The sequence below is a fragment of the Marinobacter iranensis genome (assembly GCF_029207565.1).
Taxonomy (GTDB): domain Bacteria; phylum Pseudomonadota; class Gammaproteobacteria; order Pseudomonadales; family Oleiphilaceae; genus Marinobacter; species Marinobacter iranensis.
The window spans coordinates 1-56,769 of sequence record NZ_JANCMW010000013.1 but is presented as its reverse complement, the minus strand read 5'-3'; the positions used below and the strand labels follow the sequence as shown (position 1 = coordinate 56,769).

Annotated in this window: 57 protein-coding genes (1 of these 57 only partly in view); 38 read left to right on the top strand and 19 right to left on the bottom strand. The window is 57.5% G+C overall.

Annotation, left to right across the window (positions count from 1 at the left end; translation table 11 throughout):
- The 5 genes from NLU14_RS17685 to infA all read left to right on the top strand — a co-directional run.
- Positions 1-266: the 3' portion of an AAA family ATPase gene (locus NLU14_RS17685; protein ID WP_275708996.1), read on the top strand. Its footprint begins 646 nt before the window's first position; the window shows 266 of its 912 coding nt (coding positions 647-912); its start codon lies beyond the left edge, outside the window; it ends in the stop codon at positions 264-266.
- Between the two features lie 125 nt (positions 267-391).
- Positions 392-1,342 (top strand): thioredoxin-disulfide reductase, encoded by a 951-nt coding sequence (trxB, locus tag NLU14_RS17680; protein WP_275708994.1) that lies wholly within the window; start codon positions 392-394, stop codon positions 1,340-1,342.
- 202 nt (positions 1,343-1,544) lie between these two features.
- On the top strand, positions 1,545-2,258 hold the full coding sequence (aat, locus tag NLU14_RS17675) for a leucyl/phenylalanyl-tRNA--protein transferase (protein WP_275708992.1): 714 nt from the start codon (positions 1,545-1,547) through the stop codon (positions 2,256-2,258).
- Complete coding sequence (locus NLU14_RS17670) at positions 2,259-2,972, top strand: arginyltransferase (RefSeq protein ID WP_275708990.1); 714 nt, start codon at positions 2,259-2,261, stop codon at positions 2,970-2,972.
- Positions 2,973-3,050: 78 nt separating this feature from the next.
- Positions 3,051-3,269: a translation initiation factor IF-1 gene (gene infA / locus NLU14_RS17665; RefSeq protein WP_007153725.1), complete on the top strand. Its 219-nt coding sequence runs from the start codon at positions 3,051-3,053 to the stop codon at positions 3,267-3,269.
- Positions 3,270-3,338: 69 nt separating this feature from the next.
- Here the strand turns inward: infA and NLU14_RS17660 are convergent, their stop codons facing one another.
- From NLU14_RS17660 to clpS, 3 genes are all read right to left on the bottom strand, one after another.
- A complete protein-coding gene (locus NLU14_RS17660) occupies positions 3,339-4,370 on the bottom strand; it encodes a putative solute-binding protein (RefSeq protein ID WP_275708988.1) in 1,032 nt (343 codons plus the stop codon).
- Positions 4,371-4,555: 185 nt separating this feature from the next.
- Positions 4,556-6,826 (bottom strand): ATP-dependent Clp protease ATP-binding subunit ClpA, encoded by a 2,271-nt coding sequence (clpA, locus tag NLU14_RS17655; RefSeq protein ID WP_275708986.1) that lies wholly within the window; start codon positions 6,824-6,826, stop codon positions 4,556-4,558.
- A gap of 18 nt (positions 6,827-6,844) precedes the next feature.
- Positions 6,845-7,204 (bottom strand): ATP-dependent Clp protease adapter ClpS, encoded by a 360-nt coding sequence (gene clpS, locus NLU14_RS17650; RefSeq protein WP_275708984.1) that lies wholly within the window; start codon positions 7,202-7,204, stop codon positions 6,845-6,847.
- 344 nt (positions 7,205-7,548) lie between these two features.
- Between clpS and NLU14_RS17645 the strand changes: the two genes are divergently transcribed.
- The 8 genes from NLU14_RS17645 to NLU14_RS17610 all read left to right on the top strand — a co-directional run bounded on the left by NLU14_RS17645 (position 7,549) and on the right by NLU14_RS17610 (position 14,621).
- On the top strand, positions 7,549-7,878 hold the full coding sequence (locus NLU14_RS17645) for a cold shock domain-containing protein (RefSeq protein ID WP_275708982.1): 330 nt from the start codon (positions 7,549-7,551) through the stop codon (positions 7,876-7,878).
- Positions 7,879-8,076: 198 nt separating this feature from the next.
- Positions 8,077-8,718 carry a pseudouridine synthase gene (locus NLU14_RS17640; RefSeq protein ID WP_275708980.1) on the top strand — a complete coding sequence of 214 codons (642 nt, stop codon included), beginning with the start codon at positions 8,077-8,079 and terminating at the stop codon, positions 8,716-8,718.
- Entirely contained in the window at positions 8,715-9,164 is a 450-nt protein-coding gene (locus NLU14_RS17635) for an NUDIX hydrolase (RefSeq protein ID WP_275708978.1), read from the top strand. Before NLU14_RS17640 ends, NLU14_RS17635 begins: the two co-directional genes overlap by 4 nt.
- A gap of 49 nt (positions 9,165-9,213) precedes the next feature.
- Positions 9,214-10,374 carry a tRNA 2-thiouridine(34) synthase MnmA gene (gene mnmA / locus NLU14_RS17630; RefSeq protein ID WP_275708976.1) on the top strand — a complete coding sequence of 387 codons (1,161 nt, stop codon included), beginning with the start codon at positions 9,214-9,216 and terminating at the stop codon, positions 10,372-10,374.
- Entirely contained in the window at positions 10,371-11,015 is a 645-nt protein-coding gene (gene hflD, locus NLU14_RS17625; RefSeq protein ID WP_275708973.1) for a high frequency lysogenization protein HflD, read from the top strand. The genes mnmA and hflD overlap by 4 nt, the downstream gene beginning before the upstream one ends.
- A 79-nt stretch (positions 11,016-11,094) precedes the next feature.
- Complete coding sequence (gene purB / locus NLU14_RS17620; protein ID WP_275708971.1) at positions 11,095-12,462, top strand: adenylosuccinate lyase; 1,368 nt, start codon at positions 11,095-11,097, stop codon at positions 12,460-12,462.
- A gap of 3 nt (positions 12,463-12,465) precedes the next feature.
- Positions 12,466-13,620 (top strand): cupin domain-containing protein, encoded by a 1,155-nt coding sequence (locus NLU14_RS17615; protein WP_275708969.1) that lies wholly within the window; start codon positions 12,466-12,468, stop codon positions 13,618-13,620.
- Positions 13,621-13,655: 35 nt separating this feature from the next.
- A complete protein-coding gene (locus NLU14_RS17610) occupies positions 13,656-14,621 on the top strand; it encodes a GNAT family N-acetyltransferase (RefSeq protein WP_275708966.1) in 966 nt (321 codons plus the stop codon).
- Here NLU14_RS17610 and NLU14_RS17605 read toward each other — a convergent pair.
- The gene (locus tag NLU14_RS17605; protein ID WP_275708964.1) at positions 14,610-15,620 is read right to left on the bottom strand and encodes a LysR family transcriptional regulator; all 1,011 of its coding nucleotides are present in this window, start codon (positions 15,618-15,620) and stop codon (positions 14,610-14,612) included. The two genes, NLU14_RS17610 and NLU14_RS17605, sit on opposite strands and share 12 nt — an antisense overlap.
- Positions 15,621-15,855: 235 nt before the next feature.
- On the opposite strand from NLU14_RS17605, the gene NLU14_RS17600 reads away from it, so the two are divergent.
- Complete coding sequence (locus tag NLU14_RS17600; protein ID WP_275708962.1) at positions 15,856-16,629, top strand: hypothetical protein; 774 nt, start codon at positions 15,856-15,858, stop codon at positions 16,627-16,629.
- 56 nt (positions 16,630-16,685) lie between these two features.
- The gene (locus tag NLU14_RS17595; protein WP_275708960.1) at positions 16,686-19,022 is read left to right on the top strand and encodes a hybrid sensor histidine kinase/response regulator; all 2,337 of its coding nucleotides are present in this window, start codon (positions 16,686-16,688) and stop codon (positions 19,020-19,022) included.
- Here the strand turns inward: NLU14_RS17595 and NLU14_RS17590 are convergent.
- Positions 18,982-19,452, bottom strand: a complete 471-nt coding sequence (locus NLU14_RS17590) for a MarR family winged helix-turn-helix transcriptional regulator (RefSeq protein WP_275708958.1) — start codon at positions 19,450-19,452, stop codon at positions 18,982-18,984. The genes NLU14_RS17595 and NLU14_RS17590 overlap by 41 nt on opposite strands.
- A gap of 3 nt (positions 19,453-19,455) precedes the next feature.
- Positions 19,456-19,941: a glutathione peroxidase gene (locus NLU14_RS17585; protein ID WP_275708956.1), complete on the bottom strand. Its 486-nt coding sequence runs from the start codon at positions 19,939-19,941 to the stop codon at positions 19,456-19,458.
- Positions 19,942-20,182: 241 nt separating this feature from the next.
- Here NLU14_RS17585 and NLU14_RS17580 point away from each other — a divergent pair, with 241 nt between their 5' ends.
- The 3 genes from NLU14_RS17580 (at position 20,183) to htpX (ending at position 22,848) form a co-directional block, all read left to right on the top strand.
- Positions 20,183-21,397, top strand: coding sequence for a pyridoxal phosphate-dependent aminotransferase (locus NLU14_RS17580; RefSeq protein ID WP_275708954.1), 1,215 nt, complete (start codon positions 20,183-20,185; stop codon positions 21,395-21,397).
- 10 nt (positions 21,398-21,407) lie between these two features.
- Entirely contained in the window at positions 21,408-21,869 is a 462-nt protein-coding gene (locus NLU14_RS17575) for a hypothetical protein (RefSeq protein ID WP_275708952.1), read from the top strand.
- A 97-nt stretch (positions 21,870-21,966) separates the two neighbouring features.
- Positions 21,967-22,848: a protease HtpX gene (gene htpX / locus NLU14_RS17570; RefSeq protein ID WP_275708950.1), complete on the top strand. Its 882-nt coding sequence runs from the start codon at positions 21,967-21,969 to the stop codon at positions 22,846-22,848.
- Here htpX and pdxB read toward each other — a convergent pair whose 3' ends face one another.
- Genes pdxB through NLU14_RS17555 form a run of 3 tightly spaced genes read right to left on the bottom strand, consistent with a single transcriptional unit; the run spans position 22,849 to position 25,894 of the window.
- On the bottom strand, positions 22,849-24,003 hold the full coding sequence (gene pdxB, locus NLU14_RS17565; RefSeq protein ID WP_275708948.1) for a 4-phosphoerythronate dehydrogenase PdxB: 1,155 nt from the start codon (positions 24,001-24,003) through the stop codon (positions 22,849-22,851).
- Between the two features lie 19 nt (positions 24,004-24,022).
- Positions 24,023-25,309, bottom strand: a complete 1,287-nt coding sequence (locus NLU14_RS17560) for a DEAD/DEAH box helicase (protein WP_275708946.1) — start codon at positions 25,307-25,309, stop codon at positions 24,023-24,025.
- Positions 25,310-25,315: 6 nt separating this feature from the next.
- Positions 25,316-25,894, bottom strand: a complete 579-nt coding sequence (locus NLU14_RS17555; RefSeq protein WP_275708944.1) for an elongation factor P hydroxylase — start codon at positions 25,892-25,894, stop codon at positions 25,316-25,318.
- Positions 25,895-26,044: 150 nt separating this feature from the next.
- Between NLU14_RS17555 and dsbD the strand changes: the two genes are divergently transcribed.
- Positions 26,045-27,958, top strand: coding sequence for a protein-disulfide reductase DsbD (gene dsbD, locus NLU14_RS17550; RefSeq protein ID WP_275708942.1), 1,914 nt, complete (start codon positions 26,045-26,047; stop codon positions 27,956-27,958).
- Positions 27,959-27,968: 10 nt separating this feature from the next.
- Here the strand turns inward: dsbD and tusA are convergent, their stop codons facing one another.
- A complete protein-coding gene (gene tusA / locus NLU14_RS17545; RefSeq protein ID WP_275708940.1) occupies positions 27,969-28,208 on the bottom strand; it encodes a sulfurtransferase TusA in 240 nt (79 codons plus the stop codon).
- A gap of 88 nt (positions 28,209-28,296) precedes the next feature.
- On the opposite strand from tusA, the gene NLU14_RS17540 reads away from it, so the two are divergent.
- Positions 28,297-28,581 (top strand): antibiotic biosynthesis monooxygenase family protein, encoded by a 285-nt coding sequence (locus NLU14_RS17540; RefSeq protein WP_275708938.1) that lies wholly within the window; start codon positions 28,297-28,299, stop codon positions 28,579-28,581.
- Between the two features lie 20 nt (positions 28,582-28,601).
- Here NLU14_RS17540 and rlmM read toward each other — a convergent pair whose 3' ends face one another.
- The gene (gene rlmM / locus NLU14_RS17535; protein WP_275708936.1) at positions 28,602-29,678 is read right to left on the bottom strand and encodes a 23S rRNA (cytidine(2498)-2'-O)-methyltransferase RlmM; all 1,077 of its coding nucleotides are present in this window, start codon (positions 29,676-29,678) and stop codon (positions 28,602-28,604) included.
- A gap of 113 nt (positions 29,679-29,791) precedes the next feature.
- Between rlmM and NLU14_RS17530 the strand changes: the two genes are divergently transcribed.
- Positions 29,792-31,633, top strand: a complete 1,842-nt coding sequence (locus tag NLU14_RS17530) for a sensor domain-containing diguanylate cyclase (protein WP_275708934.1) — start codon at positions 29,792-29,794, stop codon at positions 31,631-31,633.
- Between the two features lies 1 nt (position 31,634).
- On the opposite strand, the gene NLU14_RS17525 is transcribed toward NLU14_RS17530, so the two are convergent.
- Complete coding sequence (locus NLU14_RS17525) at positions 31,635-32,297, bottom strand: alpha/beta family hydrolase (protein ID WP_338040806.1); 663 nt, start codon at positions 32,295-32,297, stop codon at positions 31,635-31,637.
- Between the two features lie 229 nt (positions 32,298-32,526).
- On the opposite strand from NLU14_RS17525, the gene ccoN reads away from it, so the two are divergent.
- From ccoN to NLU14_RS17480, 9 genes are all read left to right on the top strand, one after another.
- Positions 32,527-33,957, top strand: a complete 1,431-nt coding sequence (ccoN, locus tag NLU14_RS17520) for a cytochrome-c oxidase, cbb3-type subunit I (protein WP_275708930.1) — start codon at positions 32,527-32,529, stop codon at positions 33,955-33,957.
- A gap of 16 nt (positions 33,958-33,973) precedes the next feature.
- Entirely contained in the window at positions 33,974-34,582 is a 609-nt protein-coding gene (ccoO, locus tag NLU14_RS17515) for a cytochrome-c oxidase, cbb3-type subunit II (protein WP_275708928.1), read from the top strand.
- Between the two features lie 4 nt (positions 34,583-34,586).
- A complete protein-coding gene (locus tag NLU14_RS17510) occupies positions 34,587-34,772 on the top strand; it encodes a cbb3-type cytochrome oxidase subunit 3 (RefSeq protein ID WP_275708926.1) in 186 nt (61 codons plus the stop codon).
- The gene (gene ccoP / locus NLU14_RS17505; protein WP_275708924.1) at positions 34,769-35,659 is read left to right on the top strand and encodes a cytochrome-c oxidase, cbb3-type subunit III; all 891 of its coding nucleotides are present in this window, start codon (positions 34,769-34,771) and stop codon (positions 35,657-35,659) included. Before NLU14_RS17510 ends, ccoP begins: the two co-directional genes overlap by 4 nt.
- Before the next feature lie 129 nt (positions 35,660-35,788).
- Positions 35,789-37,219 carry a cytochrome c oxidase accessory protein CcoG gene (gene ccoG / locus NLU14_RS17500; protein ID WP_275708922.1) on the top strand — a complete coding sequence of 477 codons (1,431 nt, stop codon included), beginning with the start codon at positions 35,789-35,791 and terminating at the stop codon, positions 37,217-37,219.
- Positions 37,220-37,261: 42 nt separating this feature from the next.
- Positions 37,262-37,777 (top strand): FixH family protein, encoded by a 516-nt coding sequence (locus NLU14_RS17495; RefSeq protein ID WP_275708920.1) that lies wholly within the window; start codon positions 37,262-37,264, stop codon positions 37,775-37,777.
- Positions 37,774-40,221 (top strand): heavy metal translocating P-type ATPase, encoded by a 2,448-nt coding sequence (locus tag NLU14_RS17490; RefSeq protein WP_275708918.1) that lies wholly within the window; start codon positions 37,774-37,776, stop codon positions 40,219-40,221. Before NLU14_RS17495 ends, NLU14_RS17490 begins: the two co-directional genes overlap by 4 nt.
- A 42-nt stretch (positions 40,222-40,263) precedes the next feature.
- A complete protein-coding gene (ccoS, locus tag NLU14_RS17485; RefSeq protein WP_275708916.1) occupies positions 40,264-40,518 on the top strand; it encodes a cbb3-type cytochrome oxidase assembly protein CcoS in 255 nt (84 codons plus the stop codon).
- Complete coding sequence (locus tag NLU14_RS17480) at positions 40,518-41,216, top strand: sulfite exporter TauE/SafE family protein (protein WP_275708914.1); 699 nt, start codon at positions 40,518-40,520, stop codon at positions 41,214-41,216. Before ccoS ends, NLU14_RS17480 begins: the two co-directional genes overlap by 1 nt.
- 31 nt (positions 41,217-41,247) lie before the next feature.
- On the opposite strand, the gene ttcA is transcribed toward NLU14_RS17480, so the two are convergent.
- The gene (gene ttcA, locus NLU14_RS17475; protein WP_275708912.1) at positions 41,248-42,159 is read right to left on the bottom strand and encodes a tRNA 2-thiocytidine(32) synthetase TtcA; all 912 of its coding nucleotides are present in this window, start codon (positions 42,157-42,159) and stop codon (positions 41,248-41,250) included.
- A 74-nt stretch (positions 42,160-42,233) separates the two neighbouring features.
- On the opposite strand from ttcA, the gene NLU14_RS17470 reads away from it, so the two are divergent.
- The 3 genes from NLU14_RS17470 to NLU14_RS17460 are packed head-to-tail and all read left to right on the top strand — an operon-like array spanning position 42,234 to position 44,639.
- Positions 42,234-42,878, top strand: coding sequence for a TetR/AcrR family transcriptional regulator (locus NLU14_RS17470; RefSeq protein ID WP_275708910.1), 645 nt, complete (start codon positions 42,234-42,236; stop codon positions 42,876-42,878).
- A 27-nt stretch (positions 42,879-42,905) separates the two neighbouring features.
- Complete coding sequence (locus NLU14_RS17465; protein ID WP_275708907.1) at positions 42,906-43,568, top strand: DNA-J related domain-containing protein; 663 nt, start codon at positions 42,906-42,908, stop codon at positions 43,566-43,568.
- A gap of 36 nt (positions 43,569-43,604) precedes the next feature.
- Positions 43,605-44,639, top strand: coding sequence for a polysaccharide deacetylase family protein (locus tag NLU14_RS17460; protein WP_275708904.1), 1,035 nt, complete (start codon positions 43,605-43,607; stop codon positions 44,637-44,639).
- Between the two features lie 3 nt (positions 44,640-44,642).
- On the opposite strand, the gene NLU14_RS17455 is transcribed toward NLU14_RS17460, so the two are convergent.
- From NLU14_RS17455 to NLU14_RS17440, 4 genes are all read right to left on the bottom strand, one after another.
- Complete coding sequence (locus NLU14_RS17455; RefSeq protein WP_275708901.1) at positions 44,643-45,707, bottom strand: MalM family protein; 1,065 nt, start codon at positions 45,705-45,707, stop codon at positions 44,643-44,645.
- Between the two features lie 12 nt (positions 45,708-45,719).
- The gene (locus tag NLU14_RS17450) at positions 45,720-47,345 is read right to left on the bottom strand and encodes an OmpP1/FadL family transporter (RefSeq protein ID WP_275708899.1); all 1,626 of its coding nucleotides are present in this window, start codon (positions 47,343-47,345) and stop codon (positions 45,720-45,722) included.
- Between the two features lie 37 nt (positions 47,346-47,382).
- The gene (locus NLU14_RS17445; protein WP_275708896.1) at positions 47,383-48,393 is read right to left on the bottom strand and encodes a transporter; all 1,011 of its coding nucleotides are present in this window, start codon (positions 48,391-48,393) and stop codon (positions 47,383-47,385) included.
- A gap of 62 nt (positions 48,394-48,455) precedes the next feature.
- Positions 48,456-49,256, bottom strand: coding sequence for a C39 family peptidase (locus NLU14_RS17440; RefSeq protein ID WP_275708894.1), 801 nt, complete (start codon positions 49,254-49,256; stop codon positions 48,456-48,458).
- A gap of 251 nt (positions 49,257-49,507) precedes the next feature.
- Between NLU14_RS17440 and malT the strand changes: the two genes are divergently transcribed.
- The gene (gene malT, locus NLU14_RS17435) at positions 49,508-52,264 is read left to right on the top strand and encodes an HTH-type transcriptional regulator MalT (protein WP_275708892.1); all 2,757 of its coding nucleotides are present in this window, start codon (positions 49,508-49,510) and stop codon (positions 52,262-52,264) included.
- Between the two features lie 7 nt (positions 52,265-52,271).
- Here the strand turns inward: malT and NLU14_RS17430 are convergent, their stop codons facing one another.
- Positions 52,272-52,592 carry a TraR/DksA family transcriptional regulator gene (locus NLU14_RS17430; RefSeq protein WP_275708890.1) on the bottom strand — a complete coding sequence of 107 codons (321 nt, stop codon included), beginning with the start codon at positions 52,590-52,592 and terminating at the stop codon, positions 52,272-52,274.
- A 129-nt stretch (positions 52,593-52,721) separates the two neighbouring features.
- Here NLU14_RS17430 and NLU14_RS17425 point away from each other — a divergent pair, with 129 nt between their 5' ends.
- Positions 52,722-54,092: a sodium:solute symporter family transporter gene (locus tag NLU14_RS17425; protein WP_275708887.1), complete on the top strand. Its 1,371-nt coding sequence runs from the start codon at positions 52,722-52,724 to the stop codon at positions 54,090-54,092.
- Between the two features lie 516 nt (positions 54,093-54,608).
- On the opposite strand, the gene NLU14_RS17415 is transcribed toward NLU14_RS17425, so the two are convergent.
- Positions 54,609-54,854, bottom strand: coding sequence for a type II toxin-antitoxin system Phd/YefM family antitoxin (locus tag NLU14_RS17415; protein ID WP_275708884.1), 246 nt, complete (start codon positions 54,852-54,854; stop codon positions 54,609-54,611).
- 203 nt (positions 54,855-55,057) lie between these two features.
- Between NLU14_RS17415 and NLU14_RS17410 the strand changes: the two genes are divergently transcribed.
- The 3 genes from NLU14_RS17410 to NLU14_RS17400 all read left to right on the top strand — a co-directional run bounded on the left by NLU14_RS17410 (position 55,058) and on the right by NLU14_RS17400 (position 56,398).
- Entirely contained in the window at positions 55,058-55,327 is a 270-nt protein-coding gene (locus tag NLU14_RS17410; RefSeq protein WP_275708882.1) for a type II toxin-antitoxin system Phd/YefM family antitoxin, read from the top strand.
- Positions 55,328-55,627, top strand: coding sequence for a type II toxin-antitoxin system RelE/ParE family toxin (locus tag NLU14_RS17405; RefSeq protein WP_275708880.1), 300 nt, complete (start codon positions 55,328-55,330; stop codon positions 55,625-55,627).
- 507 nt (positions 55,628-56,134) lie between these two features.
- Positions 56,135-56,398 (top strand): hypothetical protein, encoded by a 264-nt coding sequence (locus tag NLU14_RS17400; RefSeq protein WP_275708878.1) that lies wholly within the window; start codon positions 56,135-56,137, stop codon positions 56,396-56,398.
- Positions 56,399-56,769 lie beyond the last annotated feature (371 nt).

Here is a 56,769-nt window from a genome sequence, read left to right as displayed (position 1 = left end):
CGGCATTGCTGGATTATGTACAGCGCCTGCTGGAACAGAGCCGCCGCATGCCGGGCCTGCTTTACGGCCTTTCACCCCGGGCGGGCCTGGGGCTGGTGCGAGCCGCAAGGGCCTGGGCCCTGATGGACGGCCGCCACCATGTGCTACCGGACGACATCCAGGCCGTCTTCCCGGCTGTTGCCGAACACCGACTGGAACAGGGGGAATCCGGGAAAAGCGCGGAACGGGTCAGGCAACTTCTGACCTCGGTTTCTGTCATTGGATAAATAGCAACACTTTATGGATGAAATTGGCCAAAACAACTGGCAACGACGCCTGTTCGTGTTAGCCTTTTGCCCTTTTCACCCGGACCAGCGTCGACACGTCCAGAATTGTTAACGAGAGAACCACCATGAGCGAAACCAAGCACTCCAGACTGATCATCCTCGGCTCCGGCCCCGCCGGCTACACCGCCGCCGTCTACGCCGCCCGCGCCAACCTCAAGCCGACACTGATCACCGGCATCGAGGTAGGCGGACAACTGACCACCACCACCGACGTGGACAACTGGCCGGGTGATAACGACGGCGTGCAGGGCCCGGAACTGATGCAGCGGATGCTCAAACATGCCGAGCGTTTCGAAACCCATGTGGTCTACGACACCATCAACGAAGCCGACCTGCGCAACCGCCCCTTCCACCTCAAGGGCGACAGCGGCGAATACACCTGCGACGCACTGATCATCGCCACCGGCGCCTCCGCCATGTACCTGGGCCTGGAATCGGAAGAGAAATTCAAGGGCCAGGGCGTCTCCGCCTGCGCCACCTGCGACGGCTTCTTCTACAAGAAACAGAAAGTCGCCGTCATCGGCGGCGGCAACACCGCCGTTGAAGAAGCGCTGTACCTCTCCAACATCGCCGACGAAGTCACCCTGGTACACCGCCGCGACAGCCTGCGCGCCGAAAAAATCCTGCAGGACAAACTGTTCGAGAAAGCCGAGAACGGCAACGTCAACATCATCTGGGACCACACCCTGGACGAAGTCCTCGGCGACGGCACCGGCGTCACCGGCATGCGCATCAAAAGCACCAAGGGCGACGCCACCCAGGAGATCGACCTGGCAGGCGTATTTATTGCCATCGGCCACAAACCCAACACCGACCTGTTCCAGGGCCAACTGGACATGGAAAACGGCTACATCAAAATCCGCTCCGGCCTGGAAGGCATGGCCACCCAGAGCAGCGTACCGGGCGTTTTCGCCGCCGGCGACGTAGCCGACCACGTTTATCGCCAGGCCGTTACCTCTGCAGGTTTCGGTTGCATGGCAGCGCTGGACGCAGAAAAGTTCCTGGATCAGGACTAAGCTGAACACAGCGCACGCAACAAGAATCGGTGAAGGCAGGTAACTCCCAGTTCGAGGGAGGCCGGGGTCGCCAACCTTCTGGAACTGTGCGGAGCCAGGGATGGCGGAGCTCAAGCGCCACATGGATGTGCTTGAGCGTGTTCCAGAAGGTTGGCGACCCCGGCCGACACCACCAAAACTCGAGCACTAACTCCGGACCGAGATGACCTCACTACCCTGGCTAGACCAAGACCAACTCTGGTTCCCCCCGGCCGAACAGGCCCTCGACGACCCTGACGGATTACTCGCCCTGGGCGGCGACCTCTCCACAGAACGGCTAAAACTGGCTTACCGCAACGGCATCTTCCCCTGGTACAGCGACGACCAACCCATACTCTGGTGGTCCCCCAACCCCCGCTGTGTCCTCTTCCCGGAAGAAATACACATTGCCAGAAGCCTCCGGCGAACCCTCAACAGCGGCCAATTCACCATCACCGCCGACCAGGCCTTCCCCCGGATTATCCGCCTGTGCGCCAACACCCGAGCCGAAGGCACCTGGATCACCCAGGACATGACCGACAGTTACAGCCAGCTTCATAAGCAGGGCATCGCCCACTCCATTGAGGCCTGGAACCAACGGGGCGAACTGGCCGGAGGCATGTACGGGCTAGCCATAGGCCGCTGCTTTTTTGGCGAATCCATGTTTTCACTGGAAACCAACGCCTCGAAAGTACTCATGGTCCACCTGGCCAACCAGCTCCGTGAATGGGGATACCGCATAATGGATTGTCAGGTGGAAAGCGGCCACTTGCTGAGAATGGGCGCCCGCTGTATCCAACGGAGCGAATTTTTATCTATACTCAGGACATGCGTCGACAGTAGTCCGGACCACAGTCACTGGGACTTCCGGTGGCAATGGCCCGGCCCGGAGGTGTGAATGAGCAATCTCAGGACCTTGGTATTTTTTGCCACGCCGGCCCATGACTGCAGCTACCTGCCAGACCGCGAAGCAACCACCATGTTCGTCGACCCACGAGCTCATGTTGATAAACGGCTCTACAGCCAACTGACGGCCCTGGGCTTTCGTCGCAGTGGATCCCATTACTATCGGCCCCACTGCGAAAACTGTAATGCCTGTGTGCCCGTTCGGCTGAAGGTCGACCAGTTCCAGCCAGACCGCAGCCAACGGCGGGTCATGGCGAAGAATGCCGACCTGACCTGCCGAATGGTCAAGGCAACCTTCTCGGAGCAGTACTACAGTCTCTACGCCCATTACATCGAACAACGGCACGCAGACGGAGACATGTACCCGCCCACCCGTGAGCAGTTCATGTCTTTCCTGGTGGAAGGGGCGACCGACTCGTGGTTTGTTGAAATCAGGGATGGTGAGAATCTGGTTGGCCTGGCGGCAGTGGATATGCTGGACGAAGGGCTTTCCGCCATCTATACCGTATTTGATCCCGCCTATGAGCGCCGGAGCCTGGGCACCTTTGCGGTGCTCTGGCAGATTGAGGAAGCGAAGCGGTTGGGACTACCCCACCTGTATCTGGGGTATTGGATCGAAGAGTGCCGAAAAATGAACTACAAGACCCGCTTCCGCCCCATCGAAGCCCTCCGGGACGGCCAGTGGTACACAATGGACACTAACTGATTTTGCCAAATGGCGACAAATCAGGCAGAATTGCGCAATTTAAAATCACAGCAAGCCAATTTACGAGGTTTTTACTGAATGGCAAAGTCCGATGCTATTGAAATGGAAGGCGTTATTGTTGATACGCTTCCAAACACTATGTTCCGCGTTGAACTTGAAAACGGCCATATTGTTACCGCTCACATCTCTGGAAAGATGCGCAAGAACTATATCCGCATCCTGACAGGAGACAAGGTCAAGGTAGAACTGACCCCGTATGACCTGAGCAAGGGACGCATCGTTTACCGCGCCCGTTAATAGCGTTATGACATCTAAAAGCCCCGGTATCGGGGCTTTTTCGTTTCAGATCTGGCCCGCATTGCTACCCTATTCCCTGTTTTCCGCCGAACACTCCGCTGCACCGGGATTGGTATAACACCTGACCTTCCGCAGGATCGTCATCATGTCGTCGTGATACACGCCCGCGGCAAGCATGCCGGTGTCCTCCGTGGATTGCTGCATATCAATCCGCACGCTGCGCAGCATTTCCTGATAACCGCGCACTGCCTTGGGCGAAATCTCAACCCAGCGGTCCTCGGGAATTGACCCTTCGTACTGTCTCACAATACGCATGGCTTCCGGGTAAAGCCGGGACATGATCCGCCGCGACTTCCTGACAAAGGTATCCTCGAACGCTCCCGCCCGGGCAATCAACTGGACGGTCACCTGCCCCACCGGATACTTCACGATACCACCGCTGTCTCCCATACCGCGGAACATCTCAAGAACTTCATAAGCAGCTGCAGGCGCGTAGCTGATATCCGCCTCGCCGGAATTGAACAGACGGGCAAAATTGGAAATTTTCGCCGTGACCGGGACCGCCCCCACATATTCCACCATGTGCCGGGCGTCGTGGTGCCCCTCGAACACAGTAATGCGCTTTCCTTTCAAGGCATCCACATGGTTAATATTCCGATCGTTCACGAACAGGTAGGCTGCTCCCATCGGGGTCACGCCCAGGACCTCGTACCCATCCTGCTCCAGGTGGTGATCCACCCTGGGGCTGGCCAGTATATGAAGCAGTACTTTCAGGTCTTCATAGTAGGGCACTGCGCCGATGGCACTGATGGAGCCGGAAAAATCGTTGAACTTACGGGCACCCATATCGGTCACTGCCACAATATCGCAATGCCCCGCCCTGAAGTCCGCAACGGCCTTATCCTCGTCAGTGTAGGGGCGCATATTGAGCCTCACCCCCACCGCAGCCGCCTTGCGGTGATAATCCTGCAGTGTGCGGTAAACAAATCCGCCCGCCCCGGCGACATCGAACACACAGAACTCCCGGCGTTCACTGGCGGCAGCACTGCTCCAGCCGGACAGGCCGAGAACAACCAATACGAGCACTGATAGCGCTTTCATCTCCCGAGTCTCCTTATCATTGTTGTGCACAACAATCTGACAGAGAACGGGGAAGAATGGATTGACAACAACGTCAGGGGAGAGCCCCCTGCAGAGTCAATCGGGCCCTGGAAACCTGTTGTAGAAAAAAGCCGCGCTGTTTCCAGCGCGGCTTTTCAGGGGTTGAGGACCGGTTCGGGCGACGTTTACACCGCCTCGGCCGGCTCGTCCTCGTACTCGAATTGCAGTTCGTCGTCCTTGAGGTGAATGTGCACGTCACCGCCATGCTCTGACAGCCGGCCGAACAGGATCTGTTCAGCCAGTGGCCGCTTGATCTTGTCCTGGATCAGGCGAGCCATCGGGCGTGCACCCATGGTGACATCGTAGCCCTTCTCTGCCAGCCATTCCTTCGCGGCGTCGTCAACATGAAGCACAACATGCTTCTCATCCAACTGGGCCTGCAGTTCAGTCAGGAACTTGTCCACCACGTGCGTGATGGTGGCTGGCTGGAGATCACCGAACTGGATAATGCTGTCCAGACGGTTGCGGAACTCCGGCGTGAAGGTCTTGGTAATGATCTCCATACCGTCAGAGCTGTGGTCCTGTTCGCTGAAGCCAATGGAACGGCGGGCCATGCTCTCGGCACCGGCGTTGGTGGTCATCACCAGGATCACATGGCGGAAATCCGCCTTGCGGCCATTGTTGTCCGTGAGCGTACCGTGGTCCATCACCTGCAACAGCAGGTTAAAGACTTCCGGGTGGGCCTTTTCGATCTCATCCAGCAGCAGTACACAGTGCGGATGCTTGCTTACGGATTCCGTCAGCAGGCCGCCCTGGTCGTAACCCACATACCCCGGAGGTGCACCGATCAGCCTGGACACTGTATGGCGCTCCATGTACTCCGACATATCGAAGCGCACCAGCTCGATACCCAATACCTTGGCAAGCTGTTTGGTGACTTCGGTCTTGCCCACCCCCGTGGGGCCGGCAAACAGGAAGGCACCTTCCGGCTTCTCGGGCGCCTTCAGGCCGGCACGGGCCAGCTTGATGGCAGTGGACAGTGACTCGATGGCCGGGTCCTGCCCGAAGACCACCATCTTGAGGTCCCGCTCCAGATTGCGCAGCAGGTCCTTGTCGCTGGTTGACACGTTCTTCGGCGGAATGCGGGCAATGTTCGCAACCACATCCTCGATTTCCGACACGTCAATGGTTTTCTTGCGCTTGGCGATGGGCAGCAGGCGCTGGTGGGCGCCGGCCTCATCAATCACATCAATGGCCTTATCCGGCAGGTGACGGTCCGTGATGTAGCGCTCGGACAGTTCAGAGGCCACGCGCAATGCCTGGTCGGTGTATTTCAGGTCGTGGTGCTTCTCGAAGTGGGATTTCAGCCCCTTGAGGATCTGATAGGTATCCTCGACACTGGGCTCGTTCACATCGATCTTCTGGAAGCGACGGGCCAGAGCAGCGTCCTTCTCGAAAATGCCACGGAATTCCTGGAAGGTGGTGGAACCGATGCAACGGATTTCCCCCGAGCTCAACATGGGCTTGAGCAGGTTGGAGGCATCCATAACACCGCCGGACGCGGAACCGGCACCAATGATGGTGTGGATCTCGTCGATGAACAGGATCGCATGCTTCTCTTTCTTGAGCTCCGCAAGCAGGCCTTTCAATCGTTTCTCGAAATCACCCCGATATTTGGTACCGGCCAGCAGTGCGCCCAGGTCCAGAGAATAGACCACTGCGTCGTCGATAATATCAGGCACCTGACTGTCCACAATACGCTTGGCCAGGCCTTCGGCAATCGCGGTCTTGCCCACGCCGGCCTCACCCACCAGCAGCGGGTTGTTCTTGCGACGGCGAACCAGGATCTGTACCACCCGTTCCACCTCGTGTTCGCGGCCGATTAGCGGATCAATGCGGCCCTGGCGGGCCTGTTCGTTGAGGTTTGTGGCATAGCTTTCCAGCGGGCGGGAAGCACCGCCTTCCTCGCCGGCCTCCTCGTGGGACGCCTGGTCATGACCTTCCTGATCCTCGGCACCCTGAACGCGTGAGATGCCATGGGAAACAAAATTCACCACGTCAATGCGGGCAATGCTCTGCTTCTTGAGCACATAGACCGCCTGGCTTTCCTGTTCACTGAAGATGGCCACCAGCACATTGGCGCCGGTCACCTCCTTTTTGCCAGAGGATTGCACGTGAAAGACAGCACGTTGAAGCACGCGCTGGAATCCGAGCGTGGGTTGTGTTTCCCGCTCGCTGTCGTTGCTGGGGATCAGTGGTGTGGTCGAATCCACAAACTCAACGAGTTCTTCCTGAAGCCGGGCCAGGTCTGCACCGCATGCTTTCAGGACGCCCACTGCCGATTCGTTGTCGAGCAAGGCCAGCAAAAGATGCTCGACGGTCATGAACTCATGACGCTTGTCGCGGGCACTTTTGAAGGCCGTATTCAATGTAATTTCAAGATCTTTGCTCAGCATGGGCCACCCCAAGGTCTATCAGTCCGCACGTTCAATCTCGCAAAGGAGCGGATGATCGCATTCCGAAGAATACTGGTTCACCTGTGCCGCCTTTGTTTCCGCGATGTCCCGGGTATATACCCCGCATACGGCTTTTCCCTGCGTATGGACGAGCAGCATCACCTGCGTCGCCTTTTCTTCGTTCATTCCGAAGAAGGTCATCAACACATCCACGACAAAATCCATGGGTGTGTAATCATCGTTCAGAAGCAACACCCTGAAGCGTGCGGGACGCTTGAGAGCAGGCTTCTCGGGAGCAACACTGACATCATCCTGACGCCCGGGTTGTTCGTCCTCCCCCTGATTTAATACTAGTAGAGAATTCTGGATAGTCCGCATGATTCTTTACCGGAAATCGGTGCCTCTTCCTAAAGATGGTTGTCTGCAGCCCGGTTTTCAAGGTACTGGACAGAACCGGGCGTGCGCTGGTTATCAATATCGTCATGATACAGGCTCCGGCCCCGGTTCAACCATACATTCCCGCTATAACTGCTATTGACTCTGAATGAATATTGGTCAACAGTACGATAGCAATGTAAAATATTGTAAATTGGCGTAAGGAACCTGTAATCAGGGCTTAAATACTGGGCACCTGTAACAGGCAGCTATCCGTGTAAGGCAAAACGCTCGGCAACAATATCAATAACAAAGACACTGACAGTGAAAGAACAGGGGAGTTCATCATGCCAAGAGGCAAAGTAAAGTGGTTTAACAATGCCAAGGGTTATGGCTTCATTATTGAGGAAGGCTGCAGTGACGATCTGTTTGCTCACTTCTCTTCAGTGCAAATGGAAGGTTACAAAACTTTAAAGGCCGGCCAGGCCGTCACCTTCGACAAAAAACCCAGTGACAAGGGGATCCATGCGGTCAACATTGTCCCTGAGGAGCAGCCGCAGAAACAGAGCCCGCCGGAACATACCTCAGAAAGGAAATCCGGCAGCGATGGTAAAGACGTGGAGCAAAGTCAGGACAGCGGATACCACCAGGATCAGCCTCGCGCAGCAAACGCCTGACCCTGCTGATACCGGCACTACCTGACAGAATGCACCGGGCCGCAACCGCTGGCAGAGTGGCTTGCGGCCATGTGGCCCATCGCACTGTAGACAGGCTGTGCTTGCACGCCCTATTCCCCCACAGCAGATCCGCTCCTTCTTCTGGCATACTACACCTTTTCCGAATCCGACCACCCAAACCAAGGTTCCTGTGCCGCGATGGCAACGCTGATTCTTTTTAACAAGCCCTTCAGGGTGCTGTGCCAGTTTACTGACGAAAAAGGTGATACGAACGGTCACCGTCGTGCCACCCTGGCAGACTGGCTCACCATCCCCGCCGTCTACCCTGCCGGGCGCCTGGATTTCGACTCCGAAGGCCTGTTGCTACTGACAGACGATGGTCAACTGCAGAACCGTATCGCCTCTCCAAGGCAGAAAATGCCGAAAACCTACTGGGTTCAGGTGGAAGGCGAAATCACTGAAAAAGCTCTGAAGCAACTGCGTGAAGGCGTCACACTGAAAGACGGTAAAACGCGGCCGGCAGACGTAGCGTTAATGCAAGCGCCGGATATCTGGCCCCGGAACCCCCCGGTACGATACCGGGAGTCGGTTCCCACAAGCTGGATACGAATAACCATTACCGAAGGCAAGAACCGGCAGGTCCGACGCATGACCGCAGCAGTGGGCTTCCCTACCCTCCGACTGGTTCGCTATGGTATCGGGGACTGGGCCCTTGAAGGACTTTCGCCCGGGGAATTCCGGACGATGACGGTCCATCCACCAGCGCCGGCGGCGGCGAAGCCCGCGCGGAAACCGTCGGCAACCCGCAAACACTCACCCCGGAGAAAACCCCGCTCATGACCTGGACACCCCACGCCACTGTTGCCGTTATTGTAGAGGACGATCAGGGTCGCTTTCTGCTGGTGGAGGAAGTGAGTCACGGCCAGGTGGTGTTCAACCAGCCTGCCGGCCACGTGGAGGAAGGCGAGAAAATTATCGACGCAGCGCTCAGGGAAACCCTGGAAGAGACCGGCTGGGAGGTGGAACCGGAGCATTTCCTGGGAATCTACACCTACAAGGCACCTGCAAACGGCGTTACCTACTACCGTTTCTGTTTTTCAGCCAGGGCGCTGAGCCGGGTCACCCGTGAACTCGATGACGGCATTATCGCCGCCCACTGGCTGACACCGGAAGAAATCCGGCAGCAATCCGACAAGCTGCGGAGCCCTTTGGTCATGCAGTGCATAGAAGATTACCGAAACGGCCGCCGGTTTCCCCTGGATGTGATTGTCGAACCGCAGACGTAACCTGGCTTAAATGCTAGAATCCGCCCCTTTGAACGCGACAGACCCAGACATGACTAAAGCACCTGAAAATACCCGAGTGATCGTCGGCATGTCCGGCGGCGTGGACTCTTCCGTGGCAGCCTGGCTCCTGAAAGACCAGGGCTATCAGGTGGAGGGCCTGTTCATGAAAAACTGGGACGAAGACGACGGCACCGAATACTGCACCGCCATGACTGACCTCGCGGACGCACAGGCAGTGGCGGAGACCATTGGCATCCCCCTGCATACCGCCAGCTTTGCGGCGGAATACTGGGACCGGGTGTTTGAACACTTCCTGTCTGAATACAGGGCCGGCCGCACCCCGAACCCGGATATCCTGTGCAATAAGGAAGTGAAGTTCCGCGCCTTCCTCGACTACGCCATCACACTGGGTGCCGATCACATCGCCACGGGCCACTACACACGCCAGCGGCCGCTGAACGACGGCAGCGGAAAAGCCGAACTGCTCAAAGGCCTGGACCCCAACAAGGACCAGAGCTACTTCCTGCACGCCGTCTCCGGCGAACGCATAGCCCGCACCCTGTTCCCGGTGGGCGAACTGGAGAAACCGGAAGTACGGCGTATTGCCGCCGAGCAAGGCTTTATCACCCATGACAAGAAGGATTCCACCGGTATCTGCTTTATCGGTGAGCGCAAGTTCCGGGACTTCCTGAAACAGTATATTCCCGCCCAACCGGGCAATATTGAAACGCCTGACGGGCAGGTGATCGGCCGGCACCAGGGCCTGATGTATCACACCATCGGCCAGCGCCAGGGGCTGGGTATTGGTGGCCTGAGCGAATTCGGCGACGAGCCCTGGTACGTGGCGGAGAAAGACCTTTCCCGCAACGTGCTGGTTGCCGTTCAGGGCAAACATCATCCCCTGCTGTTCTCCCGTGGGTTACTCAGTGGCCCGGTAGACTGGATCGCCGGTGAGCCGCCGGCAACGGAGTTCCGCTGCAAGGCCAAGACCCGTTACCGCCAGCCGGATCAGGACTGCGTGGTCACGGCCCTGGACAGCGGATTCAGGGTGGTCTTCGACGACGCACAGCGGGCCGTGACGCCGGGCCAGTCGGTGGTCTTCTATCATGGCGAAGTGTGCCTTGGCGGCGGTGTTATCGAGCAAACCTGGCGGGACGGCGAGCAGCAGCCGGACGCAACGACCAATAAGGCCGAGGGAGCCGGCGCATGAGCCGATCATTACACGACCAGACCCTTGCCCTGGCGGGGGTTTTCCAGGCGTCGGCACTGGTACAGCAAGTGGCCCATTCCGGGCAGTGTGCGGAATCCAGCTTTGAAACCTGCATGCGTTCCCTGTTCGCCACCCAGCCGGAAACCACCCTGGATGTGTATGGCGGTGAACTGAAAGACCTGCGGGAAGGTCTGGCCACACTGGCCAGTGTTATGAGCCAGCAAAGTAAGCAGCAGGATATCGAAGTGCTGCGTTACGCCCTGAACCTGATCAACCTGTCATCCAAACTTCGACGTAACAACGATATGCTGGATGTGATTGGCAGCCGTATTGACCAGGCTCGGCACACCGCCAGTCACTTTGGATACAGCCACGGTAACCTGGTTGCCAACCTGGCATCGATTTACGCGGATACCATCAGCACCTTCCGCCAGCGCATCCAGGTCACCGGTGAGCCGACCATCCTCCAGCGCGAGGAAAACGCCGCCAAAGTACGAGCCCTGTTACTGGCAGGCATTCGTTCCTCGATACTCTGGCATCAGACCGGCGGACGCCGCTGGCAGCTCATTTTCAACCGCCGCAAGGTCATCATGACGGCCCGGGAACTGGCGGAGAAGGCAAACCGGTCGGTTTACGACTGAATCCCGGCCGCCGCTGGTGTATCATATGCGCCCCCAGTTTTTCTTTTGACCGTATCTTTGATGACTTGAGAGGTTTTCGATGGAACTCAACGCCCTGACCGCCATTTCCCCGGTGGATGGACGCTATGGCAGCAAAGTCAGCGTTTTCCGTGACATTTTCAGTGAGTATGGCCTGATCAGGAACCGCGTCACCGTCGAACTCCGCTGGCTGCAGAAGCTGGCCGCCCATCCCGGCATTACCGAAGTGCCTGTCTTCTCCGCCGAAGCCAACCAGTTCCTGGATGACATGGTTTCCGGCTTTAACCTGGCGGATGCGGAGCGGATCAAGGGTATTGAACGCACCACCAACCACGACGTAAAGGCGGTGGAATACTTCATCAAGGAAAAGATCGCGGACGTTCCGGAACTGCATGCGGTCACCGAATTCGTGCACTTTGCCTGCACCTCCGAAGACATCAATAACCTCTCCCACGCCCTGATGCTGCGTGAAGGCCTGGACCATGGGCTGCTTCCAGCCATGGACCGCGTTGTCGACCGGCTGGCCGAGCTGGCCCACGAACACGCCGAACAGCCCATGCTGTCCCGCACCCACGGCCAGACCGCATCGCCATCTACCGTGGGCAAGGAACTGGCCAATGTGGTTTACCGCCTGCGCCGCCAGATGAAACAGATTCGCGGCGTGGAACTGATGGGCAAGATCAACGGTGCGGTGGGCAACTACAACGCCCACCTGTCGGCCTACCCGTCGATCGACTGGGCACAGAATGCGAAGGACTTCATTGAAAGCCTGGGCCTGGACTGGAACCCCTACACCACCCAGATCGAACCCCACGACTACATCGCCGAGCTCTACGATGCCATTGCCCGTTTCAACACCATCCTGATCGACCTGGACCGGGATATCTGGGGCTACATTTCCCTAGGGTATTTCAAGCAGAAAACCGTGGAAGGCGAAGTGGGTTCCTCCACCATGCCCCACAAGGTCAACCCCATCGATTTCGAGAATTCCGAAGGCAACCTGGGCATCGCCAACGCCCTGTTCAGCCATCTGTCCGCCAAGCTACCGATTTCACGTTGGCAGCGGGACCTGACCGACTCCACTGTTCTGCGCAACCTCGGTGTCGGTTTCGCCCACAGCCTGATCGCCTATGAAGCCACACTGAAAGGCCTGAGCAAGCTGGAAATCAACCCGGCCCGACTGGATGAAGACCTGGACCACGCCTGGGAAGTTCTTGCAGAGCCCATCCAGACCGTCATGCGCCGCTACAACATCGAAAAGCCCTACGAGAAACTCAAGGCGCTGACCCGTGGCAAGGCGATGACACCTGAGGTCATCAAAGCCTTTGTGGACTCGCTGGACATTCCCGACTCCGCCAAGGCGGAACTGATGGAGCTGACACCGGGCACTTATATTGGCAACGCCACCCAACAGGCACGGGATATCTGAATCATGAAACTGCCCGGCGGAATGCCCGCGGAAGAATTCCTGCGGGACTACTGGCAGAAGAAACCGCTGGTAATCCGCCAGGCCTTTGCGGGCTTCGAGTGCCCGGTGTCGGCGGAGGAACTGGCGGGGCTCGCCTGCGAGGAAGCGGTCGAATCCCGCATTGTGATCGAGAACGACGACGGCAAACCCTGGCAGTTGCACAACGGTCCTTTTGAGCCCGAGCGCTTCAGCAAACTGCCGGAAAGTCACTGGACACTGCTGGTTCAGGGCCTTGACCACTGGGTTCCGGACTTCGCGGACCTGTTGGACAAGTTCCGCTTCGTCCCCAACTGGCGACTGGATGACATCATGGCCAGCTACGCCCCGAAAGGCGGCAGCGTCGGCCCCCACTACGACCAGTACGATGTCTTCCTGCTGCAGGCCGAAGGACACCGGCGGTGGACTTTTGGCGGCCACTGCGATCACACCTCACCCCGGGTAGACGGCACACCGTTGCGGATTCTCAGTAGCTGGGATGGCGAGGAAACCGTCACTCTGGCACCGGGAGACATGCTGTACCTGCCACCGGGCATTGGCCATCACGGAGTGGCGGAGGATGACTGCATCACCCTGTCCGTCGGGTTCCGTGCGCCCACCATTGACGATGTGCTGACCGGTTTCACGGATTTCCTCTGCAGCCAGTCCGACGCGTCGGAGCACCTCAACGATCCGGACCTGAGGGTTCAGGACAACCCTGGCACCATTGCACCCGAAGTAATCGATCGCCTTGATGGCGTCATTCGTGAAAAACTTACCGACAAGCGCCAACTGGCGCTCTGGTTTGGCCAATACTCCACGCTTCCCAAGAGCCTGGATATTGTGGTGCCCGCGGAAGAGCCCGTGACGCCGGAACTGCTCGGTGAACTGATAGCATCCGGCAACCCGCTGCGCTGGAACGAAGGTTCCCGTTTCGCCTACCATGAATTTGAGGAAGAAGCGGCCCTATTCGTGGATGGCGAGCAATTCCTGCTCCGGGGCGATGCAAGGCCTCTGGCACCCTTGCTCTGCGCCGGCGCCAGACTTGATATGGCAGAACTGGCCTCATTGTTTGCCGGCGACGACGCCATCGCGGGGCTTTTGAGTAATCTCGTTAACCAGGGTTCGCTGTATTTCGAGTAAGGGTAAGATTAAGAGTGAGGGTGAGAGAGAACGGCATGAACGTACGGATTCGCAAATACAGCTGGCAACTGGCGCCGGCCGATGTCCGGACCATACGTCAGGCCGTGTTTGTGGAAGAGCAACGGGTACCGCCGGAACTGGAATGGGACGATACCGACGAAATCGCCGACCACTATCTCATGGTACTGCCCGACAACACCCCCGTCGGGGTCGGCCGGCTTTTCTCAACCCTTGAGGAAACCGCCCATATCGGGCGCATGGCCATCCTGTCTGCCCATCGCGGCAAGGGATTCGGTGAAGTCCTGTTGCGCCACCTGGTCTCGGAAGCGGCCGGCCAGTTCAGTGAACTGCAGCTTTCCGCCCAGGAACACGCCATTCCCTTCTACCAGCGCTCCGGGTTCCACGTCTGCTCCGACCTGTACGACGACGCCGGCATTCCCCATGTGGACATGCGCTGCCTGGCTCCGGAACTGGTCAGTGATGCTTTCGGCACCCGCCCCACTCCCATGCTGTTGGGCGAAGACCAAGACGCCTGGCTGTTTGACAGCGAAAGCAACATGGTGGGGCTGATGGACTCCGTGGCTGGCCAGGCCCGTCAACGGCTCTGGCTGTATGACCGGCTGCTGGATCATGACCTCTATGACCGCCTGCGGTTCCGGGAACTGATATCCAGTCTGGCCCGCCGTCATCGGCTCAGCGACGTGCGCCTGCTGATTCACGATGACAAACCGCTGGTGAAACGCCGGCACCAGATCGTGGAACTGATGCGTCGCCTGCCCAGCCGGATGGAACTGAGGTTGGTCAACGACGACTACCCGGTGGAAGACCAGCCATTCCTGCTGGCCGACCGGGAGGGCGTGGTCTACCGACATGACTTCTACAAGCCCGAGGGCTTCGCCAAATTTGCCGACAGCGGCCGGGTAAAGCTGCTTGCCGAATCCTTCCAGCGTATGTGGGACGCCGGGCGGGGTTCACTGGAACTGAGGGAACTACCGCTCTGAATGATGAACGCCGGGAACCTCGGCGGATTCAAACTGTGCCCCGAACGGTGCAAACTCCGCATCCACCTCCTCGGCCACTTCCACAATAAGCTTCCGTAGCCATTGGTGATCCGTGTTGTGCTGCAACAACGGGCTCCAGGCCATTTTCAGCTCAAACGGCGGGATCTCGAACGGCGGTACCTTCACCACCAGATTGGTGTTGTCTTTCTGCAACCAGGCAGCGCGAGATGGCAGTGTGGCTATCAGGTCGTGCTGTTCCGCCAGCAGCATCGCCACCTGGTAATGCCGCGTGAATACAGAAATCCGACGCTTGCGCCCCATCAGCGACAATGCCTCGTCCACCCAGCCCAGGCGCTGGACATCCTTTGGATTCACCCCTACGCCGACACCGAAACCGGTTTTGCTGACCCAGATATGGCTGGCATCCAGATAGGTATCCAGGGTGAACGGTTCCTTGAGGATAGGGTTGCGCGCGTTCATCAGGCAGGCGAAATACTCAGTCCACAGGGTTTTCTGGTGAAAGGACTGTGGAATCTTGTCGAACCGGTTGATCGCCATATCCAACCGGCCCTGCTCCACGTCGAGAAAGCTCACGTCACTCGGGGTCAGAACATCCAGGGTGACATGAGGCGCCTCCTGGCGAATCCGCCGGAGCACCCGCGGCATCAGGCAGGACTCCGCATAGTCGCTGGCCATGATGCGGAATACACGCTGGCTTTCCATAGCCGCAAAGGCCGTCTTCTCATGAACCGCCTGCTCGATATCCGAGAGGATGCCCCGCACCAGTGGCTGCAGTTCGGTGGCACGTTCAGTCGCAGTCATGCCCTCGCTGGTGCGCACCAGCAGCGGATCACCAAACAGATCCCGCAATCGCCGTAAACCATTGCTCATGGCCGGCTGGGTTATGCCGAGATGGTTGGCGGCTTTGGTGACGTTCCGCTCCCGCAACAGCACGTCAAGATACACAAGCAGATTGAGGTCAACCCGGGAAATGTCCATGAAGTGCTACCTGCAGGCGATAAACGGTGATCGGTGAACAGCTTTCATTCACCAGAAGAATAGACTGAAGATTACCAATTCATCGAATTGATATAAAGCCGCAATCGTTCACATTTCAAAACGGAATCATTTTTGGTTTTCTGCTAGTCTTTCGGATACTTGCTGGATTTCTCCGGTTTTTTCTGTTGCCGGAGCGTTCAGTGCCCTGTCCATTAGTCGGAGTATCAGCAATACGATGGATACCACAATGATTGTGCTGCTTCTGGCGGCTATCGTTACCGTTTCGATCATCATTATTGTGGCCAGCCAGATGCGGGAACGGGCACGTATCGAACGTGCTCGAAAAATCACGGCGCTGGAAGACAGCTATAACCGTGCTAACCGCCTGCTTTCAGAAATTCCGGGACAATACCTCACCGCAGACCTTAAATTGTTGCTGATCAAACGCATGGAGGAAACCTGCCGCGAGCTCCAGGGCCTCAAGTCTGAACAGCCAGTCGGGGAATGGTTAAACGCCGCCCAGCAACTCAAAAAGAAGGTCATGGACAACGAGGACCAACGCTCTCCAGTAAAAATCGATTCGCCGGAGAAGTCCAGTTATGTCAAGGAGTTGCTGCAGAACCTCTTCAAGATGATTGAAGGCATGCACAAGGCCGGAAAGATTGATGGCGCCACGGCGAAGAAAAATCTCAAGTTTGTCCTGTTCCTCGTGCACAAAACCCATGCCGACCTGCATGTGTTCCAGGCCCGTGATTATGTGAAACAGAACCAGATTCGCAAGGCCATTCACGCCTATCATCTGGCCAGTACTGAAATGGGCAAGTCACAGGACAACCCCATGGCAATGAAAGCCGTAAAAAGCTTCCGCACCCGTATCAAGGAGCTTGAGGCGATGAAAGGTGATGAGGCCCACACAGCCGCCGCGGAAGGCCAATCACGCCTCGACAGGGAGTGGGACACCTTCCTTCACGACGATGAATGGCGCAAGAAGGCAGACTACGACGACTAGCCTTCGGCTAATCCCGGAACACCACACAAAACGTTAGACAGGGACCGTGACACGCTGTGACAACTGCATTCCAGAAACGGCTATCCTATCGCCTGACCCGGGACACCGTTTTAATCGCAATGGTGCTGGGCCTGGTGCTCAACGTTGTGCAGGTCACACTCGATTATTTCAGTGCCCGGGATTCCATGGAACAGGAAATCCAGGCGCTTATCGAAATCAGCCATAGCCCTGCCTCCCAGATTGCCTACAACATCGACATCCGGCTTGCGGAAGAACTGCTGGACGGTTTGCTCCGCCACCCGGCGACCATTGATGCCCGCATCATCGACAATAACGGCCAGACCATGGCCGCTGCCAGCCAGAGCAGCCCGGACTCCCGTTATCGCTGGATCAGCGACCTGCTGTTTGGTGACAGCCGCGTGTTCAGCCGGGAACTGGTGGTGCCTCAATTGAGTGACCTGTCCCTGGGCAACCTGACAGTCACCATCGACACCTATCACTACGGCCTGCTGTTCCTCCAGCGGGCGGGCTACACCCTGCTGAGCGGACTCTTGAAAAGCCTGGTGCTTACGGCGGCGCTACTGGCCATTTTCTACTTCGTGCTGACCCGCCCGATGCTCAACGTTATCGGCACCCTCAGCCGTGTCAGAGCGGAAAGCCCCGAAAAGATCCGGTTACCTGTGCCCAGGAACCATCGCGAGGATGAGATAGGGCTTATGGTGGGCGTGATCAACCAGCACCTGGAAACCATTGATTCAAGCCTGGCGCAGCTTCGGGCTGCCGAAAGCGCGATGAAGAACTACTCCGGCCAGCTTGAACAGGAAGTGGAAGACCGCACACGGGAAATTTCCGAGAAAAACGAGGCGCTCCAGCGAGGCAACCGGGCCCTGGTCCGCGCCAAGGAAGACGCCGTACGCCGAGCCAGGGCACGGGCCAATTTCCTGGCCAGTATGAGCCATGAGATCCGCACCCCGCTCAATGGCGTTCTGGGCATGCTCGGGCTAGCGCTGGAAGGAGATCTGGAACCGGCGCAGCGAAACCGGCTGGAAATTGCCCTGAACGCCGGCCAGAGCCTGCTTGGCCTGCTCAACGACATCCTTGATATTTCCAAGGTGGAAGCCGGCAAACTCAGCCTGGAGAACATTCCCTTCTCGGTACGCAATCTGATTGAGGAGTGTGCAACGCTGCACGCCCAGCAGGCCCGGCGCAAGAACATTGATGTGGTGGCGGATATTGACTGCGATCTGCCGGAAATGTTCCTCGGCGACCCCACCCGCACCCGTCAGATTCTCAATAACCTGCTCAGCAATGCCATCAAGTTCACCGAGCAGGGCAGCGTGAGTATCCGCGCCACCCGCTTCAGCGGTAATGTTCGCATCGACGTGATCGACACCGGTATCGGCATGTCCAAGGAAGGGCTGCACCGGATTTTCTCGCCCTTCTCCCAGGCCGACAGCGATACCACCCGGCTCTACGGGGGCACCGGCCTGGGCCTGACCCTGTGCCGCCAACTGGTAGAGCGGATGCACGGCCAGATCCTGGTGGATTCCGAGGAACAAAAAGGAACCCACTTCACGGTCAACCTGCCCCTGCCCGTGCACGACCAGCAGGAGGCCGAATTGGCAATGCCGGCCATTCCGGACCAGCTCAGGCAAACAGGGGTGGATATGGGCATTCCCCCGGACTACCCCCACCGTACCTCCATTGAAAACCAGTTGCGGGCATGGGGCGTTCCCATACGTGATGCCGCTCGCAATGGAGGAGGCATCCTGATGGTTGTCGCGGAAAAGGACGATGAAACCGCAGGACAACTTGCACCGGGCTGGTCCGGCACCGGCGTTATCCTGGTCGACAGGAATGGCTCGGCACTGCCCGCTGACAACCGGCAGATACTCTCCATGCCACTGAGACGGGAGCAGTTGTTCCGCACCCTTTGCAGGGCTGCAGGGCTGGAACATGAAGGTGCCGGCGACAGGACCGGTACCATTGAAGAGCAGACGGAGGTTACCAGATCACTGAACCTGTTACTGGTGGAAGACAACCAGGTTAACCAGGTTGTCGCCAGCAGCATGCTGAAGAAACTCGGCCATTCGGTCACCCTTGCGGAAAACGGCAAACGGGCGCTGGAGGCGTTACAGCAGGCGTCCTTTGATATCGTGCTGATGGATTGTCAGATGCCGGTGATGGATGGCTACGAAGCCACCCGCAAGATTCGCGAGAATCCCGAATGGTGGGATCTGCCTGTGATCGCCGTGACGGCCAACGTCATGCAGGGAGACCGTGACGATTGCCTGGAATCCGGTATGAACGATTACATCACCAAGCCCTACAATCGCGCCGACCTGAAGTCGATTATCGACCGCTGGGCTCCCCCTGAGCCTCAAGAAGACTAAGGACGGAACGCAGTTCTTCCCGCAATGCCACGATTCGCTCCTCCCCGATACCGGTACCACACAGCAGACGACCCGGAATCTCCCGGGCCTGCCGCCGCATGGCGATGCCCTTCTCCGTCGGCGCGACCGTTACCACCCGCTCGTCGACCGTGTCCCGCAGGCGTGTAACCAGCTTTCGATCAGCCAGACGTTTAAGCAGAGGCGTCAGGGTTCCCGAATCCAGGCGTAGCCGCTTACCCAGATCAGACACCCTGACGGTTTTTCCATCCTGGTTCGCTTCCCACAGTACCAGCATGACCAGATACTGCGGATAAGTGAGATTGAGCTCTGCCAACAGTGGACGGTAACGGGCCGTTATCGCCCGATTGGCGGCATAGAGAGCAAAACAGAGCTGGTTATCCAGTGCAAGGAGGTCATCTTCGGTTTTCATGGCTTACAGCAACTTCTCGATGTCGGCACGGATGGCTGACGGTTTTGTGGTGGGTGGATAACGGCCGACAACCTCGCCATCGCTGTTAACCAGGAACTTGGTAAAGTTCCATTTGACCGCTTCCGATCCCAACAGACCCTTGGCGCTGTGTTTCAGATGCTGAAACAGGGGGTGGGCGTTTGGTCCGTTAACCTCGATCTTGGCAAACATGGGGAAATCAACGCCGTAGTTCAGGCTGCAGAATTCACTGATGGCCTTGTCGTCTGCCGGGTCCTGGTTGCGGAACTGGTTGCAGGGAAAACCCAGCACTTCAAGCCCTTTGCCTTTCAGGTCGGTGTACAGGGATTGCAAACCTTCAAACTGCGGGGTAAAACCGCATTTACTGGCCGTGTTTACAATCAGCAGAACCTTGCCGCGGAACTCATCGAGAGAATGCTCTTCTCCACGGATGTCGGTTGCAGCAAAGTCGTAGATGCTTTGGGTAGCCATGATTTTCTCCTTTGTATTTTCCTCCATTATATTGTACACAATACAATTTACAACCGAATCTGACCCGGTTATCCACGCCAGTTCATGGAATCTGTGAGCTTTGGGCGTTAAATCTCCTCATTTATGCCACAATTCATCACAATTGGCCTGTTGCCGCCTGCCTCTGCTCCGCTAGAATACAAGCTTGTCTTTGATACATGGCACTTAATAACCCTTACCGATCTGAGGAAGCACCGGGCTTATGCAGAACTATCTCAAATCCGCCAAGCTGGATAACGTGTGTTACGAGATACGTGGCGTGGTTCTGCGTGAGGCCCGTCGCCTGGAAGAAGAAGGCCACCGGGTTCTCAAGCTGAACATCGGCAATCCCGCGGCCTTTGAACTGGATGTACCCGAGGAAATCCAGCAGGACGTCATTTACAACATGCCCCTGGCCCAGGGGTATGTGGAATCCAAGGGGCTGTTCTCTGCCCGCAAGGCGGTTATGCACTACTGCCAGCAACGAGGCATCGACAAGGTGGATATCGACGATATCTTTCTGGGCAATGGCGTCAGCGAGATGATTGTGATGTCCATGCAGGCCATGCTCAATACCGGCGACGAAGTGCTGATCCCGGCCCCGGATTACCCGCTGTGGACCGCCGCCGTGACCCTGTCCAGCGGCAAACCGGTCCACTATCGCTGTGATGAGCAACAGGACTGGTTCCCGGACATTGACGACATCCGCAAGAAGATTACCCGCCGCACCCGGGCTATTGTGCTTATCAACCCCAATAACCCGACCGGCGCCGTCTATTCCCGCGAGTTGCTGGAACAGGTGGTGGAACTGGCGCGGCAACACAGCCTGATCGTGTTGTCCGACGAGATCTACGACAAGATCCTGTACGACGGCACCGAGCACATTTCAACGGCGTCGCTGGCCGATGACGTGCTGTTTTTCACCTATAACGGCCTGTCCAAGAATTACCGCGCCGCCGGTTACCGTTCCGGCTGGATGATCATCAGTGGCGCAAAACACCGTGCACGGGACCTGATCGAGGGTATCGAGATGCTTTCGAACATGCGCCTGTGCGCCAATGTGCCTGCCCAGCTCGCTATCCAGACCGCCCTGGGCGGCTACCAGTCCATTGAGGACCTGGTGGCGCCGGGTGGCCGGCTGTTCGAACAGCGTGAAACCGCCTGGAACCTGCTCAATGATATTCCTGGGGTCAGTTGCGTGAAGCCCAAGGGCGCGCTCTACCTCTTCCCCAAGCTGGACCCGAAGCGCTTCCCCATCGTCAATGACGAAAAGCTGGTACTGGACCTGCTGTTGCAGGAACGCATCTTGCTGGTCCAGGGGTCCGCTTTCAACATTGACGACAAACAGCATCTGCGCGTCGTGTTCCTGCCCCGGGAGGATACCCTGGAAGACGCCATGAAGCGTCTGGCACACTTCCTGTCTTCCTACCAGCTGTAAAGGAGGCCTCATGGCGGACATTCATATTGAAGAGTTCTACAAGGACGCGGCAATCGCCCTGGTTCAGCTCTACAATGCCTTTCCCCGCCGGGTGAACCTGTTCGTGGAAGATATTGCCGGCCCGGACGAGCCGGATGAGTTCGGGCTGCACAGCAAGCGCCACATGGCCTGCTTCGGCACCCTGCTCTGGCTGGCCGAGGAAGACCTGCTGCGTTACGTGGACACCATCCGCCAGGAGGCCCTGGACCAGGCCGTGCTGACCCAGCGGGCGTTTGTGCGGATGAGTTCACCAGCCAGCCCGAACCTCCAGGAGGAAGACATCCCCGAAAGCGGCACGGACCTTCCTCCGGCTATCCGGGAGGACTTCTCCACCCATATCCACATGCTCCGTACCGCCCTTCGAAGCGGCAGTTCCGTAAAGATCAGCCGGGTTATGCAGGCAACGTTCTTCCGCGACAAGGCCGATCATTAAATTGATGTAAACTTGTTGAACATGGCCACTCCGGCCACATATAAACGTTCAGGTAAAACCCGCAGTTAGCGGCTGATGATTCAACAAGGAATTCAAGATGCGTATTCTGCTGTTTCTTGCCACCAACCTGGCCGTCATTCTGGTTGCAAGCTTCACCCTGAAGCTACTGGGCGTTGACAGTTATCTTGCCCAGAACGGAATCCAGTATGGCTCCTTGCTGGCCTTCGCAGCGGTGTTCGGCTTTGCCGGTGCCATCGTATCGCTGCTGATCTCCAAACCCATGGCCAAGTGGAGCACCAAGGCCAAGGTGATCGAATCACCCAGAACGCCAGCAGAGCGCTGGCTGGTGGATACGGTGCGGGAGCTGGCCAAAAACGCCGGCATCGGCATGCCGGAAGTGGCAATCTTTCCCGCGTCCCAGTCCAACGCGTTTGCAACGGGCTGGAACAAGAACAACTCCCTGGTAGCGGTCAGTGAAGGCCTGCTGCACCGTTTCAACAAGGACGAAATCCGCGCGGTACTGGGCCACGAAATCGGCCACGTGGCCAACGGCGACATGGTGACCCTTGCGCTGATCCAGGGTGTGGTGAATACCTTCGTGATTTTTGCGTCCCGCGTAATCGGCTCGTTTGTTGACCGCATGGTGTTCAAGAACGAGAGCGGGCACGGTATCGGCTTTTTCGTGGTCAGTATTGCGGCGGAAATCGTGCTGGGCATCCTTGCCAGCACCATCGTATTCTGGTTCTCACGTCGTCGGGAGTTCCGGGCGGATATCGCCGGCGCTCAACTGGCAGGCCGTGGTGCGATGATCAACGCCCTGGCCCGCCTCAAGCAGGAAAGCGAGGTGCCGGATCAGATGCCGGACAGCCTGCAGGCGTTTGGTATAAACCGAGGCGCCAGGGGCGGGCTCAGCGCGCTGTTTATGACTCACCCGCCGCTCGAAAGCCGGATCGAGGCACTCCAGAAAGCGCAGCTGTAACTACAGCTTCAGCTTAAAGCCAAGGGCACGGAAAGTATCCTGCATGGACTTGCTCGTGCCCTTGAGTTGAATCTTGACGCTGGAGAACTCCCGCCGGACCGGATAGTCCCGGCGCAGCCGATCGAAGGCAGGCCCACGCTCTTCCGCCGGCAAAGCCATTGCCAGGCGCATGCGGGCATCATCCCTACGCGGATCGTAGCAGGAGCGGATGGCGATGTTCGCCGAGTCCATCTCTTCAGCGGCGCTGGTGAACGACAGTTTGTTCAACGCCGGCTCCGGCAGGAACTGGCCGGCTTTCTTGCGAGCAGGCAGCCCCATGTAGCGGCTCAGTGCCTGGTACACCATTTCGCTGCCCTGCACCTTGCCTTCAAGGCTGTAACCCGCGATATGCGGCGTGGCAAGCCAGACTTTCTCCATCAATTCGGCGTGAATACGCGGCTCGTTCTCCCATACGTCCAATACCACGCTGGGCGCATTCGGCTCATCAAGCCGAGCCAGCAAGGCGGAGGTTTCGATCACTTCGCCACGGCTGGTATTGATCAGCAACTGGTTTTCCGTCAGGGAAGACAACCGCTCCCGTCCAAACATATGCAGAGTGGCGTGGTCTCCCTCCCGGGTCAGGGGCGTATGCAGCGTTACCACATCACAGGCCATGGCCTCTTCAAGGCTGACAAATTCCTGGCTGTCATCGTCTTCCCGCTCGGCCCGTGGCGGGTCGCAGAGCACGACGTCAAAGCCCAGCCTGTCCAGCTTGTGAGCAAGCTCCCCACCAACATTGCCAGCACCAACGATGCCGACACGGAGCTTGGACCAATCTGCCACGCCACGCCTCTCGGCATGGAGGGAGATCACCGACAGCACATACTCGACCACACTGTTGGCGTTACAGCCGGGAGCCGCTGAAAAAGTGATACCGCTGGACTCAAGCCATTTCTGGTCGACGTGGTCGGTGCCGATGGTGCAGGTGCCCACGAACCGGACGCGGCTGCCCTCCAGCAATGCCCGATTAACCCGCGTAACCGAACGAACCAGCAGAATGTCGGCATTCTGTACGTCAGCGGCTGACATTGTGCGGCCGGACACCGGGCGTATATCGCCAATGTCACCGAAGAAGGAATCCAGTAAGGGTATGTTCTCGTCCGCTACTATCCGCATGATCCTGCTTCCCAACCCGTTAGTTCCTGCGCTGACGCTGGTTACCGCCACGGCCACCCTGGCTGCGATTGCCCTGGGGACGCCGGCCGCCGCGCTTACGGGTGATCGGTGGCTTGGCGAGTTCCGTCATCAGCTCTTCCTCCGGCACCGCCGTGGTGAGTTTCTGGCTGATGTAGGATTCGATGGCCGGTAGTGAAAAGGCATCGTCCTCACTGGCAAAGCTGACAGACACACCGTGCTTCCCTGCCCGCCCGGTACGCCCGATACGGTGCACATAATCCTCGGCACTGTCCGGCAGATTATAGTTGAACACGTGCGTCACACCGTCGACATGGATACCTCGCCCGGCGACATCGGTAGCCACCAGCACCTGGATGCTACCGTTCTTGAACTGCTCCAGGGTCTTGAGCCGTTTGTTCTGGGCAATTTCACCGGACATGAGCGCTACCTTGACCCCCTGGTTACGCAAATCTTCGTCCAGGTCGCGACACTGGTCACGACGATTGGCAAATACCAGGGCCTTTTCCACCTCGGGGCGCTGGAGGTAATTCACCAGTACCGGCAGTTTCTCGTCCTCACCCACAAGATACACGGTCTGTTTCACCCGTTCGGCGGTTTTCTGTTCCGGTTCAATTTCAACGAACTCCGCATTGCGGGTCCACATGGAGGCCAGGTTGAGAACGTCCTGGTTAAAGGTGGCGCTGAACAGCAGGGTCTGGCGCTCTTCCTTGGGGGTGCACTTGCGGATAATCCGCTTCACGTCCGGGATGAACCCCATGTCCAGCATCCTGTCCGCTTCATCCAGGATCAGGATGTCGAGCTGGTCCAGAAAGACGTCCTGGGAGCCCAGAAAGTCGATCAGGCGCCCGGGAGTTGCCACCAGGATGTCGACAATTTCATTCTGGAGCTGGTCACGCTGTTTGTCGTAGTTCATTCCCCCGACAACAGTGACGACATTGTGGCCGGTGTAACCGCACAGCTGTTCTGCGTCCTTGGCGATCTGCATGGCCAGTTCCCGGGTTGGCGCCAGGGCCAGGACACGGGGTTCCGACGCGAACCTGTCCTCTTGCGGGATTGGCGTTTCGAGCATGCTCTGAATGGCGGTAATCAGGAAAGCGGCGGTTTTACCGGTACCGGTCTGCGCCTGACCAATCAGATCCTGGCAGGCGAGTGTGAACGGCAGGGTCTCGGCCTGGATGGGCGTGCAATGCTCAAAACCGATATCGGTAATGGCATCAAGCACTCGCTGGTCAAGGTTCAGGTCCTTGAAAAGTGTCTTGCCGGCTTCGGGTGCGTCAGATGTCATATTGCTTCAATCTACCTCAGTGTCTGTGACGGAATCCTCGGGCATCAGGCGCCTGGTCTCTTTTTTCCAGACTTCATTAAAGTCAGCCCCGGTTCCATAAAATGTCTTGAGCGTTCGGAAAAACAGGCCCGCGCGGGCCGGCATGCCATGCTCAAGGTAGTAACCTGCCTGTGCCCGTACATTCCTGCGAAAGGCACCTTCGTCCCATGCCCCGCAACCGGAAAGATTGTCGACGCTGATGTGGAAGCGAGCACCCGCTGCCACCGAGAAAAGCCATTCCAGGGCCTGAGGCTTGATCTCAGCCTTTTCAAAGGCCTGCTGCTGCGCCACATTGCGGCCGTCGGGACAGTACCAGTAGCCGAAGTCCCGAAGTGTGCGCCGGTGCTCACCTGCAATACACCAGTGGCTGATTTCATGCAGAGCACTGGCATAATAGCCGTGGGCGAAGATAATCTGTGCGTAGCTGCCAAGCACCGTCGCGGGCAGATATTCTGGCTCATCGCTGCCCTTGACCAGAACGGTCCGGTATTCTTCCCGGAACAGGTCATTGAACAGCATGATAAGATCATCAGGATCGTGTTTCATGGGACGGCTATTGTGCGACTTTAGACCGTTCAATACCAGAGGGAACTTTTGCCTGGCGACCGAGTCAATTGCAACCCTGGAACGCGCTGTTTCAGAACATCCTGAAACAGCGCCGCACAACCCGGAACCACTAACGGTAATCCATAGACTATGACCGGCAACAACACAGCCTCAAGCAGTAGTGCTCATTTCCGAGTCCTGGGCCGCGTTCTGGTGTTCCTGGCACTGTCCACCCTTTCCTTATTTGCGTCTGCTGCGGGCAATTCTCTGTTCGGCGGTGGGAATGATTTTCTCCCGGTCGATGAAGCCCTGCCGTTCAGCTACACCGCGGATACCAACGCGGTTGTGCTGTCCTGGGATATCACTCCCGGGCACTACCTCTATCAGGGGCGTATCAAGGTCACCAGCAACACCGAAGGCGTCACCCTGGGCGAGCCCGACTTCTCCTATACCGGCACTGATACGGAAGATGAGTATTTTGGCAAGGTCACCGTCTTCTACGATCCTGTCCAGGCCCGCGTTCCAGTGAACCTTCCTGATGGCGTCCGGGAGGCCAAGCTACAGGTGACCTACCAGGGGTGCGCCAAAGCCGGGCTCTGTTACCCGCCCCAAACCCGTGATGTGCTGTATTATGCCAGTTCTGGAGCCAGCGCCGGAAACGGCGATGCTTCCGCGGCAACCGGAAATTCGGGGGCTTCGGGCTCGCCTGGTGTCAACCAGCCTCCTTCCGCGGACACGTCAACGGCAACCGGGCTGGCCGGCTTTCTGGCCAACCAGTCGGTCCTCGTGATCGCGGCGCTGTTTCTGCTGCTGGGCCTGGGGCTGACCTTCACCCCCTGCGTACTGCCGATGGTGCCGATCATTTCCTCCCTGGTGTCTGGCCGTAATACCAGCACCACCGCCCATGCACTGTTGCTGTCGGGCAGCTACGTATTGGGCATGGCACTGACCTACGCCGCAGCGGGTGTCATTACCGGCTTGCTGGGCGCCAGCTTTAATCTCCAGGCACATCTGCAATCGCCCTGGGTGCTGAGCGTTTTCGCGGCCCTGTTCGTGATTTTCGCCCTGTCCATGTTCAACCTCTTCGAAATCCAGTTACCCAGATTTATCCGGGAGCCACTCAATGATGCCAGCCACCGCCTCACCGGAAGCCGTGTCATCAGCATTTTCGGTATTGGCGCCCTGTCTGCGCTGATCGTCTCACCCTGTGTTTCCGCACCGCTGGCAGGAAGCCTGCTTTACATCAGCACCACCCAGGATGCGGTCATCGGGGGCGTGGCGCTTTTCGCCCTAGGGCTGGGCATGGGTATTCCCCTGATACTGGTGGCGGTAGGTGGTCGTAAGTTACTGCCAGCCACGGGCCCCTGGATGAACGTGGTTAAGGCCTTCTACGGCGTCATGCTGCTGGCCGTTGCTATCTGGCTGATGGAAAGGCTGGTTCCCGCCTGGCTGGCGCTGACCCTGTGGGGGTTATTGATTGCCATCACCGGTGTACAACTGGGCGCCTTCGATGCGGCAAAGGCTGGCTGGGAGCGAACCCGCAAGGGCCTTGGACTGGTGATGTTCGCCTACGGCATTGCCCTGCTGGCCGGCGCGGTTTCCGGCGCCGGTAACCCCCTGAAGCCGCTGGCGCCGTTCACGGCTTCGAGCCAGACTGTCGCTGGCGGTTCAACGCAGAACACGGCGCATGCCCAGTTCGTCCGCCTGGAGTCTCCCGCCGATATCCGTAACGAGCTCAGTCGCGCAAGCCGGAGTGGTACCCCGGTGATGCTGGATTTCTATGCGGACTGGTGCATCTCCTGCAAGGTAATGGAGCGCAATGTTTTCAGTGACGGCTCTGTTATTCAGGCGCTGGCGCCGTACAAGCTCCTGCAACTGGACATGACGGACAACACGCCGGCCCAGCAGGCATTGCTGGAAGAGCTTGGATTGTTCGGCCCACCCGCCATTCTGTTTTACGATGGCAGCGGCACGGAGATTGAAAGCGCCCGGGTGTTGGGCGAGATGGACCGGAAGCAATTCCTCAGCCATCTGGACACACTGGGTTACTCCGACGGCAGCTGATACGCCGCCGTTAACTACCGCGGCGAATAAAGAATACGAACTCCTGATCGTCCTCGGCCGAGTACACCAGTTCGTGATTCAGAAACTGGCAGAACCTTGGTATATCCCGTGTTGTTGAAGGATCGGTAGCAACCACTTTCAATACCCCACCCACACTGATATCCACAATGCGATTGTGTAGCAGCATAACCGGTTCAGGGCAAAACAGGCCCCGGGCATCCAGCTCTGCGTCATGTTCCGGCTGTCCCAATGTCCACCCTCCTGAAATTCCGCCTGAATTTTTGAAAATACGTGCTAAATTATTGTTTATAGATGTCAAAAACAACACGAGGTAAACAATGATCCGGGTGCTGATTGAACGCCATATTGCCGAATCCCTCGAATATGCCTACGAGGAGAGATCCCGCAAGGTCCTTCAAAGTGCCGTAAGCGCTCCCGGCTTCGTGTCCGGTGAGGCGCTGGTGGACTCCCATGACCCCAACCACCGTTTCACCCTCTCCAGTTGGCGCTCCGAAGCTGACTGGCAACGCTGGTTGCTGTCCGAGGAACGCCGGGAACTAATGGCTGAGCTGATTCCAATGATGGACCGGGATGAGATTATCACTGTTCTTCAGCATAGCTAAAGTAACGAACTGAACAGCGATCAACCCACTCGCTCAATGAAACAGGTGATCTCTTCACGGTCATGATAGAGGTGGCGAGCCCTCAACAGGAAATTCATTTCTGTCTGTGCCAGCCCCTCTTCCAGGATATCCCTGCACACCAACCATTCGTCGTATCGTTTTTTCATCGGCAGCTTCAGGTTGAAAACTGTATAACGGCAAAGCCTGGTTGTCAGCCAGTGCACCACCATTTCAGAGGTTCGGCGTGGATGGTCGACAATGTCACACACCATCCAGTCCACACCACGCCTGGGCCGCCATTGATAGCCATCCGCCTCGACATGTTCTACGTGGCCCGAGGCCATCAGTTCGGCATTCATTGGTCCATTGTCAACCGCCGTCACCATCATTCCCTGCCTGACCAGTTGCCATGTCCAGCCACCCGGGGCCGCCCCCAGGTCCACAGCCTGCTCGCCACCCCCCAAATAATCCAGCTCCTGATCGGGAGACAGAAACACTTTCCAGGCTTCTTCCAGTTTCAATGCCGATCTGCTGGGGGCGGAAGCCGACAGGCGAAGCCGTGGAATACCGCTGACATACCGCGCGCGATTGCCGGCAAGGCTGACCCCGGCAATAGCCCGGTCAAAGCCGGTCAGCAAGAGCTCCAACCGGGCTGGCGATTCAGCCTTGGGATCCGGCTCCAGCAAGCCGGCACCCCTTAGCCCCCTGGACAGCGGAGATACCCATTTGCGGGCAAAGTTACCTAGATCCGGGTCGCTGTTGTTCTCGGGCAAGCGGATTTCCACGCGAGCGCAGGCCGGGAGCGTCGCATCCACGGATCGTAAGGCGTCAATAACCGCACCCACCCGATCAGAGGCTGGTAGCGATACCTCCGCCAGCACCATAAACCAGTCCCTGACAAAGACCAGTCGGTCAATGGGAAGGCGGGCAAGCAGCACATCCGCCGGAACCGGCCCTGGACAGTGAAAGGCAATAAAGCCCTGGTTTCCCGCTGGCTCGAAATAACCGTAAACACCGAAGTCCGCCGCAGCGTCGGTTAGCTCGCGGCCTGCCTCCGTCTCGAATCCGGGACGGCAAATAACAATTAGTTGTTCCATCAGGCACCTGGACCGGGCTTCTGCTCAAAACCCCTAAATTTGAATCTGTTTAACATATACATAGCCCGCAACTGGCTACACTATCTGACTTTCCGTTGGCAGGAACCCCCTTAATGCCGCAGTACCTGCGCTATCTGCTCCTATTTATCGGGCTTTTGCTGGTCCCGAACCTGTCAATGGCGGCACATCCGCATGCCACACCCCACTGCCTCTCACTTGATGCCTCCGATCCGGCACGACGGGAAGCACTGATGAACCATGTCTGCTTCCTCAGCGCTACTCCAGGTACTCCAGGACACAGTGCCGAATCACCTGTGGAATTGCCTGCCGATATCGACTGGACACCTGCCGGGGGACACGACCTGGTCTTCAGTCACACCGATTCGGTCTACTGGGTTCGCTTGAATGTATGGAACTCCGGCGATACACGAGAGCTCTGGTATCTGAAACTCAACTACCCGCTGCTCGATGAAGTCACGTTCTGGCGTTCCGGCGAACAAGCTGACCAACCACTGACCACGGGCGACCAATACCCGTTTCTTTCGCGGGGCATAGATTACCGGTATTTCCTGTTCCCCGTCACGCTTGATGCCGGGGAAAGTCAGACCATCACGCTGAGAATTCAAAGCAGCGGGGCGCTGAACGTACCGCTATCACTGGAAACCCCGGCAGCAGCCATTGCCGAAAGTAACCACCTGACTCTCATACACGGGCTCTTCTACGGGGCGCTACTGGTCTTTGCGGTATTCAACCTGTTGCTCTATTTCAGTTCCGGGACCGGATATTACTTCTATAACGCCTTTTACATGGCTTCTCTGGGCCTGTTTCTGTTCGCCATGGGCGGATTCGCCAATCAGTATTTCTGGCCCGACAGTACGGGTTTCGCCAATACCTCCATTCCCATACTGATGTCGGTCAGTTGTCTGGCAATGACCCTGTTCGGTCGCTCTTTCCTTGAAATTCCAGCCAATGCCGTTGCTGACAAGGTATTGAAGGGGCTGGCACTGACCAGCACTGGCCTGTTCATCATGGCGTTCCTGCTGCCCTACAACAAATCCATTGTGCTAAGCACCACAGCTGCACTGATCATCATTGGCGGCCTCTTCATTATTGGCATTATCCGTTGGCGCCAGGGGTATTTGCCCGCGAAGTGGTACGTAATGGCCTGGTCGGGAATGCTCGCTGGCGCCCTGATCTATTCAATGGCTGCATTCGGTTATCTGGCGGACTTTCTGGCACGGGAAATCTTTATGCAGGCGGCAGTGGGTGCTCAGGTGATTCTGCTCAACTACGCCATGGTTCAGCGCTGGCGGCTTCTGAACCGGAAACTGCTGAATGTTGAACAGAATGCCAGAACCGAACTGGAACTAAAGGTACACGAACGCACGGCACAGCTTCGCAGCACCATGCGGGAGCTTGAAAAGGCAAACAGGCAACTGGCAACCTTGAGCCTGAATGACGCTCTCACCGGGCTCTATAATCGTCGCCACCTGGACAACCTTTTACCCGAACTCTGCGCCGAGGCCAGGCGTACCGGCCACCCCCTGACTATCGCCTTGCTTGATGCCGACCACTTCAAGGCGGTTAATGACTCCTGGGGACACGAGTTCGGTGACCAATGCCTGCAACACATAGCCGATATTCTCAGGCGCCATGTTAAAAGGCCTCGGGATGTAGCCATTCGTTTTGGGGGGGAGGAATTTGCCATCCTCCTTCCCGGTACAACATCTGAGGGCGCCTTTGGTGTTTGCCAGGGAATTCTTGAAGATATTGCCGACCTGCCGGTGTTGTCCGATGATGGCACGCCAGTAACGCTGACCATGAGTGCAGGAACCGCCACGCTATTGAACGGGGAAGATGAGCGGGAACTCTTCCGGCGGGCCGACGAGGCGCTTTACCTCGCCAAGGCATCCGGACGGAACCGGACAGTGCACTCGGAGCCCGAGGTTTCCTGAATCATTCCTGGCCGATCATGAATCCCGCGGCCCTTGCCGCAGCCTGCCGGATCAGGTCTTCCCTGCTTTCGCTTTGTCGCGCCAAGGGTCGGTAATCATGGTCACCTCCTTCCAGCCAGCTCAGGTTCACGTTTGCCAGTGCGTCCAGACCGCGCTCGTCAACCTCGGCCTTCCTGCCGAATGGATCCCGCGTGCCCTGAATGATCTTTATAGGCCGCTGCAGTGCCTGGAAGTGGTCCGTTCGCCATCGATCCGGCTTTCCGGGCGGGTGGAAGGGGTAACCGAAGCAGACGGCTCCACGGATAACATCCGTAATACCGGATTCCGTCGCCAACAGACTGGCCATCCGTCCACCCATGGATTTGCCACCAATAAAGAGCCCGGGCCCGCTGTCAAAGCTGCCGCAGGTTTCGGCAACAACCTTGCGGAAGCGGTCGAGCAAGACAGGCTTACGATCCGGGGGCCTCTTCTTTCCATCCCGCCGACGTTGTTCCATATACGGAAATTCAAACCTGACCGTTGTCACACCCTGCCCGGAGAGCGCTGTAGCCAGCAGTTCCATGAAGGGCGAGTCAGCGGGTGCTCCGGCGCCGTGGGCAAGCACAAGCACGGGTGCCGTCACTATTCCCTGCGCCCTGGTCCTGAAAACACTTACAGAATTCACCAAAACCTCCAAATTATGACTATCATTAGTGTTCCGGGCTGCAGCGCATTATCCGAATACCCAAAGCAGCCTCTGGAGCATTCGAAAATACCCTAGTAGATTCGCCATGTTACTGATTTAGACACAGTTGACAGGGTTTCAGAGTTGATCTGTGTCATTGCAAACAGCTAATCGTTTCTCCATACTTGCGCCCGCATATTTTCCCCACTCTAAACCCATTGGTAAGGCTATGAGCACAGTAAATGCTAACCTGACATACAACTACAAGGTGGTAAGGCAGTTCGCCATCATGACGTTGGTCTGGGGCATTGTTGGCATGGGCATGGGTGTGCTGATCGCATCCCAGCTTGTTTGGCCCTCGATGAACCTTGACTTTTCCTGGACCCACTTTGGTCGTTTGAGGCCACTCCACACAAACCTTGTGATATTCGGGTTTGGTGGTTCGGCGCTCTTTGCCACTTCCTATTATGTGGTTCAGCGCACGTGCCAGGCGCGACTTATCTCCGATGAACTTGCGGCGTTCACGTTCTGGGGCTGGCAGGCTGTTATGGTCTCGGCGATCATCACACTGCCAATGGGCCTTACCTCTTCCAAGGAGTATGCGGAACTCGAATGGCCGATCGACATTCTCATCGCCATTGTCTGGGTTTCCTACGCGCTGGTCTTCTTCGGCACGGTGATGAAGCGTGCCACCGCCCACATCTACGTGGCTAACTGGTTTTACGGTGGCTTTATCCTTACCGTCGCCGTGTTGCACATCGGCAACAACCTCGCGCTACCCGCAGGCGCTTTCAAGTCATACTCGGCCTACGCTGGCGTAACCGACGCGATGATGCAGTGGTGGTGGGGCCACAACGCGGTCGGTTTCTTCCTGACGGCCGGCTTCCTCGGGATGATGTATTACTTTGTTCCCAAACAGGCCAACCGTCCGATCTACTCCTATCGCCTGTCTATCGTCCACTTCTGGGCACTGATCGCCACTTACGTATGGGCCGGCGGCCACCACCTGCACTACTCGGCTTTGCCAGACTGGGCGCAAACCGCCGGTATGGTAATGTCCCTGATTCTGCTCGCGCCTTCGTGGGGGGGAATGATCAACGGCATGATGACGCTGTCAGGTGCCTGGCACAAATTGCGCACAGACCCGATTCTCCGCTTCCTGGTCGTCTCCCTGTCTTTCTACGGTATGTCGACCTTTGAAGGCCCGATGATGGCCATAAAAACGGTAAACGCCCTGTCGCACAATACCGACTGGACCATTGGGCACGTGCATTCTGGCGCCCTGGGCTGGGTTGCCATGATCAGTATCGGGGCTATCTATCACCTCATACCCAAACTGTGGGGCCTGCAAGCCATGTACAGCACCAGCCTGATCAACGTCCACTTCTGGCTGGCCACTGTCGGCACCGTGCTCTACATCGTTGCAATGTGGGTGAACGGTATCATGCAGGGCCTGATGTGGCGTGCTGTTAACGAAGACGGCACGCTGACCTACAGCTTTGTAGAGTCGCTGGAAGCCTCTTATCCGGGCTACTTCGTGCGATTCCTTGGCGGTGTGATTTTCCTGACCGGTATGCTGATCATGGCATACAACGTTTACATGACCGTGCGTCAGAAAGAAGCCGTTGCTCAAGACAACTCAGCAGCGCAAGCGGCGTAACGGGGGAACAGCATCAATGAAACACGAAATAGTAGAAAAAAACCTCGGGCTGATGATCGTTCTGATCATCTTTACCATCAGCGGTGGTTTTCTCGCGGAAGTGGTTCCACTGTTTTTCCTGGATGAGACCAATGAGCCTATTGAGGGCCTTGAACCCTTGTCGGCTCTGGAACTGGAAGGCCGGGACATCTACATCCGTGAAGGCTGTCACGTCTGCCACACCCAACAGATCCGTCCGTTCCGTGCAGAAACCGAGCGCTACGGCCACTACTCGGTTGCGGGTGAATTCGTCTACGATCGCCCGTTCCTGTGGGGCTCCAAGCGTACTGGTCCCGATCTTGCCCGTGTCGGTGGACGCTATTCCGACGCCTGGCAGCGTCAGCATCTCTACAATCCTCGCAGCGTGGTACCGGAATCCAACATGCCGGCTTTCCCCTGGTTGTTTGAAGATCGCATTGACCACACCGAAACCGAGGCCAGGCTGAGGACACTCCAAACGCTGGGTGTGCCGTACACAGACGAGCAGGTTGCAGCAGCGGCTGACGAGGTACAGGGCAAGTTCGAGATCGAAGCCCTTGTAGCGTACCTGCAACAGCTTGGTACCGTGATTTCAGAGAAACGGTGATCCCATGGATATAAATGAGTTACGCGGCATTCACTCGCTGGTCATTATGGCCATGTTCCTCGGCATCATATGGTGGGCGTACAGCTCCCATCGCAAGAAAGCCAATGATGAGGCAGCACATCTGCCTTTCGACGATGAGGAAATGGAAAAGCGTACTCTTGAACAGGAACAAACGGAGAAAAAGCAATGAGTACCTTCTGGAGCATCTGGATCAGCGTGATCGTGCTCGGTACCGTGTTTGGCTGCTGGTGGCTTCTCTATGCCACACGCAAGAGCCAGACCACCGATACTGAAACAAACAAGACAGTGGGCCATTCCTTTGATGGTATCGAGGAATACGACAACCCACTGCCAAAGTGGTGGTACTACCTCTTTGTTGCCACCTGCGTTTTTGCACTGGGATACCTTGCCCTCTATCCGGGCCTTGGCAACTACAAGGGCTTACTGGGGTGGACATCGACCAACCAGTGGCAGGCTGAAGTCCAGCAGGCAAATGCACGATATGGCGAACTCTATGCCAAATACGGCGATACACCAGTGCCTGAACTGTCTGAAAACGACGATGCCATGCAAATGGGGCAACGGTTGTTTGCCAATAACTGCGCCGTCTGTCATGGCTCAGCGGGGCGGGGTTCCCTCGGGTTCCCAAACCTGACGGATGACGACTGGCTGTACGGTGGCGACCCTGACACAATCCTGACTACTCTCCACGAGGGACGGAACGGTAATATGCCCGCCAAAGGCACCATGCCGAACATGACCACGGAGCAGGTGAACCAGGTTGTCAATTATGTGCTCAGTTTCAGTAACCGGGCGAAGGACGAAGAAGCTGCCGCCGCGGGTGAGCAAGTATTCGCCCAGGCTTGCGTGGCCTGCCATGGTCCAGACGGAAAGGGCAACCAGGCCATGGGCGCCCCAAACCTGACCGACGATACGTGGCTGTATGGCTCCACCTATGAATGGATCAGGGAAACCGTTGTTAACGGCCGTCAGAACCAGATGCCCGCACAGGGTGACCGGCTTTCCGACGACCAGATCCAGATCCTGGCTGCATACGTGTACAGCCTGTCCAACTGAGTATCCGGCCGGGGTTGTCCCGGCCCGGTCTGCTCAACCCCGTGTCTGCCCTGGCGGGCACAGGCTTGAGAAGATCGCCCACCCCACAGTTCCCTGTGAAAAAGGGCGCCACATCATCGGGAGGTAACGATGAGCAGTGAGATTCCGGTCAGACAAATCGACCCATCCTCTGACACCTCCGACAACAACAAAAACACCGGAACTGTCGATCTTTATGCCAGCCGCAAGAAGATCTATGTCAAAGAGGTCAAGGGCTTCTTCCAGCGGATCCGAAATGTCAGCCTGACTGCTTTGATGGGCATGTATTTCCTGTTCGTCTGGATTACCGTGGACGGCCAACCGCTGATTCACTTTGATCTCCCGGCCCGAGAGTTCCATCTGTACGGTGCCACCTTCTACCCTCAGGATTTCATCCTGCTGTCGGGCATGCTCATCATCTGTGCCTTTGGCCTGTTCTTTATTACTACCCTGTTTGGCCGGGTCTGGTGCGGCTACACCTGCCCGCAAACGGTGTGGACCTTTATCTTCATGTGGGTCGAGGAGCGCATTGAAGGCAGCCGCAACAAGCGAATGAAACTGGACAAGTCGCCCCGTTCCATGGAGAAAGTCGCCAAGAAATCAGCGAAGCACTCCGCATGGTTGCTGATTGCACTGGCCACCGGCGTTACATTTGTCGGTTACTTCTACCCCATCCGTGACCTCATCACCGATCTGTTCACGTTCCAAGCCAACGGCTGGGCCTATTTCTGGGTTGCCTTCTTTACCGCCGCCACCTATCTGAACGCGGGTTGGTTGCGGGAACAGGTGTGCCTGTACATGTGTCCGTATGCCCGCTTCCAGTCCGTAATGTTTGACCCCAATACCCGAGTGGTTTCCTACGACCCCAACCGGGGAGAGCCCCGGGGCAGCCGCAAGAAAGGCATCGAACCGTCGGAACTGGGCCTTGGAGACTGCATCGACTGCGGGCAATGCGTTCAGGTGTGCCCCACCGGTATCGATATCCGCGACGGGCTGCAATACGAGTGCATTGGCTGTGCCCTTTGCATTGATGCCTGTGACGAGGTGATGGACAAGATGAATTACCCGCGCGGCCTGATCCGTTACACAACAGAAAACGAACTGGAAGGCAAGACCTCGAAACTGCTGAGACCGCGCACGTTCGGTTACGGGCTGGTGTTGCTGCTGATGATTGTCGCAATCGCATTCACCATAGCCACAAGAGTCCCTGCGCAACTGGATGTGCTGAGAGATCGCGGCGCACTTTTCAGCTTTAACGGTGATGGACGGGTCGAGAATACCTATACGCTGAAGGTTTCCAACATGTCGGAAATACCGCAAACCTTCGCGATCTCGGTCTCCGGCATGGAAGGTATCCGGTTGCTGACCGAAGATACGATTACAGTGGCAAGCAGCGAAAACCGGTCCCTGCCGACGGTTGTGGATGTGGCACCGGAGGACATCTCGGAAAGCAACAATGCCATTGTATTCAGGCTTGAATCACAATCCGATGAATCCCTCGTCCTTGAAACTGAAAGCCGGTTCGTCGGCCCTACTCGCTGACCCTCGGAGCGAAATCCGGAGGCGGCACTGAGAGATACAACTATGACTGAAGATTCAGACGTGAAGCCCTGGTACCGTCAGCCCTGGCTCTGGTTCCTACTGGCTTTCCCTGCTGCCTCCATCACTTGGTGCATGGTCATGATTACCGTCGCCCTCAACACCGATAACGCGATGGTAACCGATGATTACTCCAAGGAAGGTAGGGGAATTAACATGGAGATCGCGCGGGATCAGGTCGCAGAAGATCTTGGTTTGAGCGTTGAGATGACCTTTGACAAGCAAAGGATCAGCTTGTCCATGGACACCTCAAGCGGTCATGCTGACTATCCCTATCTTGTCCTGAACCTGTTCCATCCGACACTCGCGGAGCGGGACCGAACCATTCAGTTTCGGCCGGTCGGTGAAGGACAGTACGCGGCGAACCTGAATCAGTCGATTGAAGGCCGCTGGTACTTTGATCTGCGCGGCCCCGACAACAAATGGCGATTAAAAGGCGAATCCAGCCTGCCATCCCAGCGCCCCCTAACCCTCGGCGCGAGCGCTGAAGACCGCGGGTGAAACCCTTGGATTGCTACCACTGTGGCGAACCGGCGGCGGGCGAGCCACCCATCACCCTGAAACTCGAAGGCGAGTTGCGGCATTTCTGTTGCCAGGGATGTCGGGCGGTCTGTGAGATCATCCGCACGGAAGGGCTCACCGGTTTCTACCAGTTCAGAACAGAGCCTGCCGCCACTCCGAAGGCACTGACCGACTCCGAGCTGAGCCGGATTCGTGAACTGGACCATCCACTGGTGCAGAAATCCTTTGTATCCCCGATAAAGGCGGGCCAGGAAGCCACGTTGCTTGTCAGTGGGATCACCTGCGCCGCCTGTATATGGTTGCTGGAAAACCACCTGGCGAAGCAACCGGGGGTGATTTCCTTTTCCGTGAATCACAGCACCCAGCGTGCCCGTCTGATATGGAACCCCGAGCAGGCAAAACTCAGCCAGTTGCTGATTGCCATCCACGAACTGGGCTACCAGGCCCGCCCCTATCAGGCCGATGAAGCGGAAAAGGCCCTGAAGGAAGAGCACCGTTCCGCACTTATTCGGCTGGCCGTGGCCGGCATCGGCGCGTTCCAGAGCATGATGCTGGCCTTTCCGCTGTATTTCGAACTGGTCAGTGACCTGTCCCCGGAGTTTGTCAGCTTTTTCCGCTGGTTCAGCCTGCTGGTTGCCACTCCCGTTGTGCTGTACAGCGCCCGACCGTTTTTCACCAACGCGCTCCGGGATATCCGCAGCCGCCACCTGACCATGGACGTACCGGTGGCAACCGCCATCGGCCTTGCCTATGTCGCCAGCGCCTGGGTGACTGTGTTTGGCGGAGAGGAAGTCTATTTCGAGTCTGTCTGCATGTTCACCTTCTTCCTACAGCTCGGCCGCTATATCGAAATGCAGGCTCGCTACCGTGCGGGACTGACCGGAAACGCCCTGGCCGGGTTCCAGCCCATGGTGGCGAACCGTATCAGGGGAAACGACAGCGACATCGTGTCCACCCACGACCTGGCCCCCGGGGATATCGTCCGCATCAGGCCCGGGGAGACATTGCCCGCGGACGGGGTGATTGTCAGTGGTCATTCCACCCTGAACGAAGCGGCGCTGACCGGTGAATACCTGCCGGAAACCCGCAGCCAGGGCGACGAAGTCCATGCGGGCAGTATCAACGGCGAAAACCCGCTGGAAGTTGAGGTTCGCCGTTCCGGTGCCCAGACCAGGCTCTCCGGCATTCTCCGGGTGCTGGACCGGGTTCAGGCTGAAAAACCGCCAGTGGCACAGATGGCCGACCGCATTGCCGGCGTTTTTGTCAGTCGCGTGCTGATACTGGCACCGCTTATCTGGATTGGCTGGTGGCTGGCCGGTGCCGACAACGCCTTTGACATCACCCTGTCAGTGCTGGTGGTAACCTGCCCCTGCGCCCTGTCCCTGGCCACTCCTACCGCCATTACCTCGGCGACCATGAGGCTGCGGAAGCTGGGGCTGCTACCCACCCGCGGGCACACCCTTGAATCCCTGAACACCGTGGATACCGTCATTTTCGACAAAACCGGGACCCTCACCCGTGGTGAGCTCAGCCTGGTGGCCACCGATACCTTCGGGCCCCATAACGCAGAGCAATGCCAACAACTGGCGGCAAGCCTGGAGAAGCACTCGGAACACCCGATCGCCCGGGTTTTTCACCCGATTCGCAGTGTTTCCGCCGGGCAGGTGTTGAACCATGTGGGTGGTGGTCTGTCAGGACAGGTCAACGGCAAGCCGCTTTACATCGGGCACCTCGATTTTGTCCAGGCCAATGTCAGTTGTCCGCCGCCAGACACCGACAAGTCCCAGGGTATCGAAATATGGCTGGCCACCGCTGATGAATGGCTGGCCCGCTTCACACTCGACGACGAACCCCGGGCCGACGCCCGTGAAGCAGTACAGGCCCTTCAAAAAGCGGGTTTACGCACAATCCTGCTCAGTGGGGATCGCTCCGGGCACGTTGAGCAGATTGCCCGGAGGCTCGGTATCGATGAAGCCATCGGGCAGGCCTCACCGGAAGAAAAACTCCGCGTCCTTGAAGAACTCCGTGACCAGGGGCGCCATATCATGATGGTCGGTGATGGCCTCAATGACCTGCCTTCCATGGCCGGTGCCGGCGTGTCCGTGGCAATGGGCAGCGCCGCCGACCTGACCCAATTGAAGGCGGATGCGGTGCTGTTGAACGGTCAGCTGACCCAGCTATCCGAAGCCCTGAAAACCAGCCAGGACACACGGCGGGTTATCCGCCAGAACATGACATGGGCATTGGCCTACAATGTCTGCGCCCTGCCCCTGGCCGCCGCCGGCCTGGTGCCACCATGGCTGGCGGCTATCGGCATGTCACTCAGTTCACTGGTGGTGGTGCTGAACGCCATGAGGCTTGGCAGGACGCGCGGTAACAGGGAATTGTCTGTTGCAACGGTTGGCGCTGAAGCAACGCCCTGATACCGTAAATGTTGAATCACTCAAACTGTCCGAGGTAGCTCCGTGCAAATCGTAATGATCCTGGTTCCGGTCATGCTGATACTGGTGGCACTGGGCATTGTCCTGTTCTCATGGGCCGTAAAGGACGGCCAGTATGACGACCTTGACGGGCCAGCCCATCGCATTCTCTATGACGATGACAAGGACATGATTCCGGACGACGCAAAGCAGCCAAAGCAGAATGCCGCCTCTGACGAGGGCCCCGGCCCTGTCGACGTCTCTGGCGATGACCAGCCTGAAGATAGACACAAATCCTGATGGGCGAAGAACTTTACCTGAGTTATTCCAGCGCCTTCCTGATCGGGCTGCTCGGCAGCACCCATTGCCTGAGCATGTGCGGCGGGATCAGCGCGTCGCTGTCCATGGCACTGCCTGTTGGCCGGGGCTTTCGACTTCGCCAGACACTCATGCTGCTTGCCTTCAATGGCGGCCGGATTGGCAGTTATGCACTGATTGCCTCGCTGATTGCCCTGTTGAGCACCAGCGCCGCGGCCTACTGGGCACAGCTTGGCCCGCTGCTGCGAACCCTGGCGGGAATCCTGCTGATCCTGATGGGGCTTTCCATGGGGCAATGGTGGCAGGGAATCCGGTATGTGGAACGCATCGGAGCCCCGGTCTGGAAACGGTTGTCCCCCCTCACCCAGCGCGTACTTCCCGTGCACCATTTCCACCAGGCCCTTGCCCTGGGGGCGCTCTGGGGCTGGCTCCCCTGCGGGTTGATCTATAGCACCCTGGGCTGGGCGGCCCTGCAACCCACGGTGGGCAGTGCCGCTGCAACCATGCTGTTCTTCGGCCTGGGCACCCTACCTTCCATGCTCGCGACCGGTTATGCAGCCACCTGGATCCGCAAGCTGCGGGACCAGAAGCACTTCCGGCAGATTGCCGGGCTGCTGCTGATCGGTTTCGGTATCTGGACGATCCCCATCACCGGGATGATGCATTCCGGGCACGGCTAGAGTCGGCTCCCGACAGCCATTCCCGGCACAATCAGATGTTGAGCACGTCCAGACGTCCGAAATCCTGTGTTTGCGGCTCGACGGTTTCTACGTTCCGCGCCCCCGTGGAGTAGCGGGTACCTTCCCGGAAATCGTACAGGGCGGCATCGGCGAGGTGCGAAGGCTCCACGTTGCACATAGCCCGGAACATGGTTTCCAGGCGCCCGGGGTGCTGTTTGTCCCAGGACTGGAACATGTCCTTGATCACCTGCCGCTGCAGGTTTTCCTGGGAGCCACACAGGTTGCAGGGGATGATCGGGAACTCCCGCAGGCGCGCGTAGCGGGCAATGTCCTTCTCACGGCTATAGGCCAACGGGCGAATCACTGTATTGCGGCCGTCGTCGCTGTGAAGAACCGGGGGCATGGATTTCAGCTTGCCTCCGTAGAACATGTTCAGGAACAGGGTCTCCAGCAAATCATCCCGGTGATGCCCAAGGGCGATCTTGGTGACCCCGTGCTCTTCCGCAAAATTATAGAGAATTCCGCGACGTAGGCGGGAACAAAGTCCACAGGTGGTCTTCCCTTCCGGCACTTTTTCCTTAACAATACTGTAGGTGTCCTTCTCGATGATGTGATACTCAATGCCGAGTGCCGACAGATACTCCGGCAGCACTTCCTCCGGGAAGCCGGGCTGCTTCTGGTCCAGGTTCACGGCAATCAGCTCAAAGCGCACCGGCGCGCTTTTCTGAAGGTTCAGCAGAATATCGAGCATGGCGTAGGAGTCCTTGCCGCCAGACAGGCAGCACATGACTTTATCGCCGGCTTCGATCATCGAGAAATCAGCAATCGCCTGCCCCATTTCGCGGCGCAGGCGCTTCTGCAGCTTGTTCAGTTCCAGTTTCTGCCGGCGCTCCGCTTCAGAGGCCGGGACAGTTTCGGCGTTGGCAGTTATTGCTTCGGACATAGGAAAACGTCGTTCATAAGGTCAGTGAGCGTCGGATTATACGCGTGCAAATGTTCCAGGGACAGGATACAGACATGGATATGTTAGACACAAAACCGGAAGCCACCGGCAAACGGGAGTTCAACCGTATTCGCAATCGCGCCGCCATTCTTGACGCGGCAAGGGAGTGCTTTCGGGAGCGCGGCTACGATAAGTCCACCATCCGCGATATTGTTCGCCGTACCGGGCTGGCAGCCGGTACCTTTTACAACTATTTCTCCAGCAAACAGGACATCTTTGCAGCGCTGTTGACGGACTTTCTCAGCGGCCTGAACCACAACCTCACCGAGTGCCGGAAATCCGCTAGCTCCGCTGAAGATTTTATCTATTTCGCCTACCTGTCACTGTTTCGTGCCACCGCCAGCGACCCGTTGGTGTACGAACTCGCCCACCGCAATGATCGCGCCATTCGCGAATTGTTCGGCTCTGACATTCTCGGGCTCGCCATGCTATCGCTTGATGAGGATATCCGGGACGCCGTACAGCGTGGATTACTGCCTGAAATGGACGAGGAATACCTGTGCGCGGCGTTTTTCGGAGTCGGTTACGAACTCAGCCTCCGCCTGGCCTATCGGGCCCACGAGAAGCCCGCCGAGGCTGAGGCCGAAGCCAGGAATGCCACCCGGTTTGCCACCGATCTGTTCCTTAAAGGATTGGGGCGGGACAGCCCTCTTCCGTAAAGGCGCCCGGTCCCCTACCATTGAGGAATGAATCAATTCCATACCGCAACAAACGGCAGCCGGGCACTGGAGACGGACGCTCGCGACGAAAAACTGAATTTCCAGATTCAGCACCTGCTGGTTGCCGTCGAACACGTCCTTCGTCAGAACCCGGCAGGTATCAACGAGCTCGGGCTTATCAAGACCCTGCAAAGACCGCCGTGGGAACTTATTGGCAAGGTCAATTTCGGGGAACCGGACAAGCTCTATCCGGTCCACTTCCTGCTGTTCCACGTGCTGTACCGGCTAAGGGACCAGCTTGCCATCGGCGGTGAGACGCTGACAATCTCACCACTGGTGATTCGCCTGCGCAAAAACGCGGTGGTGGCCGGCTCTGGCGTACCCGACCAGGTGGACGAGTTGCGGAATTTCTATCTGGACCTGTCGAAATATGAAATGCCGGAGGAATCCATCAACCGGATGATGGATGATTTCTGGGCCGGGCGGAGCGGTTATCGGCCGGAAGTCACCGAGGCACGTGAGGCGGCAGCAACCTTGGGTTTTGAATCGGTTCCTCCCGGTTTTGACGAAGTAAAGCAGCGATTTCGCCGGGCGGTTATGCACGCTCACCCGGATCGGGGCGGAGAGACCGAAACCATCCAGGATCTGAACCAGGCTTTCGCCGTACTCAAGGCACACTTCCGGACCTGACTCCGCGGGAAAATCAGACTCAAAGGGAATTCTCCAATGGCACAACGAAAAACGGCCTGCTCACTCCTCCTGCTGGCACTGGCAGGCCTTGCCATGTCGGCAAACGCTGATCTGGTGGTGTTGCAATACCACCATGTCAGCGACTCAACACCATCATCCACCAGCACGTCGGTATCGTTATTTAAGCGGCAACTGGAAATGATCGACAATCTTGGGCTGGAGGTTGTCCCGCTGGAATCCAGCACCCGTGTGGCGCTTGCAGGAGAGCTGGGCAGCACTGAACAGGTTGCCATCACCTTCGACGATGCCTACGAATCCGTCTATTCACGGGCTGCGCCGCTGCTGGAGGATCGCGGCTACGAGTACACCGTATTCGTCAATACCGATGCCGTGGGCGGCCATGGCTATATGACCTGGGATCAATTGGAAGAACTCCGGGATCGGGGCGCCGCCACCATCGCCAACCATAGCGAGAACCATGGCCACCTTGCGAGACGCCCGGACGAGTCCAAAAGTGATTGGGAAAAGCGCGTTGAACGCAGCCTCGATGGCGCCCAGGAAACGCTCTCGGAAAGGCTGGGCGTCGACGTGCCCATGTTTGCCTACCCCTATGGCGAGTTTGATGAGGCCCTGGAGGAGAAAATCGCTGAGCGAGACTGGCTGGGCTTTGGCCAACAATCCGGCGCTATTGGCCAGACTTCGGACGCCACCCGCCTGCCCCGGTTTCCGATGGCCAACGCCTACGGCCAACTGAACAGCCTGGAAAATAAACTACGCAGCAAGGCGCTGCCAGTCGACGCCAGCAAACTCCCGGATGGCGTTATCTCGAACAATCCACCAACTCTGACGTTCACGGTGCCAGAATCCATCAGTGTGGACCGCCTGACGTGTTTTGCCTCCGGTCAGGGACGCATTGACTTTGAAGTTTCAGGTGCGGACAAAGTCATCCTCAAGGCGCCGAAAAGCTTCAACAGCCGCCGCTTTCGCTACAACTGTACGCACCCGGCACCTGATGGCAGCTATTACTGGCTTTCACAGCAGTGGCTGGACCTGAGCCGCCCTGAGGATTGACCCTCACTCGCCTTCCCGGGACAGGCTGAGTTCACCGGTACGCGTGTGGGGAATGGCCCTGGGCCCGTATTTTCCCTCGATCACCGTCTGTCCTTCCAGGTCGGTATTTCGTGTGAAGATCACCATCCAGCGCTCGCCCCGCCCGGGAAACACCGGTATGTAAGAGTGAAGGTAGCCGTACCGATGCCAGGATTCAGGAACGTAGCTCGCAACCAGATCGGTCACAATACGTAACGGCGCAAAAGATTCATCAAGAAACGCAACCGAGGGTACGAACACTCCGTCCCTGTTAAATGACTTGAGGTGAAGAATGAAATCATTGTGTTTGCCGGCGGACGGGAGCCTGATCAACCGGTAATGGCTTTCCCCGGTGCTGAACGCGTGACGGGGTGCACTCTGGTCCACGGAAACCCCGAATTCGCGGCCCTCCTGCCAGGGTTCCGGCTCCGACTGCTCAATGTCCTGGCAGCACTGCCGGGACCATTGCTCGAAAAAAGTTTCCTCACCAGGGGCCAGCCCCAGGACGGCCAGGGCCTCCGGGTCCGCTCCTTCGGGTAGCACGGGCGTTTCCGGGTCAGTGCCTGCCTGGTGAATACTGGCTTCTGTCAGTTGGACAGGCGGCTTGATGCGCCCTTTTTCCACAGCCGTCCGCGTGTCCGGCTGATAATAGCTGACTCGTATGTTGCCCTGGGCGTCTGTCCAGGTGAAATACGGCTTGGGATCGCCCGGTCGGATATAACCGTCTTTCTCGAGCTGATTGCCATCCGGGTAGTTTTCGAGGTTGAATTCTTCATCGTATCCGCTGGCCAATGACTCCTCGGCGGTGTCTGTATCATCCCTGCCACCTTCGTCATCGTTATCGTCTTTGTCATCCTGCCCGGCGGAGCTTTCAGGTATGGGCGAATGCCGGACCCGTCCCTGCTCATCCACCCAGGTAAAATAACCCTCACGGCTGCCAGAGGGCCCGGAACCTGAAGACTGACAGCCCGCCAGCACAAGAGCCAGACAGGTAACAACCATGAAATGATGTTTGTACATCGGGCAAATCACCCTTTCGCGCTTTTTCATGGCGCGTTCGCGTCAGAATTTGGTGCGGAAACTCAGGCCCGCCATCACCACCCGCAGGGACGTTTTCACATCCAGACCCGCATAGGGGTTGTAGATGATATTGGTAATATTGTCACAGTTCAGGTTACAACTGCTGTTTGCGGGAATCGTCTCAACCGAGTGCAGATAGCTCAGGTTCATGTCGATCTCCGTATCCTTGTCCCACTGGTACCCCATACCAATGCTGTAAAGGTTCGCTCCACCGAACGGAGCCATGATCTGGCGCTGATCATCCGGAATCACCGAGTCGCGGATCTCCACACCGGCGCGCAAATCAAGCCGGGATGACGCATGGAATTCCAGCCCGAAGCCCCAGTTCCACTGGTCGGTAAAGCCCAGCGGCAACCGCAATGTGCTGGGTGTGGCATTGTCCGGCGACAGGATCCGGGCGGCATTGAGAAACTCCAGATTGCGGTCAAAACGGAACACAAAGGCATCCCACTGTTTGTAGTCCGTCCAGCCCACATCCACGTTTACGGTCAGCTTGGGGTGAACATCCACGCTGATACCGGTCTGAAAATGTTGCGGGTAGGTCAGGTCCATGGAGACATTACCGGCCTCCCTCGGAGCACCGGACGGCAGGCTGAGAATCGCGGAGGTGATGGCACCCAGTACGGAACCGTTCACGCTCTGCCAGAAGCCGGACCAGTCATCGGTGTACTCGATCTCGAAGGTGCCCTTCATGTTCATGTCGGCTTCGGAGGTGTAGCTGGCCCCCCAGTTAAACCAGTCGTTCGGTTCCCACATCACGCCAAGCGCATAGGTGGGTGACAGGGTTTCCTGTACGTTGATGTTCAACGCACCGATATCGTCCCAAGGCCCGACGTTACCACCACACAGGGCAAGCCAGGGCTGCAGGGGCTCATCGCCACTTTCACAGTTGAAGGCGTCCTGGAGCACTTCCGCGACACCCAACAGCATGTTAGGTGCTCGCATGTACTGGTCGGCTGCAATCCCCATGTGAGAGAGATGGATACCGGCACCCACTGCCCATTCATCGTTGATCTTGTAGCCCACGGTCGGCGACAGATAGGTCGTCCTTTGCAGGGCTGTGGCTTGCGGCATGTAACGACCGGGGTCGTCCTTGTCGCGGTAGAAACCAGCTGCCAGTGGCAGGTAGAAGGCATTGCCAAAGGTCAGTTTGGAGCCCGGAGGGTTGATGCTGACACCAGCTGAAGGCGCAATCGCCGGGCCCGGCGGCGCACGCATGATACCGAACCCCGGTATGTACAACGCGACGTTATTGGTGTGGCTGTGCTTATTGGCGACCGGGTCCCGCTGCTTGCCTGTCAGCGGATCGGTTTCCAGGCCATCAATACCAAAGATTTCATAGCCATCGGGGGCGTGGAAATCGGCGTCGATGTCCAGGTAAATGCTCATCAGGTTGACTTCAAGCTGGCGCCCATCCAGCTTGGTCAGCCCCGCCGGGTTATAGTGGATGGCCATAATGCCGGGTGGGTCAGCCGTAACAGCATTACCCAGGGCCAGGGCCTTCGGGTGGATTGTCAGGTTCTGCGCCAGTTGAGCCTCGACACCACAGGTCACCGAGGCAGCCATGATGGCACCGGCAATCCGTTTCTTGTGGCTGGTTATTCCCATGAAATCTTCCCTTCCCGTAAAACGTCAGAGGCTGAACTCACTCTTTGAGACCTGAGAATCTGATGGGCAGGGACACGCCCAGCGAGAAATCAGGTGCGTCTTCGGTCAGGCCTATACCGAGGCTGGTGTTGACGATGGTGGTATCACTCACGCGGGTGCCCAGCGACATGCTGAGGAAGCCGCTCATCTGGTCCTGGGCGACGGCCTGGGTTCCGTCGCTGAAGGACAGGATGGTTTGGTCGCTGTAACTCAACTGCGCCGAGATGCTGAGGGAAATATCGTAAGAAAGTGAATAGGCAAAGCCGGCGGAGCCGGAAAGCCCGAAGCCGGGTTCAATCTCCTGCAGTACCCGGGCACCCCGGACCTGCTGGAGGCCGGTCTCCGGAATGTTATAGGTGGCACTGGTGGAGCCGAACACAACCACGGGGTCCAGCACCTTGGAAAAACTTACACCGCCGGCGACTGAATAGTAGCCACTGCCGGTGGACAGTTGCTCGTCGATATCGATTTCGTAAGGGCTGACACCGGTTTTGGAGGTGAGGGTTCCGAACACCGTGGTAGACATCTTGCCCGGAACGTAGGCAAAAGGCTGCCAGCGCGCTGTGAGCGAAATATCCCCAAAATCATAGATATTCAGTTCATCCTGGGTGTCGTACTTGACGACCAGTGGCACCCGTGTACCGACCGTCAAGTTGTCCAGCAGGCCATAGTCGTAAGAAAACGCGTTGGTGAAGTTGTGGGTAGCCGACGGAACCACGTCGAGGTTACGGACCGAACCATCGGTGATGGCCAGGTCGAGACGCTGGTCCCCGGTGTAGGAATAGTCGAACGAATAGTTCAGGGAGTGAGTACCCTTTTTCTGCAGCGAATAGCTGGTCTCGGCCGCCTGAAACACCTCTTCCAGTTGCTTGGATGAATCTTCATCACCCTCCTGCCTGGCAAGCGCTTCCCTCGCTTCGTCCACGTTTCCTTCCTGCGACAACGCCATGTTTGGTAAAAGGCCAGTCACGGAAAAAAGGATAAAACCTCGCACTAACCAACGATTCATCCTGACTCCCTTATTTCTAATTGTATTGGTTCCTGTGCCGCGGCTTCGTGCCCGGCGGCACGTTAATGGCGACGGTAAAACAGTTGTTTCCGGGTATTTTCAACACTGCCGTCCGGATTGTTCTTCTGGCGCTCCAGCATGTTCCGTATCCGGCGTTCCGTGGATTCGTGGAATTCGGGCATCTCCTGCAATGCCAGTAATGTCATTGTCTGGTCGTCCACAAACCGCAGGTCTTCTTCTTTCAACTCGAGATAATCCAGCGGCTTGTCACTGCCGGGGAACACGATGAAAAGTACGTTGTCATCCCACTTCTCCTCGAACTGGGCAAGCGTGAAGGAGATATTGCCGACTGCCGGATCGGCCATGTACACACGGCCGTCACGGATGGTTCGAAGCACAACGAAGTGCTTGAAACCGGCGTGCTGAATGGGAACGATGGCCGGGTGGTCGAGGTCGATCAGGTCTTCAATCTTGGCGCGGAACCCACCGGAGGGATAACCCAGGGCGGTGACCAGACGCTTCATATCGAGCATTGAGAAGGCACGGCGCTGGACGATTCGTTCGCTTTCGCCGTAATGGAGCAGCCCTTCCATAACCTGCCGCTCGCCCAGGTTCCTTCCCAGATAGAAGTTGAGAACCGTGGTCAGCGCGGCGCTGCCGCAACTGTAGTCATAGGCCTGGCGCACAATGTTGCGGAATTTCTGCTCGACAAGGGGCTCGACGCGGATATCGGTTCGCAACTCGATGGGGCTGGTATCGAAATCCTGTTCAATCACGATGGTGCCCTGTTGATAGGGCTCCACCACGGTCGCCTCCTGGGCCATGGTGAATGTAAGGATGGATCCGGCGAGTACCAGCAGCATGGTCAGACGAAGTCCCTGTTATTATTAGACATCACGTTTTCCGGGTTACATGTTGTTACGGTAAGATACCGAAATCGCTAATTCCTTAAAGATAACTGTGCCTCAAATCTGCTGGTGCAGAAGGGGCCCGGCCTGCCGGTTTTGAGAACTGGTTCATGCCCGTCAGATCCGGCAGGTGGAAGTTGACGCGGGAGGTGAAAGCCGGTATCACATTCCTTGCTACTGTCTGACACCAATTACTGAAGATCCTGATGACAACAACACTGAATCCGGGACAACTGACGTTCATATCTGCCAAAAACCAGAGCCCCCAACCACCGCCCGCCCTTCTACCCCGGGAAAAATTCAACGACTTTCTCCATGGCCTGGAGCCGGTCAGCCTGTTGCTGGTTCACGCCCCCGCCGGTTACGGCAAAACCACCACCGTGGCCGACCGCCTGCAGGCACTGGATGCAACAACCGCCTGGTATCGTCTGGAAGTCGGGGACAATGACCCGGCGAGATTCGCGGGCTACCTGGCCAATGCACTGGAAGTGGCAGCCCCCGGCAGCTGCACCGCCACGCTGAAAAAACTGCAGAGTCAGGGTTACGACAACCTGGAAGGCTTTCTTACCGACCTTCTTGCGGAGCTCCCCCTGGACGAAGAGCCCCTGTACCTGGTGCTCGACGATTATCACCTGATCGACAACGACGACATCCATAACGCACTACGTTTCCTGCTGCGGCACCAACCCGCCAGCCTGACATTGGTTCTTGTCACCCGGACAGTGCCGCCCATAGGCGTTGCCCAACTCAGGATGCAGGGACGAATGACCGAGATCACCTCCCGGGATCTGGCCTTCGGCGCCGACGAAGCACAGCATTACTTTGAAAGCCGGTTGCCGTTTGAGATCTCAAGGGAAAGCATCGAGCGGGCGGTCAGGCGGGTCGAGGGCTGGGTGTCGGCACTTCAGTTGTTGTCGGCCTCCGCGCTGACCAGTATCGAGTTCAACGACTTTGTGGATCAGCTCGAATTTGGCAACCAGCACATCTTTGACTACTTCGATGAACTGGTTGGCCAGGGGCTGACGGAACAACAACGGAAATTTTTGTTACGCACCAGCATACTGGACCGCTTCAACGCCAGGATGGTCATGCGCGTGATGGACGACAGCGACGGCCAGGCGCTGCTCAGCGGCCTGCTGTCCATGGGGCTGTTTATTACCCCGGTGGACAATTCCGCGCTGTGGTTCCGCTACCATCCGCTGTTTTCCGTGTACCTTCAGCACCTGCTGAGCTGCACCACCGAAGAAAACCGACAACAGCTTCACCAACGCGCCAGCGACGCCTGGCTGGAACTGGACCACGCCGAAGAGGCCGCCAGACACGCCATCGCAGCTGGTGACCCGGAACGAATTACCCGGGTACTGACCATTCACGGTCGCAAGTTCTTCACCGAAGGGCAGTTTATCCTGCTGCAGCGATGCCTGGACGCCCTGCCTCAGGACGTGATCGCCCAGGACCCCACACTGACGCTGCTTCGCGCCTGGGTGGCCCAGGGCCAGTACAAGTTTGATGAAGTGGAAAACTGGCTGTCGGCTGCGGAGTCCAGGCTGGAAGCCTCCATGACGGAGGATACCCAGCGTGCCGTGCATGGCGAATTCAGTGCTATCCGCGCCCAGGTGGCGATGAACTACGGTGACGGTGAGCGAGCGCTGGTGCTGGCCCGCGAAGCCATCGATCAGGAAGCCCGATACCTGCCCACCTCCCGCGTGGCAGCCGCATCCGTCATCGGGGAAGCCCTGTTTGTCCAGGGCGAGCTGGAAGAAGCCCTCGCCCGTATGCAGGAAACCGAACACCTTGCCCGCGCCCACCAGGCCCATCAGAATGTTATCTGGGCGCTGTGCCAGCAGTCCGAGATCAGCGTTGCCATGGGCCTGCTGCAAAAGGCCTACAACATCCAGGAGCGGGGGTTCCAGTACGCCGAGGAGAACCACCTCAACCACCTGCCAATCCTGGAGTTCCTGTTTCGCATCCGCAGCCAGATCATGTGGGAATGGCACCACCTGGAAAACGCAGAGCGTTGCGCCCTTCAGGGCATTGAAATCCTCGAAGCCCAGGGCGAACGCTGGTATGTGCAGAGCTACACCTCCCTGGCCAAGGTCGCCCACGCCAGGGGCCGGCAAAGCCTGTGCGCAGACTACATCGCCAAGATCCAGAAAATGCTGGCCTCCGGGGACTACCATCTGGACTGGGTTGCCAATGCACACGCCACCATGCTGGCCTACTGGGACGCCGTCCGCGACAGGGAATCTATCCAGCGCTGGTTGACCATCGCACCGCCGGTGGATGCAACTCGGGCCACCAACCACTTCAACCAGTGCAACGGCCGCAACCGGGCCAGAGCCTACATGAGTCTGGGCCTACACAGCAAAGCGCAGCCGCTGTTGTCCGAATTGCAAACCGTGGCGGAACAGGTCGGGCTGAAAACCGACCTTAACCGCAACCACATCGCACTGGCGCTGCTTTACTGGAATACCGAAGACCGCGAGAACGCGCTGAAGCACATGGTGGCGGCCCTTCAACTGGCCAGCACCACCGGCGCTGTTGGCAGCTTCCTACGCATGGGCAAGGTGTTGATCGTAATCCTGAAAGCACTGATCAACGATGAAGCTATCGAGGGCATGGAACTGCAGCGGGCCGAACGGTTGATTCAACTGGCGCAGCAGCAACGGGATTTCAGCCGCGCCATCCGGATCTCGCTGGATGAAGCCATTATCCAGGACATTATCGACCGGCCGGACGTGCCGGAGCTGATCCGCACGTCACCGCTCACCCGCCGGGAATGGCAGATACTGAGCCTGATCCATGCCGGCCTGTCCAACGACCAGATCGCCGAGCACCTGAAGGTGGCCTCCACCACCGTCAAGACCCATATACGCAGCCTCTATCAGAAGCAGAACATCAGCCACCGGTCGGAGGCCATCGAGCTGGCCAAGGACCTGCTGAGCAAGATTCAGGGGGAATGAGCGGAGATCAGTCCTCTGCGCAGTCCACGCAGACTGTGGTGTAGGGCAGTACCTGCAGCCGGCGTGGGTCTATCTCCTCGCCGCAGCCTTCGCACTCGTCGCCCACCCCCTCGGCAATCCGTTGCAGGGCGTGTTCTATCTGGGCCAGTTCACTGCGGGCTTCGGTCTCCAGCGAGTCCACCACCTCGTCATTCTGGGTCTGCACGGCCTGCTCTTCAAAGTCCTTTTCCAGGGCGCCGTCCTGGCGTTGCTGGTGGGCTTCATACTTGGTAAGGCGCGCCTTAAGGTCAGCGCGCAGGGTTTCAAGTTCGGCTTTGCGGTTGCTCATGAGTCCTCCCCATTCAGGATAATTCCGGAACAACGCTCCCTACAGTAAAGCACATCCGCAACGGTCAATCGCAGCATCGCCCGGAATATGTCACTATTCCGGGCTTTACGATCGGCGGAGAAAATCACCATGCTTTACACTACGGTAGCAGCCCTCGCGGCTGCCCTTGTTCTGTTTACCTGGCTGGGACTGCGGGCACGCCTGGCCGATGGCGGCCTGGATGATTACGTCACCGCCCGCAACAGCCAGGGTGCCCGGGCCCTTGGGCTGTCATTCCTGGCCTCCGGCATGGGCGGCTGGATACTCTTCGCACCCCCGGAAGTCGGTGCCCTGGTGGGGCCAGTAGCGCTGGCCGGCTATGCCCTGGGCGCCGCCCTGCCCTTTATCGTGTTTGCCTTCTGCGGCCCGGCCATTCGACGCTACCTGCCGGGCGGCCGCAGCATCGGCGAGTTCGCCCACGCCTGCTATGGCACGACGGTTCGCCGCTACGTGTCGCTGATCTCCGTCCTCTACATGCTGTGTTTCCTGACGGCGGAACTCACTGCCATAGGAGCCATTACCTCCCTTCTTTCCGGGGTTAACGGTAACCTGGCAGTGCTCGGAGTGGCTATTGCCACCTTGATCTACACCGCATGGGGCGGCCTGCGCGCCAGCATTGTTACCGACCAGTGGCAGGCCTTTCTGCTTATCGGCCTGCTGGCTATTGTCGGGTTTGTGGCCATGGACCGACTGCCGGAACTGCAGGCCTCCAACGCGCCTTCCGCCCCGGTTGGCAGCGCGCTGGGCGTTGCTCTCACCCTGGTCATCGCGGTGACAGCTGCCAACCTGTTTCACCAGGGCTACTGGCAGCGGCTGTGGTCGGCGCGGGACACCTCGGCGCTGCGCAGCGGCGCGCTGTTGGGTGGCGTGGTCACCATAATCGTGGTTGCCGTGGTCGGCAGCCTGGGCATCTCCGCCGCCATGAGCGGGGCGGATCTCGGCTCACCACCCATTCCCTTCTTTGCGTTGCTGTCCGGCGCCCCCGCCTGGCTGACCATTCCCGCCCTGGTGCTGGCCCTCACATTAGTGGCCTCGTCCGTGGACACACTCCAGAACGCCCTGGCCTCCCTGGCGGTGACCGAGAAGCAGGGGCTCTCAATCACATCGGCGCGATGGGTGACCGTCATCCTGATGATTCCCGTGGTGATTGTGGCACTTCAGGGTGTATCGGTACTGAGGCTGTTCCTGATCGCCGACCTGCTATGCGCAACGGCAGTGATACCGGTACTGATGGGCCTGTGGAAGCGAATGACCACCATCGCAGCCGTCTTCGGCGGCCTCGCCGGCCTGGCCGGCGCCATCATTCCCGGTTGGGTCACCGGTGGTAGCCTGACGGCAGGTCTCCTGGCCGCAAGCTTCCCCGGCGGCATCCCTACCCTGGCGCCCTTCCTTGGTGCCCTGGCCGCTTCCGCTGTGGTTAGCGTGGCGATAACACTGACCAGGCGGCAGCACAGCCACTGATCATCTCTTAGCTGATCCACTGAAAACAGGGATAGTGGTCGCCGCGACTACTATCCCTCACCTCCACCCTTAAGATGGCTTCAGGAACTGATTGACCTGATGGGACCTGAGTCGCTGCAATTGCTCAATGTGCGCACGTCGTGGCGTTGTCGTGACCTCGGTTCCGCTATCCGCTTTCAGGATTCTGCAGGGTGCAGAGAATTTGACCCTCTATCAGTGCAATATCAGGACGGCTGAACACTACTTTTACTCTACCTGCGGGATCTATACACACCACAGAAGACGCTCAAACCCAAATCAGTTTGCAGTAAACGTGGCCTGCATAGAGGGTGTTAATCCATTCGAGCTGGGTGATATTCCTACCACGGATGGCATCAACCACTCGTCTGATTGCAGCCAATGATTTATAAGAAGACTATTAAGTCTGTTCCGGGCCTTTGGGCCACCGGACACCCAGCCCCTCTCAGGTCGCGCATGATGCAAGCGTTAAATCAGTAGTGATATCAAAGCTGGGTTTCATTCAAAAAGTTCCTTTTCCTGACCACCGCCTTGCTCCAGCTCGGCAACGGATTCCAGCAGACGACGGGCGTTCTTTGGTGCTCGCAGGAAATAGGCGGTCTCTTGCAGCGCCTCGTAGTCCTCAGGAGAGATCATGACCACGGACTGTGATTTGCTCCGGGTAATGTTCACAGGAGAATGGTCTTCACAGACCTGCTCCATGGTTTTTGCCAGATTGGTTCTAGCGGCTGTACAGCGAGCCAACCAGGACGGACAAACTCGACCGCATTAGGGCTTATACAAAGAAAGGCTTATGCGTCGGACCGACGGCTCCGCACAGGGCGTTTCTCCGGGATTGGTTTTCCGATGACGCTCAAAACCAACCCATTACGAAGGCATTGTGCTTCTTGACCGCACCTGTTAACCGGTGCTATTAATAGTACCTTTTCGTTGATTGGGTAATCGCTATGCATGTGAAATTTTCCGAAGATGTCATTCCTCTATCAGACCTGAAGATCAATCCCGGAAAGGTGGTTGGCCGGGCTCAGGATACGCATCGCCCAATCCTGCTTACCAGTCGTGGCCGCGGCATAGCGGTTGTTCAGGGGCTTGAGGATTATGAGAGAACCGCGGAGGAGTTGCGGTTTGTAAAGGCTGTGGCGCAGGGGCTGATGGATGTTCGCGAGGGCAACACCGTGTCGTTGGAGGACGCCAAGAGAACGTTGGGCATCAAGTAAATGGAATTACGCATCACACAGTCCGCTCTTGAGGACTTACAGGCTATTCAGGAGTATTACAGAGAGCAGGATGTGCCACATATCGGTGATGATTTCGTGACTACTATCCTGGAGCATTGTGGAATGCTTCAGCTCCACCCTGATGCTGGCCGAGTTGTTCCTGAATTCAATCTGGATCATATTCGCGAACTGATTCACGTGCCATTTCGGGTTGTCTACCTCAGGCAGGCCACAGAGGTTGTGCTCATCCGAGTCTGGCGGAGTGAGAGGCAGCTCGACTTACCAGAAAGCGAAACATAGCCAGGCCATGCGCCGGAATGTCACAATCTCCGCTCCGCTACGGTTTTGCCGCCGATGATGGTAGGCGCTATGGGCACTGGCCATCGGGCGAACCAGTGCTGTCATATATAGAGTTAACTAAGCGGGCTTGGTATGCTTTTTCTCGGTATCAGGAAGATACCGAAGAGTTATTATCAAAAAGGAGAATGGAATGAAATCAGATGACAGGGAATATGTGGCTGCTGTGATAAATTTTTTTCTGGCAAGGTTTGGCAAAGCCTCACTCAGTGAACGAAAACTCAGCGAAAGTAATGTACGAAGCCCTCACAGAAGCGCAGTCATGTACTGCTTCAGTAGATCTAGTGCCAAGACCGACTTACACGCCAGGCATTAATTACATAATCAAAGAAATAGCAAAAATCGGCCAGCGAATAATGTCTGGGGATACCTCCCTTTATAATATGTGTCGGGATCAAGTCTCTGCAAACTATAAAACCCATATTCGCGCAGCCTTGTGGAGGCTTTAATATGAATAAGTTTTTTATTATAGCGCTTATATCACTTCTTTCTTCTTCACTATCAGCAAGTGGCAGGGATTTACGTGTCGTTTACGGAAAACTTGATTTCTATATCCCTAACAACCCTATTGTAGTGGGATACCTTGGGACAGATAGCGAAATCCTAATCGCAAAATACAGTGATGAGCCTGGCAAGGACATCGTTGGCTTTAGTTTAGACAAGGAAGTAAATACTGGCGGCTGTAGCCCGGAAGTTTTTTTAGGTCTGTTCTAAGCAAAAACGAATCCGAATGCAACGAAGAGGCGATTGAATCTTTTCAGTATGTTTTCATGAAAAACAGAGATTCTGGTATTTGGTTAAGTGACGATAAGGAATTTTTCTATTTTATCGGACCGGATAAGTCCACGGTATTTTTTGTAGAAAAAGGCAACGACAGTAAAACTTATAAAATTGAATCAAACTTTTTGAGCAAAGAGAAGATCAAGAACATATTATCAAGTTATCTTTAATTTTTCTGAAACTGATATCCGTTAGTACCATAGATAAGGAATCTTCCCCACATGGACGGGTAATCCCCCCATTTTTAACGGGGTTCAAAAGTAGACCTCAGGCCATCATGGCCAACTTCTGTTGAGGGGTAATCC

Excerpts from the sequence above, each read along its gene's own strand:
- NLU14_RS17510 (WP_275708926.1), top strand. The coding sequence starts at position 34,587 with ATGGATATAAATGAGTTACGCGGCATTCACTCGCTGGTCATTATGGCC.
- NLU14_RS17470 (WP_275708910.1), top strand. The coding sequence starts at position 42,234 with ATGGATATGTTAGACACAAAACCGGAAGCCACCGGCAAACGGGAGTTC.
- NLU14_RS17455 (WP_275708901.1), bottom strand. The coding sequence starts at position 45,707 with ATGAAAAAGCGCGAAAGGGTGATTTGCCCGATGTACAAACATCATTTC.
- dsbD (WP_275708942.1), top strand. The coding sequence starts at position 26,045 with ATGACCGGCAACAACACAGCCTCAAGCAGTAGTGCTCATTTCCGAGTC.
- NLU14_RS17425 (WP_275708887.1), top strand. The coding sequence starts at position 52,722 with ATGCTTTACACTACGGTAGCAGCCCTCGCGGCTGCCCTTGTTCTGTTT.
- NLU14_RS17445 (WP_275708896.1), bottom strand. The coding sequence starts at position 48,393 with ATGAATCGTTGGTTAGTGCGAGGTTTTATCCTTTTTTCCGTGACTGGC.
- NLU14_RS17465 (WP_275708907.1), top strand. The coding sequence starts at position 42,906 with ATGAATCAATTCCATACCGCAACAAACGGCAGCCGGGCACTGGAGACG.
- NLU14_RS17670 (WP_275708990.1), top strand. The coding sequence starts at position 2,259 with ATGAGCAATCTCAGGACCTTGGTATTTTTTGCCACGCCGGCCCATGAC.
- NLU14_RS17645 (WP_275708982.1), top strand. The coding sequence starts at position 7,549 with ATGCCAAGAGGCAAAGTAAAGTGGTTTAACAATGCCAAGGGTTATGGC.
- NLU14_RS17575 (WP_275708952.1), top strand. The coding sequence starts at position 21,408 with ATGGCGGACATTCATATTGAAGAGTTCTACAAGGACGCGGCAATCGCC.
- NLU14_RS17540 (WP_275708938.1), top strand. The coding sequence starts at position 28,297 with ATGATCCGGGTGCTGATTGAACGCCATATTGCCGAATCCCTCGAATAT.
- ccoN (WP_275708930.1), top strand. The coding sequence starts at position 32,527 with ATGAGCACAGTAAATGCTAACCTGACATACAACTACAAGGTGGTAAGG.
- NLU14_RS17640 (WP_275708980.1), top strand. The coding sequence starts at position 8,077 with ATGGCAACGCTGATTCTTTTTAACAAGCCCTTCAGGGTGCTGTGCCAG.
- NLU14_RS17555 (WP_275708944.1), bottom strand. The coding sequence starts at position 25,894 with ATGAAACACGATCCTGATGATCTTATCATGCTGTTCAATGACCTGTTC.
- NLU14_RS17480 (WP_275708914.1), top strand. The coding sequence starts at position 40,518 with ATGGGCGAAGAACTTTACCTGAGTTATTCCAGCGCCTTCCTGATCGGG.
- htpX (WP_275708950.1), top strand. The coding sequence starts at position 21,967 with ATGCGTATTCTGCTGTTTCTTGCCACCAACCTGGCCGTCATTCTGGTT.
- ccoO (WP_275708928.1), top strand. The coding sequence starts at position 33,974 with ATGAAACACGAAATAGTAGAAAAAAACCTCGGGCTGATGATCGTTCTG.
- purB (WP_275708971.1), top strand. The coding sequence starts at position 11,095 with ATGGAACTCAACGCCCTGACCGCCATTTCCCCGGTGGATGGACGCTAT.
- malT (WP_275708892.1), top strand. The coding sequence starts at position 49,508 with ATGACAACAACACTGAATCCGGGACAACTGACGTTCATATCTGCCAAA.
- mnmA (WP_275708976.1), top strand. The coding sequence starts at position 9,214 with ATGACTAAAGCACCTGAAAATACCCGAGTGATCGTCGGCATGTCCGGC.
- hflD (WP_275708973.1), top strand. The coding sequence starts at position 10,371 with ATGAGCCGATCATTACACGACCAGACCCTTGCCCTGGCGGGGGTTTTC.
- NLU14_RS17450 (WP_275708899.1), bottom strand. The coding sequence starts at position 47,345 with ATGGGAATAACCAGCCACAAGAAACGGATTGCCGGTGCCATCATGGCT.
- ccoP (WP_275708924.1), top strand. The coding sequence starts at position 34,769 with ATGAGTACCTTCTGGAGCATCTGGATCAGCGTGATCGTGCTCGGTACC.
- NLU14_RS17635 (WP_275708978.1), top strand. The coding sequence starts at position 8,715 with ATGACCTGGACACCCCACGCCACTGTTGCCGTTATTGTAGAGGACGAT.
- NLU14_RS17560 (WP_275708946.1), bottom strand. The coding sequence starts at position 25,309 with ATGACATCTGACGCACCCGAAGCCGGCAAGACACTTTTCAAGGACCTG.
- NLU14_RS17605 (WP_275708964.1), bottom strand. The coding sequence starts at position 15,620 with ATGGACATTTCCCGGGTTGACCTCAATCTGCTTGTGTATCTTGACGTG.
- aat (WP_275708992.1), top strand. The coding sequence starts at position 1,545 with ATGACCTCACTACCCTGGCTAGACCAAGACCAACTCTGGTTCCCCCCG.
- NLU14_RS17460 (WP_275708904.1), top strand. The coding sequence starts at position 43,605 with ATGGCACAACGAAAAACGGCCTGCTCACTCCTCCTGCTGGCACTGGCA.
- NLU14_RS17615 (WP_275708969.1), top strand. The coding sequence starts at position 12,466 with ATGAAACTGCCCGGCGGAATGCCCGCGGAAGAATTCCTGCGGGACTAC.
- trxB (WP_275708994.1), top strand. The coding sequence starts at position 392 with ATGAGCGAAACCAAGCACTCCAGACTGATCATCCTCGGCTCCGGCCCC.
- rlmM (WP_275708936.1), bottom strand. The coding sequence starts at position 29,678 with ATGGAACAACTAATTGTTATTTGCCGTCCCGGATTCGAGACGGAGGCA.
- clpA (WP_275708986.1), bottom strand. The coding sequence starts at position 6,826 with ATGCTGAGCAAAGATCTTGAAATTACATTGAATACGGCCTTCAAAAGT.
- NLU14_RS17440 (WP_275708894.1), bottom strand. The coding sequence starts at position 49,256 with ATGCTGCTGGTACTCGCCGGATCCATCCTTACATTCACCATGGCCCAG.
- ttcA (WP_275708912.1), bottom strand. The coding sequence starts at position 42,159 with ATGTCCGAAGCAATAACTGCCAACGCCGAAACTGTCCCGGCCTCTGAA.
- NLU14_RS17590 (WP_275708958.1), bottom strand. The coding sequence starts at position 19,452 with ATGAAAACCGAAGATGACCTCCTTGCACTGGATAACCAGCTCTGTTTT.
- infA (WP_007153725.1), top strand. The coding sequence starts at position 3,051 with ATGGCAAAGTCCGATGCTATTGAAATGGAAGGCGTTATTGTTGATACG.
- NLU14_RS17400 (WP_275708878.1), top strand. The coding sequence starts at position 56,135 with ATGAATAAGTTTTTTATTATAGCGCTTATATCACTTCTTTCTTCTTCA.
- NLU14_RS17600 (WP_275708962.1), top strand. The coding sequence starts at position 15,856 with ATGGATACCACAATGATTGTGCTGCTTCTGGCGGCTATCGTTACCGTT.
- NLU14_RS17430 (WP_275708890.1), bottom strand. The coding sequence starts at position 52,592 with ATGAGCAACCGCAAAGCCGAACTTGAAACCCTGCGCGCTGACCTTAAG.
- NLU14_RS17610 (WP_275708966.1), top strand. The coding sequence starts at position 13,656 with ATGAACGTACGGATTCGCAAATACAGCTGGCAACTGGCGCCGGCCGAT.
- NLU14_RS17530 (WP_275708934.1), top strand. The coding sequence starts at position 29,792 with ATGCCGCAGTACCTGCGCTATCTGCTCCTATTTATCGGGCTTTTGCTG.
- NLU14_RS17405 (WP_275708880.1), top strand. The coding sequence starts at position 55,328 with ATGGAATTACGCATCACACAGTCCGCTCTTGAGGACTTACAGGCTATT.
- NLU14_RS17580 (WP_275708954.1), top strand. The coding sequence starts at position 20,183 with ATGCAGAACTATCTCAAATCCGCCAAGCTGGATAACGTGTGTTACGAG.
- NLU14_RS17585 (WP_275708956.1), bottom strand. The coding sequence starts at position 19,941 with ATGGCTACCCAAAGCATCTACGACTTTGCTGCAACCGACATCCGTGGA.
- clpS (WP_275708984.1), bottom strand. The coding sequence starts at position 7,204 with ATGCGGACTATCCAGAATTCTCTACTAGTATTAAATCAGGGGGAGGAC.
- NLU14_RS17410 (WP_275708882.1), top strand. The coding sequence starts at position 55,058 with ATGCATGTGAAATTTTCCGAAGATGTCATTCCTCTATCAGACCTGAAG.
- ccoG (WP_275708922.1), top strand. The coding sequence starts at position 35,789 with ATGAGCAGTGAGATTCCGGTCAGACAAATCGACCCATCCTCTGACACC.
- pdxB (WP_275708948.1), bottom strand. The coding sequence starts at position 24,003 with ATGCGGATAGTAGCGGACGAGAACATACCCTTACTGGATTCCTTCTTC.
- NLU14_RS17495 (WP_275708920.1), top strand. The coding sequence starts at position 37,262 with ATGACTGAAGATTCAGACGTGAAGCCCTGGTACCGTCAGCCCTGGCTC.
- NLU14_RS17660 (WP_275708988.1), bottom strand. The coding sequence starts at position 4,370 with ATGAAAGCGCTATCAGTGCTCGTATTGGTTGTTCTCGGCCTGTCCGGC.